Source organism: Microcoleus sp. D3_18a_C4, from assembly GCF_036702415.1.
Taxonomy (GTDB): domain Bacteria; phylum Cyanobacteriota; class Cyanobacteriia; order Cyanobacteriales; family Microcoleaceae; genus Microcoleus.
In genome coordinates, this window is sequence record NZ_JAUBTI010000024.1 from 1 (window position 1) to 54,491 (window position 54,491).

35 protein-coding genes and 1 CRISPR repeat array are annotated in these 54,491 nt (G+C 45.5%); of the genes, 11 read left to right on the forward strand and 24 right to left on the reverse strand.

What is annotated here, in order from left to right:
* Positions 1-420 precede the first annotated feature (420 nt).
* A complete protein-coding gene (locus QUB16_RS13505) occupies positions 421-2,604 on the reverse strand; it encodes a ShlB/FhaC/HecB family hemolysin secretion/activation protein (protein ID WP_333316710.1) in 2,184 nt (727 codons plus the stop codon).
* Positions 2,605-2,630: 26 nt separating this feature from the next.
* Between QUB16_RS13505 and QUB16_RS13510 the strand changes: the two genes are divergently transcribed.
* Positions 2,631-2,825 carry a hypothetical protein gene (locus QUB16_RS13510; RefSeq protein ID WP_333316712.1) on the forward strand — a complete coding sequence of 65 codons (195 nt, stop codon included), beginning with the start codon at positions 2,631-2,633 and terminating at the stop codon, positions 2,823-2,825.
* Between the two features lie 153 nt (positions 2,826-2,978).
* A complete protein-coding gene (locus QUB16_RS13515; RefSeq protein WP_333316714.1) occupies positions 2,979-3,158 on the forward strand; it encodes a hypothetical protein in 180 nt (59 codons plus the stop codon).
* 221 nt (positions 3,159-3,379) lie between these two features.
* Here QUB16_RS13515 and QUB16_RS13520 read toward each other — a convergent pair whose 3' ends face one another.
* The 13 genes from QUB16_RS13520 to mntA all read right to left on the reverse strand — a co-directional run bounded on the left by QUB16_RS13520 (position 3,380) and on the right by mntA (position 32,047).
* Positions 3,380-4,387 (reverse strand): protochlorophyllide reductase, encoded by a 1,008-nt coding sequence (locus QUB16_RS13520; RefSeq protein ID WP_333099251.1) that lies wholly within the window; start codon positions 4,385-4,387, stop codon positions 3,380-3,382.
* Positions 4,388-5,035: 648 nt separating this feature from the next.
* Complete coding sequence (locus tag QUB16_RS13525; RefSeq protein WP_333316716.1) at positions 5,036-6,154, reverse strand: alkene reductase; 1,119 nt, start codon at positions 6,152-6,154, stop codon at positions 5,036-5,038.
* A 124-nt stretch (positions 6,155-6,278) separates the two neighbouring features.
* Positions 6,279-6,434, reverse strand: coding sequence for a transposase (locus QUB16_RS33595; RefSeq protein ID WP_445251122.1), 156 nt, complete (start codon positions 6,432-6,434; stop codon positions 6,279-6,281).
* 118 nt (positions 6,435-6,552) lie between these two features.
* Positions 6,553-20,598: direct repeats of the CRISPR family, unit length 37 nt; unit sequence GTTTCAATCCCTGGTAGGGTTTTAGGTTGTTTTCGGC.
* Between the two features lie 254 nt (positions 20,599-20,852).
* Positions 20,853-21,125: a CRISPR-associated endonuclease Cas2 gene (gene cas2, locus QUB16_RS13530; RefSeq protein WP_333316718.1), complete on the reverse strand. Its 273-nt coding sequence runs from the start codon at positions 21,123-21,125 to the stop codon at positions 20,853-20,855.
* Positions 21,126-21,140: 15 nt separating this feature from the next.
* Complete coding sequence (gene cas1d, locus QUB16_RS13535) at positions 21,141-22,145, reverse strand: type I-D CRISPR-associated endonuclease Cas1d (protein ID WP_333316720.1); 1,005 nt, start codon at positions 22,143-22,145, stop codon at positions 21,141-21,143.
* A gap of 22 nt (positions 22,146-22,167) precedes the next feature.
* On the reverse strand, positions 22,168-22,761 hold the full coding sequence (gene cas4, locus QUB16_RS13540) for a CRISPR-associated protein Cas4 (protein WP_333316722.1): 594 nt from the start codon (positions 22,759-22,761) through the stop codon (positions 22,168-22,170).
* A gap of 568 nt (positions 22,762-23,329) precedes the next feature.
* Positions 23,330-24,166, reverse strand: coding sequence for a CRISPR-associated endoribonuclease Cas6 (gene cas6 / locus QUB16_RS13545; RefSeq protein ID WP_333316724.1), 837 nt, complete (start codon positions 24,164-24,166; stop codon positions 23,330-23,332).
* A gap of 3 nt (positions 24,167-24,169) precedes the next feature.
* A complete protein-coding gene (gene cas3 / locus QUB16_RS13550) occupies positions 24,170-26,446 on the reverse strand; it encodes a type I-D CRISPR-associated helicase Cas3' (protein WP_333316726.1) in 2,277 nt (758 codons plus the stop codon).
* Positions 26,439-27,230, reverse strand: a complete 792-nt coding sequence (gene cas5d / locus QUB16_RS13555; protein ID WP_333316728.1) for a type I-D CRISPR-associated protein Cas5/Csc1 — start codon at positions 27,228-27,230, stop codon at positions 26,439-26,441. The genes cas3 and cas5d overlap by 8 nt, the downstream gene beginning before the upstream one ends.
* Positions 27,231-27,341: 111 nt before the next feature.
* On the reverse strand, positions 27,342-28,358 hold the full coding sequence (cas7d, locus tag QUB16_RS13560) for a type I-D CRISPR-associated protein Cas7/Csc2 (protein ID WP_333316730.1): 1,017 nt from the start codon (positions 28,356-28,358) through the stop codon (positions 27,342-27,344).
* Between the two features lie 11 nt (positions 28,359-28,369).
* Positions 28,370-31,111, reverse strand: coding sequence for a CRISPR-associated protein Csc3 (locus tag QUB16_RS13565; RefSeq protein WP_333316732.1), 2,742 nt, complete (start codon positions 31,109-31,111; stop codon positions 28,370-28,372).
* Positions 31,112-31,154: 43 nt separating this feature from the next.
* Complete coding sequence (gene hepT, locus QUB16_RS13570) at positions 31,155-31,598, reverse strand: type VII toxin-antitoxin system HepT family RNase toxin (RefSeq protein WP_333316733.1); 444 nt, start codon at positions 31,596-31,598, stop codon at positions 31,155-31,157.
* Positions 31,595-32,047, reverse strand: a complete 453-nt coding sequence (gene mntA, locus QUB16_RS13575; protein ID WP_333316735.1) for a type VII toxin-antitoxin system MntA family adenylyltransferase antitoxin — start codon at positions 32,045-32,047, stop codon at positions 31,595-31,597. The genes hepT and mntA overlap by 4 nt, the downstream gene beginning before the upstream one ends.
* 423 nt (positions 32,048-32,470) lie before the next feature.
* Here mntA and QUB16_RS13580 point away from each other — a divergent pair, with 423 nt between their 5' ends.
* Positions 32,471-33,322 (forward strand): WYL domain-containing protein, encoded by an 852-nt coding sequence (locus tag QUB16_RS13580; RefSeq protein ID WP_333316737.1) that lies wholly within the window; start codon positions 32,471-32,473, stop codon positions 33,320-33,322.
* 173 nt (positions 33,323-33,495) lie between these two features.
* Here QUB16_RS13580 and QUB16_RS13585 read toward each other — a convergent pair whose 3' ends face one another.
* Positions 33,496-33,711 (reverse strand): hypothetical protein, encoded by a 216-nt coding sequence (locus QUB16_RS13585; protein WP_172188518.1) that lies wholly within the window; start codon positions 33,709-33,711, stop codon positions 33,496-33,498.
* Between the two features lie 251 nt (positions 33,712-33,962).
* Between QUB16_RS13585 and grxC the strand changes: the two genes are divergently transcribed.
* Positions 33,963-34,277 (forward strand): glutaredoxin 3, encoded by a 315-nt coding sequence (gene grxC, locus QUB16_RS13590; protein ID WP_333269824.1) that lies wholly within the window; start codon positions 33,963-33,965, stop codon positions 34,275-34,277.
* Between the two features lie 121 nt (positions 34,278-34,398).
* Here the strand turns inward: grxC and menD are convergent, their stop codons facing one another.
* Positions 34,399-36,702 (reverse strand): 2-succinyl-5-enolpyruvyl-6-hydroxy-3-cyclohexene-1-carboxylic-acid synthase, encoded by a 2,304-nt coding sequence (gene menD / locus QUB16_RS13595; RefSeq protein WP_333316739.1) that lies wholly within the window; start codon positions 36,700-36,702, stop codon positions 34,399-34,401.
* A 15-nt stretch (positions 36,703-36,717) separates the two neighbouring features.
* Positions 36,718-38,151, reverse strand: coding sequence for an isochorismate synthase (locus tag QUB16_RS13600; RefSeq protein WP_333316741.1), 1,434 nt, complete (start codon positions 38,149-38,151; stop codon positions 36,718-36,720).
* Between the two features lie 385 nt (positions 38,152-38,536).
* Here QUB16_RS13600 and menA point away from each other — a divergent pair, with 385 nt between their 5' ends.
* The 5 genes from menA (at position 38,537) to QUB16_RS13625 (ending at position 43,469) form a co-directional block, all read left to right on the forward strand.
* On the forward strand, positions 38,537-39,433 hold the full coding sequence (gene menA, locus QUB16_RS13605; protein WP_333316743.1) for a 2-carboxy-1,4-naphthoquinone phytyltransferase: 897 nt from the start codon (positions 38,537-38,539) through the stop codon (positions 39,431-39,433).
* A 151-nt stretch (positions 39,434-39,584) separates the two neighbouring features.
* A complete protein-coding gene (locus QUB16_RS13610; RefSeq protein WP_333316745.1) occupies positions 39,585-39,830 on the forward strand; it encodes a hypothetical protein in 246 nt (81 codons plus the stop codon).
* 4 nt (positions 39,831-39,834) lie between these two features.
* Positions 39,835-40,635, forward strand: coding sequence for a 2-succinyl-6-hydroxy-2,4-cyclohexadiene-1-carboxylate synthase (gene menH, locus QUB16_RS13615; RefSeq protein ID WP_333316746.1), 801 nt, complete (start codon positions 39,835-39,837; stop codon positions 40,633-40,635).
* An 11-nt stretch (positions 40,636-40,646) separates the two neighbouring features.
* Positions 40,647-41,900 carry an o-succinylbenzoate synthase gene (locus QUB16_RS13620; protein WP_333316748.1) on the forward strand — a complete coding sequence of 418 codons (1,254 nt, stop codon included), beginning with the start codon at positions 40,647-40,649 and terminating at the stop codon, positions 41,898-41,900.
* A 147-nt stretch (positions 41,901-42,047) separates the two neighbouring features.
* Entirely contained in the window at positions 42,048-43,469 is a 1,422-nt protein-coding gene (locus tag QUB16_RS13625; protein WP_333316750.1) for a 2-succinylbenzoate--CoA ligase, read from the forward strand.
* Between the two features lie 112 nt (positions 43,470-43,581).
* Here QUB16_RS13625 and QUB16_RS13630 read toward each other — a convergent pair whose 3' ends face one another.
* The 4 genes from QUB16_RS13630 to QUB16_RS13645 all read right to left on the reverse strand — a co-directional run bounded on the left by QUB16_RS13630 (position 43,582) and on the right by QUB16_RS13645 (position 47,328).
* Complete coding sequence (locus QUB16_RS13630; RefSeq protein ID WP_333316752.1) at positions 43,582-44,553, reverse strand: putative 2-dehydropantoate 2-reductase; 972 nt, start codon at positions 44,551-44,553, stop codon at positions 43,582-43,584.
* Between the two features lie 77 nt (positions 44,554-44,630).
* Positions 44,631-45,056: a thioesterase family protein gene (locus tag QUB16_RS13635; protein ID WP_333316754.1), complete on the reverse strand. Its 426-nt coding sequence runs from the start codon at positions 45,054-45,056 to the stop codon at positions 44,631-44,633.
* A 153-nt stretch (positions 45,057-45,209) separates the two neighbouring features.
* A complete protein-coding gene (locus tag QUB16_RS13640) occupies positions 45,210-45,656 on the reverse strand; it encodes a tellurite resistance TerB family protein (protein ID WP_333316756.1) in 447 nt (148 codons plus the stop codon).
* Between the two features lie 367 nt (positions 45,657-46,023).
* The gene (locus QUB16_RS13645; protein ID WP_333316758.1) at positions 46,024-47,328 is read right to left on the reverse strand and encodes an ATP-binding protein; all 1,305 of its coding nucleotides are present in this window, start codon (positions 47,326-47,328) and stop codon (positions 46,024-46,026) included.
* 126 nt (positions 47,329-47,454) lie between these two features.
* Between QUB16_RS13645 and QUB16_RS13650 the strand changes: the two genes are divergently transcribed.
* Positions 47,455-47,778 (forward strand): TMEM14 family protein, encoded by a 324-nt coding sequence (locus QUB16_RS13650; RefSeq protein WP_333103981.1) that lies wholly within the window; start codon positions 47,455-47,457, stop codon positions 47,776-47,778.
* A gap of 272 nt (positions 47,779-48,050) precedes the next feature.
* Here the strand turns inward: QUB16_RS13650 and QUB16_RS13655 are convergent, their stop codons facing one another.
* A complete protein-coding gene (locus QUB16_RS13655) occupies positions 48,051-49,076 on the reverse strand; it encodes a hypothetical protein (RefSeq protein WP_333316760.1) in 1,026 nt (341 codons plus the stop codon).
* Between the two features lie 121 nt (positions 49,077-49,197).
* Between QUB16_RS13655 and QUB16_RS13660 the strand changes: the two genes are divergently transcribed.
* The gene (locus tag QUB16_RS13660; RefSeq protein ID WP_333316762.1) at positions 49,198-50,670 is read left to right on the forward strand and encodes a hypothetical protein; all 1,473 of its coding nucleotides are present in this window, start codon (positions 49,198-49,200) and stop codon (positions 50,668-50,670) included.
* 375 nt (positions 50,671-51,045) lie between these two features.
* On the opposite strand, the gene QUB16_RS13665 is transcribed toward QUB16_RS13660, so the two are convergent.
* Both QUB16_RS13665 and QUB16_RS13670 read right to left on the reverse strand, forming a co-directional pair.
* Positions 51,046-53,547 carry a protein kinase domain-containing protein gene (locus QUB16_RS13665; RefSeq protein ID WP_333316764.1) on the reverse strand — a complete coding sequence of 834 codons (2,502 nt, stop codon included), beginning with the start codon at positions 53,545-53,547 and terminating at the stop codon, positions 51,046-51,048.
* Positions 53,541-54,077, reverse strand: coding sequence for a hypothetical protein (locus tag QUB16_RS13670; RefSeq protein WP_333316766.1), 537 nt, complete (start codon positions 54,075-54,077; stop codon positions 53,541-53,543). The genes QUB16_RS13665 and QUB16_RS13670 overlap by 7 nt, the downstream gene beginning before the upstream one ends.
* Positions 54,078-54,491 lie beyond the last annotated feature (414 nt).

Below are 54,491 nucleotides of genomic sequence, written 5' to 3' on the forward strand. Positions count from 1 at the left end.
GATTCAAGGCGACTGAAGTCGCAGCCGCTTTCCTCCCCATGTCTAAAGCCAGGGGCTTCTCGCTCGTTTTCCGGTGAACTGGAATTTACTATTCCCATGAAGTGCGGATTAGATATAATATCAAATCCGCACTTTATCGGAATTATTCATCTCTCTTCCCTTCCTCTGTATCCTCTGCGTTCTCTGCGGTTAAATCATTCCAAGCTAACCGGAATTAATATTTAGCAATCCTTGCAGGACTCGTAAACTTTTTACCCCACCCCAACCCTCCCCTTGGTAAGGGGAGGGAGTAAGAAATTCACAAATGATTTAGGATTGCTATAGATTGAAGTAGAGCATGGAATTAGCTGAACTATATTTAGTCGTCCTAGCGGTGGAATTCCCCTAGGATACAGGGGTTTCAACCCCAGCCAGAACTAGCTAGAAACCAAAGTAATTAATCCGAAAGTAGATGCCTTTTTCCTGCAAAGTTCGATCGCCCGATCGAGCATTTATCAAAGGAATACCGTAGTCGAGACGCACATTCAACCGATCGCCCATCTGCCAAATAAGCCCCAAACCTGCACCCAGCAGTTTATCCGAGTCAGGATTCGGCTTTTCTCCTGAATGGTTCCATCCTAACCCAAAATCGATAAACGGAGCCACTTGCAACAATCCTTCCACTTCCGGGACACGCCAAACCGGAATTCGCACTTCAGCAGAGGCGATCGCACCGCTATCAGTTAACAGCAAATCTTGGCGGTATCCGCGCACGCTTTGAACGCCACCGATCCCAATTTGTTCGAGGGAAAGCAGGGGGCGATCGGCTAATTGAATGTCAGAACGCACTATCAGCAAGGTTTCTGGGGCTAGCAGCCGCACATACTGGGCTTGGCCGCGCCACGCCAGAAAACTGCTGTCGGGCCCGCTATCGTTCGCAGTAGCGCCGAACAGATTAGTGCCGAGGGAGAATTGCGATCGCGCCGCGAACACTTGGTTGGAACTCCGCTGCACGTATTCTTGAAAAAAGCGCACCGCCGAAACCCGGGTTTCGCCGCGCTCATTTGCTCCCGCCGAAAGCGCAAATCGTTCCCCTGACAGGAATGTGTCGCTTTCTTGCCGCGAAAAACTCAGTCCCAAAGCCAAAGTGCGATCGGGCTTTTCGACAATCGGCTGGCGGTAAGTTAACTCGTAGGTGCGCGATTTCCCCTCAATTTCAGCAGCATCAAACGGTTCCTCGATGATATTGGTGCTAGCAGCACTCGCAGCGAATCCAATCGTGCCGTTGCGTGCGTTGACGGGGACTGTGTAGCTGCCGTTGAATTCGTTGCTGCCGTCGGTGTTAGCATAAGATACCTCTAATCCGTCGCCCAAACCGAGCAAATTTGCTTGATTGATGCGAACACCGCGCCGAAAACTGCCGACGCTGGGCGATCGGTTGTTGTCTGCAAACACTTCAGCGCTAAAGCTGTCTGCTTCTTTGACGCGCACTTCTAAGCGGCTGTTTTCCGGGCGGCTTCCGGCTTGCAATTCGGCGGAAATATTGCCAATTAAGGGGTCTAGTTGCAGCATTTGCAAGGCTTCCAGCAACCGATCGCGGTTGAGGGGCCGTCTGGTAGCGCGTTCTAGGCGCGATCGCACGTAATTTGAATTTAAGCGCCTGTTTCCACTAATCACAATTTCATCTAATCCGCCTTCTACAATCCGCATTTTCACCACACCTCCTTCTCTCGGAAAGGTTTGGTTGGCGATGATTACAGCGCCGGAGTTGATGTATCCTGCGGCTACATATTTTTGAGTGACGGCTGCTTCGGCTGCGATCAGTTCGGCAAAGGTGATTTCGCGGCCCGCAAACTGTTGCGTAACTTCTGCGAGTTCGCGATCGCTAAAGGCTGTGTTGCCCTCAAATTCAAAGCGATCGACCCTAATTGTACCTATAATCCCCGGTCTATCATCGCCGGGAACAGGTGTTAGGGGGGCTGGTGGGAGGGGAGACGGCGCAGGGGGTTGCGGCGGCTCAGGAGCTGGTAATTCGGGTTCTCGCGGCAGAATTGGGTTGGGCAGTTGACTGAGTTGCGAGGCTCGATCGATACCCAAATCAATTTTTTTTCGGTCAATACTTTCTTCTAGTTTTTGATCTGAGTTAAAAAGCTCGGTTTCTTGAGTTTTTGTGCTGAAAGTGCGATCCTCTCCGAGGGCTTCGCTAACGGTCTGAGATGTTGCACCCTTGTCAATAAGCCTGTTACCGGCGGGCTCTATGCCCACCCCACAATCAAACTCACTGGTTGTGGAACAGGCATCTTGCCTGTTCTTGAGAATGGTGTAAGATGTCACATCGACTGAATTTGCCGAGGAAGGCGGTAAGTCGGGAGTTTCCGCCGCCACCGAGTGTTCTGATTCAGCGGGTAACTGCGTTTCCTCGTCTTTTACGGGCAAGTCTTCGCGGTTGTCAAGATTAGTATCGGGAAGGAAAGCTCGATCGCCTCTGCTGCTAACTGCTGCCAAAGCCTCAACATTTGAGGTCAAAATTTCAACTGTGCTAGCGGATGTTTTCGCTGGTTTGGCCAACACAACTAACCCCAAAATACCAGCGAATAAAAATAGTTTTTGCGATCGACAAGCCATAGAATCTAATTATCTCGAATAATTGGGTGAAAATATTTTCCGCAATAGAGCACCTTCAAGTAAAAGTCAATCTTAACAGCAAAAAAAAGGAAACAGCCGTCCCAGCCAACAGTTTCGGCGACGGCTACAAACCAAAAGGTCGATCGACGGCTGTTCATTTCCCAACACTTACGCTTCAATCGGGTGATTATCCGAAAAAATATCGTGTAAGTCGATCGTAAACCGTAAAAAAAAACAAATTTTTTTTAGTTGCAAAACCTACGCTTTCATGCTATGGCAGCGACCCGAACAGTCCTAGACACCAGGGTAAACCAGAAACGCGCTACAACTGAGATATTGCACCATTCTCAATAATCTTTTTATGAACAGGCAAGATGCCTGTTCCACAAGAGATAAATTTTCTTGTGGAACAGGCATCTTGCCTGTTCTTGAGAATGGTGCAAGATGTGAGTTACGCCTGTTCCACAACAGATAAATTTTCTTGTGGAACAGGCATCTTGCCTGTTCTTGAGAATGGTGCAAGATGTGAGTTACGCCTGTTCCACAACAGATAAATTTTCTTGTGGAACAGGCATCTTGCCTGTTCGGAAGAATGGTGGAAGATGTGAGTTACAACGCGCATAGCCACTAAAAAAGCCGGTTTCTTTGATTGTGGTGCATCATCCCAAATCCGACTGTAATACCCCCTTTATTATTGAGTCAGCGTCTACCCACATCCTGTGCGTAGACGCCGTTTCAACCGCCAAGCCAGATAAAGGGGGTTTGTAACTTTGAATTATGCAGACCGGCCCGCACCAGCCGCAGCACCCATTTGAGCCCCGTCAGTCAATCCCACCAACTTAGCGCTCAACTCCCACATCCGCTCGCCTTTTTCATCATCGCGGGCCTGGGGAGAAACCTTCTGTACAAAAGACTTACCATCTTTTTTCTGGCGGTTCCCCCAACTCCAATAAGCCCCAGATTGCTTGTATTCTGGATCAGCAACCACCATCGCCAGCCTTTCGCCCGCCAACTCCTGCGACACGTAACCCCCGGTGATATTCTTCTGAAACAGCGGGAACAGCTTCTGAAATAGGGGATAGTGATTGCGGAAAAGCGGCGTATCCGCGACGCATCCCGGATACAGCGAAGTGAAAGTAATCCCCGTGGATTCGTGAAAGCGGCGGTGCAATTCCCGCATCGTCAGCACATTACAAACTTTGCTATCTTTGTAAGCCTTGACCGGTTCAAACTTCTTGCCATCAACCATCGAAATTGGGTCTTTGAAACCCGCTTCAAAACCCTCAAACTTGCCCAAATCCGGGCGCGGCGGAATCTTCCCGCCCAACTCGTCTGGATTGTGAGTCACAGTTCCCAAAATCACGATTCTCGCATCGGAATAATAGGAAGGCTTCATATTTTCCATCATCAGGTTGCACAGCAGGAAATGACCCAGGTGATTGGTAGTCATCGTCAACTCATAACCCTCCGGGCTCCGCAGCGGTTCCTTAATCAAAGGCATATAAATGGCCGCGTTGCACACCAAAGCGTCCAGAGGCCTGCCGCTGGCTTTAAATGCGCGAGCAAACCGGCGCACGCTCTCCAAATCGCCCAAGTCAATCTCCATGATGGAGAAACTGCCTTCAGGTATACCCAACTCTCGCGCGGCGTCTCCGGCTTTCCGCACGTCCCGACAGGCCATGACTACGTGCCATCCCTTGTCTGCAAGAGCTTTCGCGCCGTACAAACCGACGCCGGAGGAAGCGCCGGTAATGATAACCGTGGATTTGTGATTTTGTGCCATCTTGTTAAAAGCGCTTCCGCTATTGATTTTTTTCAGGCACTCAAACCCTGAGCTAGCAGCTTGGATGTTTTGAAGTACCCTATGGTTATTAGGATATGAGGAAACGTTCTCGATCTCAACCGGGAGCCTCTAACTTTTGCCGGCAAGCTAGAAATTGGAGGCAGGAGGCAGGGGGCAGGGGGCAGGAGGCGGGAGGAAGAAGGAAGGAGCCACAAGAAGTGTTTTTACAAATAGGAAATACTCGCTCTCAACGGGCGATTAAAATTAAATAGGCTTCCAACTCCCAGTCCTATTTTGAGAAATTAACCATACATCTTTTATATCATGTCCAATCGATTGACCGCGATTAAAGACCGGGGCGGGTTTACAGATTTTCCCGTTTCTATTCAATATCTTGGTGAGGGGATCCCCTACAGGAATCATGGTTAATTGACCGGACATGATATTAGGGGCGGGTTGACAATTATCTATGATGCACATACTCGGTATTTATTGATAAACCCGCCCCAATCAACTCAACTAAGGATCGCGAATTAAATAATTTACACTCTTGAAAGTGGGTTGGGCGTCCCGCCCGCCCTTTCTGGACGGGCGGGACGCCCATCCCACAAGAACCATCACGCATTCTAAGTTATTTAATTCTCATTCCTAAGAAATAGCTTGAGGTTCCTGATAGGTAGGGAAATCGATATAACCTTCAGGCCCAAAAGAATACCAGACGCCGACTTCAGCAGGCGGATTGAGCGGCCAACCATTAGTAAAACGCTCTACCAAATCGGGATTGCTGATAAAATCCCGACCAAAAGCTATTAAATCCGCAACTTTGCTGCTCAGGGCCGTTTCAGCCTGTTCTTGAGTATATCCGCAGTTCCCGACGAGCGGCCCTGCAAACACATCGCGAAACTCTCCTATCGTCATCGGCGTTCCCAATTCGTGAAAGCCAAATGCCAAACCGTCCACCAAGTGAAGGTAAGCTAAATCATAGGCATTTAACTGCCCTGCGATATACAGAAAATCTTCGCGGTAACTGGGAGAACCCATGTCATTGTAAACACCGTTGGGAGAAAGTCTAACTCCCACTCTGTTTGCCGGATATACTGTGATTATTGCCTCGACAATTTCCTTAAGAAAACGGTAGCGATTTTCAACTGAGCCGCCATAGGAATCAGTGCGGTGATTGGTTTTTGTTTGCAGGAATGTGTCAATGAGATAGCCGTTTGCCGCGTGAATTTCTACACCGTCAAAACCTGCCATTTTTGCCCGTTCCGCCGCCTTGCGATAATCTTCTACAACCAGGGAGATTTCATCGGTTTCTAGAGCGCGGGGAGTTTCGTAGGGTTGTTTGCCTAGAGGGGTATGAATGCCTTCTCCGTTTATTTTGATGGCAGAGGCTGCAACTGGCAATTGATTGTTTTGATGAAAACTGCTGTGGGAAGCTCGTCCGCAGTGCCAAAGCTGCATGAAAATGGGCGTTTCGTGGGCATGAACCGCAGTCACAATTTGTTTCCAAGCTTCGCCTTGCTCGTCTGAATAAATACCGGGCGTATTGAGCCAACCATTAGCTTGAGTAGAAACCACTGTGGCTTCTGTAATGATTAAACCAGCGGAGGCTCGCTGAGTGTAATACTCTGCCATCAAGGCGTTGGGCATCCGCGCTTCACCGGCTCTGGCTCTCGTCATGGGTGCCATGAGTACCCGGTTTTTTAAGGGTAAATCTCCGATTTTGAAGGGGCTTAGTAGGAGTGGAGAAGTTGTTTGGGTGGTCATAATTTTGAGGTTTTGTCAACTGAAGAATCTGGGAAATTACATTTAGCAACGGCCGGTGTTAGGACGCAAGGCGCAAGACATCCAAGGGTCGCCAAAATGTAAGCAATCAAACTCATCAAGCTGTTTACGATTTTGACTTTTTAGCCAAGACTCTTCTTTGTTCAATTTTGTTAAACTCTGGAGAGTATGGCGGTAAATATAATAGTCTACACCCGGCTGTTTGAATCAATTCCTGAATCGGAGCACTTTTATCAAATGTGAGATTATCGATGAGCACCACCTCTGCTGTGAGTGTTGGAAGGAAACTTGTTTCCGGCGAAGAAGGAGTCAGGAGTCAGGAGTCAGGAGAAGAATGCCCTCTTTCCTCCTGTCTCCTCCTCTGGTGAATACTTCCGAAGGTTTCAATCCCTGGTAGGGTTTTAGGTTGTTTTCGGCAAAAAGCGCTGTTAAGATCGGGCTTTATTGAGAATGAAGTTTCAATCCCTGGTAGGGTTTTAGGTTGTTTTCGGCTGATGGAATGTGGTTACGGTCGCAGGAATTATGGTTTCAATCCCTGGTAGGGTTTTAGGTTGTTTTCGGCGCTTGTAACGTTGATTCTATCGTTACTGTTATCAGTTTCAATCCCTGGTAGGGTTTTAGGTTGTTTTCGGCTTGCATCGGCATCACCAATCAAGGAGTTGCAGCCGGTTTCAATCCCTGGTAGGGTTTTAGGTTGTTTTCGGCACTTTCAGGAATTGGAATGATTCGATTTCTAGGATTGTTTCAATCCCTGGTAGGGTTTTAGGTTGTTTTCGGCAACTATCTAAAAGGGATGCGGCCGTAGATTTGTTTCAATCCCTGGTAGGGTTTTAGGTTGTTTTCGGCTTATATTTCTCTGCCCCCGCAGGAGTCCTCCCAGATGTTTCAATCCCTGGTAGGGTTTTAGGTTGTTTTCGGCTCATTCTGCCTAGCTGCAATGCCACCTGATTGCGTTTCAATCCCTGGTAGGGTTTTAGGTTGTTTTCGGCCAACGAAAAAACTGGATTCTTAAAGGCTGCGGTCGTGTTTCGTTTCAATCCCTGGTAGGGTTTTAGGTTGTTTTCGGCCTTTACTGCAAACCCCTGTGGATTAGTAATCGTACCGTTTCAATCCCTGGTAGGGTTTTAGGTTGTTTTCGGCTTAGCTTACGTCCCGCGAGGTACAAAGGTTCCGCTAGTTTCAATCCCTGGTAGGGTTTTAGGTTGTTTTCGGCATTACTGGCTGATCGATTGTGCGATCACAGTTTTTGTTTCAATCCCTGGTAGGGTTTTAGGTTGTTTTCGGCCTAAAATTTTGTAATCCTGCGAGTCTATGAAGAAAAGTTTCAATCCCTGGTAGGGTTTTAGGTTGTTTTCGGCTTAACAGGGAAGCCGGGACTATCTTGGCTATAGGCGTTTCAATCCCTGGTAGGGTTTTAGGTTGTTTTCGGCATTTTCGAGAGAAACAGTTTGATTTTGCATCAAGTTGTTTCAATCCCTGGTAGGGTTTTAGGTTGTTTTCGGCAATTTTCCTACAATCTGGTTTTCTGGAGAAATTGTTTCAATCCCTGGTAGGGTTTTAGGTTGTTTTCGGCGGATGATATAAGCCTGATGAAGGATAATAGCGCGTTTCAATCCCTGGTAGGGTTTTAGGTTGTTTTCGGCATTTTTCATCCAAAAATTGACGCGCTGAGGCGATTTGTTTCAATCCCTGGTAGGGTTTTAGGTTGTTTTCGGCATGGCAGCGGCTGCACAAATTCCGGTAGGCATGGCCGCGTTTCAATCCCTGGTAGGGTTTTAGGTTGTTTTCGGCTTGACCCGTATAAAAAAGCTCAATTCCACGCTTGCGTTTCAATCCCTGGTAGGGTTTTAGGTTGTTTTCGGCAGGATATAAAGATTTAAGGCGTAAGAATTATGAGTTTCAATCCCTGGTAGGGTTTTAGGTTGTTTTCGGCTTGATTTTGAGAAATGGTGGAAAGAATTTTCTAGTTTCAATCCCTGGTAGGGTTTTAGGTTGTTTTCGGCCTGGCGATGCCCCGGTAAACCTAACTACTCTGGCGTTTCAATCCCTGGTAGGGTTTTAGGTTGTTTTCGGCACCGCCCCTTGTGCTTTTGTTCAAAATGCTGAGGTTTCAATCCCTGGTAGGGTTTTAGGTTGTTTTCGGCAAACCAGCAAATCACCCAAAACAATGACATTTCAAGTTTCAATCCCTGGTAGGGTTTTAGGTTGTTTTCGGCTCAGGGTGGATCGTCTTTCTGTAATATGGCCTATGTTTCAATCCCTGGTAGGGTTTTAGGTTGTTTTCGGCTTGGTGGTTTTGTACCCAGCATCTGCCAGCACTGGTTTCAATCCCTGGTAGGGTTTTAGGTTGTTTTCGGCAAAAAACACGATCAGCCCACCCTTTAATATAGGGGTTTCAATCCCTGGTAGGGTTTTAGGTTGTTTTCGGCATGTTGTTGAAACTCCGACCACCAGTATTGGAAATTTGTTTCAATCCCTGGTAGGGTTTTAGGTTGTTTTCGGCGGTGCCAGTATTCAGAAGCAAGCATCCCTTAGTTGTTTCAATCCCTGGTAGGGTTTTAGGTTGTTTTCGGCGGTATCAAAAATCGGCTACGCCCTTCATAAAGGGGTTTCAATCCCTGGTAGGGTTTTAGGTTGTTTTCGGCTATCTACCTCTGTGATGTTGGGATAGAGGCCCGGGTTTCAATCCCTGGTAGGGTTTTAGGTTGTTTTCGGCGTCTATTGAGAAGCGTTTTGATTTTTTTGTTCCTGTTTCAATCCCTGGTAGGGTTTTAGGTTGTTTTCGGCTTTGGGGGCTGGTTTGCAAACTTAATCAACTTCGTTTCAATCCCTGGTAGGGTTTTAGGTTGTTTTCGGCGGTGATGAGTCTGACTGAGCGGCAGAAACAGCAAGTTTCAATCCCTGGTAGGGTTTTAGGTTGTTTTCGGCGAAACGCCCTTCGGGGCGTCTGCCGGGTGGTTGTGTTTCAATCCCTGGTAGGGTTTTAGGTTGTTTTCGGCGCTAGTTGCACTCAGGGGGCGTCGCAGGGAGTTAGTTTCAATCCCTGGTAGGGTTTTAGGTTGTTTTCGGCTATCAGTCACCGTCAATCAAGCGCAAGCGATTAAGTTTCAATCCCTGGTAGGGTTTTAGGTTGTTTTCGGCACCGCACCCACTACCGCACCCAAAAAATCTAAGTTTCAATCCCTGGTAGGGTTTTAGGTTGTTTTCGGCGAAAACCCCCTAGCACAATCTAGGGGGTAATAGCTGTTTCAATCCCTGGTAGGGTTTTAGGTTGTTTTCGGCTGATTGTAGATACCCTTGATGAGTTAGAAGCAAGTTTCAATCCCTGGTAGGGTTTTAGGTTGTTTTCGGCTTGCTTTGGCTTTTGTTATTTCTTTCTTTTGCGTGTTTCAATCCCTGGTAGGGTTTTAGGTTGTTTTCGGCTTTAAAGGAAATGGCAGCAAACAATGGTGGTTTGTTTGGTTTCAATCCCTGGTAGGGTTTTAGGTTGTTTTCGGCTCCTTCATTAGTCTGGAGTCCCGCATTCGTCAGGTTTCAATCCCTGGTAGGGTTTTAGGTTGTTTTCGGCTTTCAACGGGAAATTGACAACAAATTAGCTAAGGTTTCAATCCCTGGTAGGGTTTTAGGTTGTTTTCGGCTTCATCAGATAACATCATTGTTACTGGTACAGGTTTGTTTCAATCCCTGGTAGGGTTTTAGGTTGTTTTCGGCTTCAATAACTGCGAATTTTGGTTGCAGTTCTCGGAGTTTCAATCCCTGGTAGGGTTTTAGGTTGTTTTCGGCCTTGCTCTTTCTCCTCTGCGGTTTGTCCCTTGTGGGAAGTTTCAATCCCTGGTAGGGTTTTAGGTTGTTTTCGGCTTCCCGAAGTCCACCGTTTTGTCGTGGGATAAGAAAGTTTCAATCCCTGGTAGGGTTTTAGGTTGTTTTCGGCTTATGAGGTTCTGTTCAATGGAAGCATACTTTACTGTTTCAATCCCTGGTAGGGTTTTAGGTTGTTTTCGGCTTGCAGATTATTCCGACGTTGCACCGGAAGATTTAGCGTTTCAATCCCTGGTAGGGTTTTAGGTTGTTTTCGGCCTCACTTGAGAATTCAGTCAATTAAATTCAGTCAATTAGTTTCAATCCCTGGTAGGGTTTTAGGTTGTTTTCGGCACAGCACTCAACGGTTTGAGGTTGCTGCGATAATGCGTTTCAATCCCTGGTAGGGTTTTAGGTTGTTTTCGGCACTCCGTCCCCAACTCCTACACCAACCCCTTTTGTTTCAATCCCTGGTAGGGTTTTAGGTTGTTTTCGGCACCTGTCCCCTGGCGGGATGGTTTAATTGACTGAATTCTCAAGTGACTGGTAGGGTTTTAGGTTGTTTTCGGCACCTGTCCCTCAGAAAGCTCTGGGAATCAGTTTTTCTAAGTTTCAATCCCTGGTAGGGTTTTAGGTTGTTTTCGGCCTACTTGGATAATAAAAAGATACACTTATGTGCCCGGTTTCAATCCCTGGTAGGGTTTTAGGTTGTTTTCGGCAAGCATTTTCTTCAATGGGAAAAGGCGAATCACTCGTTTCAATCCCTGGTAGGGTTTTAGGTTGTTTTCGGCTTAATGGCATAGAGTCCGAAGTGCAGTTGCTAGACGTTTCAATCCCTGGTAGGGTTTTAGGTTGTTTTCGGCCTTTAGATGAGGCGAACCGTAGCTGTGCAGAGGGTTTCAATCCCTGGTAGGGTTTTAGGTTGTTTTCGGCACCAGCACAAAGAGCACTGGAGCAAAACCCTGGTAGTTTCAATCCCTGGTAGGGTTTTAGGTTGTTTTCGGCACAAGTACGACTTTCTCTGTTTAAACATTTACAGAGTTTCAATCCCTGGTAGGGTTTTAGGTTGTTTTCGGCAAACCATCTGAAGGGGGTAGTAATGCGGGTAGAAGTTTCAATCCCTGGTAGGGTTTTAGGTTGTTTTCGGCAAATCCAGCAGTGCGATTGGTAGCATCAAGTTCGTTTCAATCCCTGGTAGGGTTTTAGGTTGTTTTCGGCCGCAAAGCCGCCCGCAACCGAGGCCGAGGAAAAGTTTCAATCCCTGGTAGGGTTTTAGGTTGTTTTCGGCATTCTCTGTGACCGTGACGACTCCGACCAACTAGTTTCAATCCCTGGTAGGGTTTTAGGTTGTTTTCGGCTGCAACGTGCATCATTCTACCGACAAAGTAAAAGTGATGTTTCAATCCCTGGTAGGGTTTTAGGTTGTTTTCGGCCCTATCAATGGAAGACAGCCAAACTATGCAAGCTATTGGTTTCAATCCCTGGTAGGGTTTTAGGTTGTTTTCGGCTTTTTTTGGCGACGCAGTGACTCGTTCTCGCGTTTCAATCCCTGGTAGGGTTTTAGGTTGTTTTCGGCCTTGCCGGAATAAATCGAGCCGAGCCCCAAAATACACGGTTTCAATCCCTGGTAGGGTTTTAGGTTGTTTTCGGCTTGACCAAAATCCAAAATTTGCCTCGCCCACAACTTCGGTTTCAATCCCTGGTAGGGTTTTAGGTTGTTTTCGGCAATTGCGGCCCACCACAAACTGAAGATACACCCGATCGCGGTGTTTCAATCCCTGGTAGGGTTTTAGGTTGTTTTCGGCTAGTTATTACCTCTAATTCTTTCTGAGTGAGCCTGTTTCAATCCCTGGTAGGGTTTTAGGTTGTTTTCGGCGTGAGTGGCCGTCATGCCTTTGCCACCTCCCATGAATACAGCTTGTTTCAATCCCTGGTAGGGTTTTAGGTTGTTTTCGGCTTGATTCTACAATCACCCCTCAAGATTCTGATGTTTCAATCCCTGGTAGGGTTTTAGGTTGTTTTCGGCGACACGCTAGCCGAAATAGGTGCCGCCCTTGCCAACGTTTCAATCCCTGGTAGGGTTTTAGGTTGTTTTCGGCAGGACTAAACGCACTTTTCCGGCTTAGTTATACGTTTCAATCCCTGGTAGGGTTTTAGGTTGTTTTCGGCATCGTAATGCTATCCATAAAATACAAGAAAGACTAGTTTCAATCCCTGGTAGGGTTTTAGGTTGTTTTCGGCTCCCCACTGGGTGCTGGTGTGTCTACTCGAATTTTGTTTCAATCCCTGGTAGGGTTTTAGGTTGTTTTCGGCCTATCACGCGCTGTTCCTTGTCCGGTGTAAGCGTTAGCAGTTTCAATCCCTGGTAGGGTTTTAGGTTGTTTTCGGCACTAAATTTGCTGAAGCGTCAGACTTTCTAATCTGGTTTCAATCCCTGGTAGGGTTTTAGGTTGTTTTCGGCTTGAGGTACAGTATTCATAAGTCGCCTCTACTACAGGTTGTTTCAATCCCTGGTAGGGTTTTAGGTTGTTTTCGGCGGCTCGATCGACCACTGTGGACTAAACCTAACATTGTTTCAATCCCTGGTAGGGTTTTAGGTTGTTTTCGGCCTGTTGGTGCTGTCGGTTCCGGCTCGATCGATTCGTTTCAATCCCTGGTAGGGTTTTAGGTTGTTTTCGGCGCCGTGCCTTTATGTATTTGAGACATAAGCCCAGTTTCAATCCCTGGTAGGGTTTTAGGTTGTTTTCGGCAGGTGGCGACGTGATCAATCACAGCCAAGCCGGATGATTGTTTCAATCCCTGGTAGGGTTTTAGGTTGTTTTCGGCTTTCGATCGCAATTTCGGCAAGCGTGTCTGGTGGCAGGGGTTTCAATCCCTGGTAGGGTTTTAGGTTGTTTTCGGCTCTGCCCAATCAAACTTTCTGGCATCGCGCAAGTGTTTCAATCCCTGGTAGGGTTTTAGGTTGTTTTCGGCGGATTGAAACTTGGCAAGGGATTTCTGGCAATTGTTTCAATCCCTGGTAGGGTTTTAGGTTGTTTTCGGCTTTAGGTGCAGAGGACGGATTGCTATTCTTGCACAATGTTTCAATCCCTGGTAGGGTTTTAGGTTGTTTTCGGCTGAAATTTCGGGGGATAGGGCCAGCAAAAGCACGAGTTTCAATCCCTGGTAGGGTTTTAGGTTGTTTTCGGCTCAGCTTGCGGAAAGCGAAAGGTCAAGCCATCCGTTTCAATCCCTGGTAGGGTTTTAGGTTGTTTTCGGCTTTGATTTGCATTGTAATTAGCGGTTATATATTCTGTTTCAATCCCTGGTAGGGTTTTAGGTTGTTTTCGGCGTTCCTAATGAAAAGACCTTGGAGATAATTTGTAAGTTTCAATCCCTGGTAGGGTTTTAGGTTGTTTTCGGCAAAAAATCCCACTGATTAATGTGGGAATTCCAGGTTTCAATCCCTGGTAGGGTTTTAGGTTGTTTTCGGCTTTGGGTCTGACTCCCTACGCCTCGCTTTACGGCGTTTCAATCCCTGGTAGGGTTTTAGGTTGTTTTCGGCGATAACGATACCCGATATTTTGGATCAGGCTCAAGTTTCAATCCCTGGTAGGGTTTTAGGTTGTTTTCGGCAGTCCAAGCTTGCCCAAGCTGCATTGAGGCAGTCGCGTTTCAATCCCTGGTAGGGTTTTAGGTTGTTTTCGGCCTCGGCTTACTTATCACTTATATCACATCAATCAAGGAACGTTTCAATCCCTGGTAGGGTTTTAGGTTGTTTTCGGCGCAATCCGAAATCAATCGCTGACGGTGGCGCTTGTTTCAATCCCTGGTAGGGTTTTAGGTTGTTTTCGGCTTAAGAGTTTGAGGGATTGAAAAATGGATCGAGGTTTCAATCCCTGGTAGGGTTTTAGGTTGTTTTCGGCTTCTAGCCGATCAAATGGGGTTAGGCAAAACCTTGTTTCAATCCCTGGTAGGGTTTTAGGTTGTTTTCGGCTTTAAGCTTGTCCCAGTAATTTTTAGCTTGGCTAAGTTTCAATCCCTGGTAGGGTTTTAGGTTGTTTTCGGCTAAATTAATTTTAGCGGGGCGCGACTCCCGCTTGTTTCAATCCCTGGTAGGGTTTTAGGTTGTTTTCGGCGTAACCCTCTTACGATGTAGTTTTCTACACCTGTGTAGTTTCAATCCCTGGTAGGGTTTTAGGTTGTTTTCGGCTTAATTGCGGCAACTGCCGATGGATTGCCAGACAGCGCCAGCTCAAAGTTTCAATCCCTGGTAGGGTTTTAGGTTGTTTTCGGCTATTTCTGACCGCAGTAGTGCAGGCAGGCAAGGTTGTTTCAATCCCTGGTAGGGTTTTAGGTTGTTTTCGGCTCGGATTAAGTCGGACTAAGGAAGAGACAGACGAGTTTCAATCCCTGGTAGGGTTTTAGGTTGTTTTCGGCAGGCGTGTTAGGCGTACCGATCGCAGCCGTACCGTTTCAATCCCTGGTAGGGTTTTAGGTTGTTTTCGGCAATTCCGGCACTGCTAAACCACCGTAAACATCGGTAGGCTTGTTTCAATCCCTGGTAGGGTTTTAGGTTGTTTTCGGCTCGACCTCCCATAGGTGCATGGAAGTAAAATCGTCGTTTCAATCCCTGGTAGGGTTTTAGGTTGTTTTCGGCTTTGAGTAACTGCTCGCGAATTGAGTCGTCGGGGTCGTTGTTTCAATCCCTGGTAGGGTTTTAGGTTGTTTTCGGCTCCCGTGTGGGATTGCGCTATGCTTTTCGATGTTGGTGTTTCAATCCCTGGTAGGGTTTTAGGTTGTTTTCGGCTCAGGCACGGGCGGTATTTCTTCAACAGACTCGGTGTTTCAATCCCTGGTAGGGTTTTAGGTTGTTTTCGGCGCGGCAACTTAAGTCGGCGGCACCGCCGAAAGATCCCGTTTCAATCCCTGGTAGGGTTTTAGGTTGTTTTCGGCACTCTCTAGTTTTAGAAAACTTCTTAATTTATTCGTTTCAATCCCTGGTAGGGTTTTAGGTTGTTTTCGGCACATTCCTTGTGCTGTTCGCTATTTCAAAGATGAAGTTTCAATCCCTGGTAGGGTTTTAGGTTGTTTTCGGCCTTACCTTTCGCTGTGCGAGCTACCATTCCAGTTTCAATCCCTGGTAGGGTTTTAGGTTGTTTTCGGCATATTGGCGGGGTTTTCATGGGTTTTATCGAGTACACTAGTTTCAATCCCTGGTAGGGTTTTAGGTTGTTTTCGGCTAGCGTGATTTCTAAGGATATCTTTAGGCATATCAGGTTTCAATCCCTGGTAGGGTTTTAGGTTGTTTTCGGCCCAAAATAACCAGCTACTGAGCGATCGCCCGTGCGGTTTCAATCCCTGGTAGGGTTTTAGGTTGTTTTCGGCTGCTCGAATTTGGCTACCCAATCGGCGATCGTCTCTGTTTCAATCCCTGGTAGGGTTTTAGGTTGTTTTCGGCAAATTCTGTATCGGGTGCGGGTGTTGTGTCCATGTTTCAATCCCTGGTAGGGTTTTAGGTTGTTTTCGGCAGTGATTTCCTGAAATCTTCGCAGCTCGGAGGTGTTTCAATCCCTGGTAGGGTTTTAGGTTGTTTTCGGCAAAACTTTATAATCCCTACGCCTTAAATCTTGATGTTTCAATCCCTGGTAGGGTTTTAGGTTGTTTTCGGCTTACCAGTATCGGGATGCAAACTCGGAGGCAAGTTTCAATCCCTGGTAGGGTTTTAGGTTGTTTTCGGCTTTCAACCACTAATTTTGCAGTTGAAAGAAAGCACTGTTTCAATCCCTGGTAGGGTTTTAGGTTGTTTTCGGCGCTATCAAGTTCAGAAGTAGAGCAACTTATCAAGTTTCAATCCCTGGTAGGGTTTTAGGTTGTTTTCGGCTGACGCTTCAGAATTGGACTACTTAGGTGCTAGCGTTTCAATCCCTGGTAGGGTTTTAGGTTGTTTTCGGCTTAAAGTGCAAGCGTTAACAGTTGATCGCTACGGTTTCAATCCCTGGTAGGGTTTTAGGTTGTTTTCGGCCCCACTATAAATGTGTTAATAACTATTATAAAAGTTTCAATCCCTGGTAGGGTTTTAGGTTGTTTTCGGCGCAAAATGCCAACGTGAGAAACCTAAAGGGAGGTTTTGTTTCAATCCCTGGTAGGGTTTTAGGTTGTTTTCGGCCGTATCCAACTATTTCAGGATAAGGCTTAATCTGCAGTTTCAATCCCTGGTAGGGTTTTAGGTTGTTTTCGGCTCTTTTGCGCTTACAGTGTCGCCATTTTTGAAAGGTTTCAATCCCTGGTAGGGTTTTAGGTTGTTTTCGGCGGGGCATTTTAACCCAGTCAACGAGCTTGAACACGTTTCAATCCCTGGTAGGGTTTTAGGTTGTTTTCGGCACCGATCCGGGGGCGGAAATAGGGCGAAAAATCCGTTTCAATCCCTGGTAGGGTTTTAGGTTGTTTTCGGCTGCTATAATGCCCGCGCTTTTGCTTGCAGTTAGTGCGTTTCAATCCCTGGTAGGGTTTTAGGTTGTTTTCGGCGTTGCTAGATCCCAATTATCGGGTTGCATTCTGTGACGGTTTCAATCCCTGGTAGGGTTTTAGGTTGTTTTCGGCTGTCGAGCGGTTGCCGGATTCACTCAAAGAGAAGCCGCTAGTTTCAATCCCTGGTAGGGTTTTAGGTTGTTTTCGGCGTTAATCACTCTTATAATATAAGACCAATATAAACGTTTCAATCCCTGGTAGGGTTTTAGGTTGTTTTCGGCCGTAAAGAATGGAATTGGTTGTTAGAAAATGCGTTTCAATCCCTGGTAGGGTTTTAGGTTGTTTTCGGCTAAGAATTGGAGACGGGTGAGAATCACAGGAGGTTTCAATCCCTGGTAGGGTTTTAGGTTGTTTTCGGCTCGCAGCGAACAATGGGCGATATTCTAGGCATGTTTCAATCCCTGGTAGGGTTTTAGGTTGTTTTCGGCCCGAGGTTACTGTTAGTAAATTCCCTGATAATAGGTCTGTTTCAATCCCTGGTAGGGTTTTAGGTTGTTTTCGGCGCGGCTGAACCTTTATTTACTAACTTTTTTGGAGTTGGCGCGTTTCAATCCCTGGTAGGGTTTTAGGTTGTTTTCGGCGTCTATTTTATCTATTTGGTTGCCTATTATCTTGTTTCAATCCCTGGTAGGGTTTTAGGTTGTTTTCGGCGCTACCAGTTCAGAAAGCACGGGGGAGGCGGCTAGGTTTCAATCCCTGGTAGGGTTTTAGGTTGTTTTCGGCCCATCGGTCGGAGCGGTTGCCTCGGTCGGTTGCCAGTTTCAATCCCTGGTAGGGTTTTAGGTTGTTTTCGGCGCGGTCGGTTGGAGTCCTGCGGGTATGGTGCGGTCGGGTTTCAATCCCTGGTAGGGTTTTAGGTTGTTTTCGGCATTGTCTGAAACCCTCATTCTCTCGTTACCCCAAGTTTCAATCCCTGGTAGGGTTTTAGGTTGTTTTCGGCCCCGGAGTGCAGCCGATCGCCCTTGGGGAAGTTTCTGTTTCAATCCCTGGTAGGGTTTTAGGTTGTTTTCGGCTAGCTAAAGCTGTAGGTCATAAGCTGCTATTTAAAGATGTTTCAATCCCTGGTAGGGTTTTAGGTTGTTTTCGGCTCTGCAATCTCACCCCAGCCCCAGTCAGGATGTCGGTTTCAATCCCTGGTAGGGTTTTAGGTTGTTTTCGGCGGATTTGCGATCGTACTTCGGCTATGAATGACAAGTTTCAATCCCTGGTAGGGTTTTAGGTTGTTTTCGGCTCTATTTTTCGTGGTCGTGTTAGGTATTCTGATAGTTTCAATCCCTGGTAGGGTTTTAGGTTGTTTTCGGCTCTTTTTCGAGATAGTATTTAGTTTTGCTGCTACCGGTTTCAATCCCTGGTAGGGTTTTAGGTTGTTTTCGGCACGATATCCAACCAACAAATTATCACTTAAAAAGTTTCAATCCCTGGTAGGGTTTTAGGTTGTTTTCGGCGTTCTTTTGGGGGCAGTACAGATACAAGTATTTGCGTTTCAATCCCTGGTAGGGTTTTAGGTTGTTTTCGGCGCCGAGGCATATTTATTAATGAGCTCCCCGGTTCCGTTTCAATCCCTGGTAGGGTTTTAGGTTGTTTTCGGCCTGTCTTCGTAGCCTTTTTCCCACCACCAATCGGTTTCAATCCCTGGTAGGGTTTTAGGTTGTTTTCGGCTCAACCTACCACCTCGAAAGAGGTGAGATTATAAGTTTCAATCCCTGGTAGGGTTTTAGGTTGTTTTCGGCCAAAGTTGACGAGTACGGCGATTCACAACTTCAAGTTTCAATCCCTGGTAGGGTTTTAGGTTGTTTTCGGCCGGGAAAACGCAGACATTCGAGACTTGCTAATACGTTTCAATCCCTGGTAGGGTTTTAGGTTGTTTTCGGCACGACACGAAATTAAGCTTAAATTCACTGAAACCGAAGTTTCAATCCCTGGTAGGGTTTTAGGTTGTTTTCGGCGAAAACTAGAAGTAGTAAGTCTATTCCATTTCATGTTTCAATCCCTGGTAGGGTTTTAGGTTGTTTTCGGCTTGGGTGCGGGTTAGTGTTTACTAATTACTTAGTTTCAATCCCTGGTAGGGTTTTAGGTTGTTTTCGGCCATTCCGTAATTACTCATGGCTTTTAAGATGTACGTTTCAATCCCTGGTAGGGTTTTAGGTTGTTTTCGGCAAATTGGCTCACAAGGTGATGCCGCTCGCTGGCGAGTTTCAATCCCTGGTAGGGTTTTAGGTTGTTTTCGGCCCTTGGAGTTGATTTCTAGTTCTGGTCAAACTTTGTTTCAATCCCTGGTAGGGTTTTAGGTTGTTTTCGGCTTCCTAGAACTTGGGTACAGCCTCCCAGTGGGGGTTTCAATCCCTGGTAGGGTTTTAGGTTGTTTTCGGCTGTGATGAATATTCAATCAATTTTAAAGGCAGTACCGTTTCAATCCCTGGTAGGGTTTTAGGTTGTTTTCGGCCGATTCTCCTGTGGATTCGTGTACCCCACTGGGAGGCTGTGTTTCAATCCCTGGTAGGGTTTTAGGTTGTTTTCGGCTTGTGTAAAGCTGAAGTTCCTGTCGTCTCCGGCGCGTTTCAATCCCTGGTAGGGTTTTAGGTTGTTTTCGGCATCCCGGTATTATCAAATGCAGTTGCACAAAATACGTTTCAATCCCTGGTAGGGTTTTAGGTTGTTTTCGGCTCCACTCAAGCCGCCGGGCGATCGCAATAATAAGGTTTCAATCCCTGGTAGGGTTTTAGGTTGTTTTCGGCTCAGTTGATTTACTGGATAAATCGTCTTCTTGCTGATTGTTTCAATCCCTGGTAGGGTTTTAGGTTGTTTTCGGCTGTAAATTCATTAGGAAATGTAGAAGAAACTAAGTTTCAATCCCTGGTAGGGTTTTAGGTTGTTTTCGGCAACAGAATTTTGAGTTGAGGAATGGTGAAATCGTGTTTCAATCCCTGGTAGGGTTTTAGGTTGTTTTCGGCTTTATCTCTGAAACGGCTAGAGAATCAGATTATCACTAGTTTCAATCCCTGGTAGGGTTTTAGGTTGTTTTCGGCCCTCTATCCCCTATTAGTTGTGTCTGGCTATGGAAGTTGTTTCAATCCCTGGTAGGGTTTTAGGTTGTTTTCGGCTATTTCACTACTAAAGATTTTATCTTTCCAAATGTTTCAATCCCTGGTAGGGTTTTAGGTTGTTTTCGGCGTGGAGGTGCGGGAGGGGGATCTGGCCTTTCGGAATAGTTTCAATCCCTGGTAGGGTTTTAGGTTGTTTTCGGCATTGATGAATTGGTGTCATTGTCAGCAGTTAGAGTTTCAATCCCTGGTAGGGTTTTAGGTTGTTTTCGGCGCGCGATCGCACAAGTAGCAACCCGAGACTCCGCAGTTTCAATCCCTGGTAGGGTTTTAGGTTGTTTTCGGCCAATTACTCGATCCAATTCTTCCACGCCAATAAAGTTGTTTCAATCCCTGGTAGGGTTTTAGGTTGTTTTCGGCAATCGATCGCCCGCTGGCTTAGTTCCAATGAGCGATCGGTTTCAATCCCTGGTAGGGTTTTAGGTTGTTTTCGGCAATGGAAAAGCACCAGCAACTCGCCGTAAATCTGGTTTCAATCCCTGGTAGGGTTTTAGGTTGTTTTCGGCAATTTAAGTGCTGCTGAGTGGAGGTTTTGGGCTTACCTGTTTCAATCCCTGGTAGGGTTTTAGGTTGTTTTCGGCTTTAAGGTTGCCATTGGTTTTAAAATTCCCGGTGAAAGTTTCAATCCCTGGTAGGGTTTTAGGTTGTTTTCGGCCTGCTACCGCAATTATTAATCAAGAATATGGAGGCGTTTCAATCCCTGGTAGGGTTTTAGGTTGTTTTCGGCGTGGTGATGGTGACTTATATCAAGACTCAATCCCTTGTTTCAATCCCTGGTAGGGTTTTAGGTTGTTTTCGGCCAGATTGAAAAAGCAAAGTTAAAACTGCAACAGATTGTTTCAATCCCTGGTAGGGTTTTAGGTTGTTTTCGGCACTAGAAGCAGAAGCCCAAGCAACTGGTGTGATGGATGTTTCAATCCCTGGTAGGGTTTTAGGTTGTTTTCGGCGAAGCTAGCAAGGGTGATACAGGGGGAAATATTGTTTCAATCCCTGGTAGGGTTTTAGGTTGTTTTCGGCCGCCGGGGTCTGGGAGGCTTGAAATATAAGGTTTTCAAGGTTCAGTTGCGTCTGACTGCAATCAATATACCGTTTCAGCGATCGCCCTGTCAAGGGGGCAAAATTAAAATAGACCTCAAACTCTCTCCCAGTAAAGCTTACAGCATTTGCGTCTGACCCGCATGAGGTACAAACCACTGCAAACCCAGTCCTAGTAAAGCTCTCAGCCATTAAAATTCACCCCCTCAGTTTAACACCTACAGCCAGACGCAAAATCAAACCATAAAGATCGTAGTATCCAGCGGTGCCCGGCCGCCAATCCGCTCGATCTTGCCCTGACAGCAAGCGCACAAATAGTGAAACATGATGCTGTCTTCTTCCGACTTAATCACCTTACTCAGACGTTGGCGCATCCGGGCATACTGAGTATCCGTCACCTCGCAATGAAACACCGAATACTGCTTCCATTCCCCATAAGACTTGAGGATGTTGTGAATCTTAGTGCGGCGCTTGTCCTCAGATATATCGTAGCAAACCAAAACAAACATAACTTAATTGCCTCCCTATCTCAAAATCAGAGGTGGATACTTATCAACTTCACCCATCAAATACTTAGCCATCAACCGCCCTTGAATTTCAAAAGCTTCTTGATAAGTACACAACTTTCCCATCACAGGATGCTTAAACGTTGACTGCTTCTTTTCTTCGTAAAGTCGCAAAAAAATGTGCAGCGCTTCTTTTGTCAAAGAAACCGCCCCGCTCAACGGTTCTGCGGTAAAATCATTAGGCGAAACTTTCTGCAAATTAATCGCCTTCAACACTACAGCATCAACTACCAAAGGTCGAAATTCTTCCATCAAATCCAGCGCTAACGAAGGACGGCCATAGCGCTCAAAATGCAAATATCCCAAATACGGATCGAACCCCACAATATTCACCGCACTTTGAACATCGTGCCGCAGCAGAGAATATCCCAAACTTAACAGAGAATTTACCGGGTCAGTAGGCGGACGGCGGCGGCGAACTTCAAAGCTAAATTCCGGCACGCGAATCAGTTGATTGAAGCAGCCAAAATAAGTCGCACTACCCGCCCCCTCCAATCCTCGCAGAGAATTAATATTGGAAGTTTTGTCAATAGACGCGATGACTTGTTTCAATTGGGCGATGGGTTTTTCAAAATCCTGGGGAGAATATTTGCGCTGACATTCTAACAAAGTATTGCGGTAATTCTTGAGTTTTCCCCGTACAAATCCCCTAACTAAATGCACGGCTTGTTCCGATTCTCCAGCCGCTTGCCACTGAGCTTTTCGCACAAAAATATTTTTCGTCATCTCCGGTTCTAACCTCCCCAAATAACGTCCGTTTACTGTCAAAAAACTCAAAGGAATGTGACGTTCCAAAAGTTCCACAACGACAGCCGGCGAAACTGTAGCGCGTCCCAAAGCAACAACACCATCAATCTTAATTAATGGCACGTCCAACAGATTTTTTTTGTCAGCTTTAACCGTCAGACGTTCATCGACTTTGCCAATAAAAGCATCTTCTTGAGTAATGTAAACTGTTCCCATTGTGAATTCTCCTATTTGCAGGTTAACTTGCTTCTTGATAGCGGTTGACTTTGGCGGCAGCTTGGGGCAGACAGTGGGTAAAAAGACTGCATCCGGTACACCGAGCGGTGTAAACTGGTAAAGGGATATTTCCCGATCGCCAAAGAGCACCGACTTTTTCAATAGTGGCGATCGCATCCTGTCTCAATTGCTCAGAAATCTCGACTAATTGCCGCTGATGCGACTGCGCGTAATACACATATCCAGTCGCAATAGTTTTCCCCGTCATCTCCTCCAAACAAAGCGCTTGAGCGCAAACTTGCAACTCGTCGTTATCCCATTCCCCCTTCCGTCCCCGCTTGTATTCCACGGGATAAATCTCACCCTCAGCCGACTCAATCAAATCCGATTTACCAATCAGTTTGTAGCGCTCGGATTTCAGCCAAATCGCCCGCACCTGCCAAGTTTCATTGCGGTTAATTTCACCCATCGTGTGAACGCGATCGTGCAAACTTGTCCCTTCAATGGTATACTGATTATCCGTGAATTCTCCTGCACAAGACATTCGCCAGCAGCGGTGAGCGCAATAGGAGTATTGGTTGAGAGTTGCGATCGAAATGTAATCAGAGTCGTTCATTTTTTTGATGGTTTGTAAGAGATTGGTAATTGGAATTAATTAGTGATGCCCCAGTCCGCCAGGGGTTGAAACCCCTGTCTCATAGCTAAAGTCGGTTGAAACCGACTGAATATTCAATCGTTGACAGCAGATTTCATGAGTCCATAAATAATAGTTTGGTGCAGTCCTCTTCAGAGGACTTTCGCTAGGAGACGGGGGTTTAAACCCCCGGCGGACTTAACGACTTAACGACAAATACCAAGCTAAATTCGGTTAAAACTGAGATTTGGCAGCATTCTCAATAGAGGGGTATTTGGGGGTTATTTGTGGGGTTGGGCGGGTTTATTTAACCTATCTGCAAACTTCAAAGACTTTGGCGAACCCGCCCCTACAGCTTTTTGAGAAGGGTGCAAAATTGAGCGGTAAAATCGACTGAAGATTCAATTATTTACAGCAGATTTAATGATCTCCATAAAAAAGAGTTGGGTGCAGTCCTCTTCAGAGGACTTTCGCTATGAGACGGGGGTTTAAACCCCCGGCGGACTTTGCTCTCTAGACAGGGATTTAAACCCACATCGGACGTAACAACTTAAAAACTCTTATTAACAACTATTCGCCTAGTCATTCCCATCCCCATCGGAGTTTTCCTCCCCACCCCGCAGTAAACAGCAAAATCAGCCAAAGCATTAATTTGCTTAATCGCTAAAGGCTCCACATCTCCCAAAATCCGATAACTAACCTCCCCAACCATGCCAACAAAATCGCTTTGATAGTTAGTCAATTTTTCACTTCGGATATTGACAAATGTCGAAAAAAGTGCATCGAAGGAAAGATCGGGAATGGCGATCGGGCTGTACTTATTCCAGCGACTGAGGAGACTATTAAAAACGCAATCTCTAGTAGGAATTACTGAATCAAATTTGCCCTGTCGAAAGGTAGTAGGAGTCGCAAAACTGAAGGCAATTAAACGATTAGTTTCGGAAGCTTGTTCGTACAGTTGAGAGTAAGTACAAGCATTAGCCCAAGGCTGATCTATTTGGGGCGTTCCGAGAATCTTAGTAATCATCAAATCGGCGGGGCCGAGATGCCACGGCTTCGAGGGATTGAGGTTCAGCCAAAGCTGAGTTAACTTGCCGAATAAAGTGTCATCAAGGAGAGTAATTCGCCACCAACAGAGGGTGTGTTCTGGAATCGGTTCTGTGTGTTCCCATTGCAGGAAATGGTGTTTTTTGAAAGGGCATTTTTTAGTTTGCAAAGGGCTGAGGGTGAAGGATTTTTGGGCGGCGGCATCGTGGAGGCGATCGCCGAGTTTTTTGTCAACCGAACTCACGAGGGTGAGGAAGAGGGCGTGCAGGTGTCTGCCGGTGAGGTATCCGGGGGGAATTGGGGCCAGGGGAAGGATGTTGAGGACTAGGCTGTGCGGCATAATTTAGATTACCCAGAATTCTTGATTGTCAGGACATTTTAAGGTAATGCCAGCGGAGGCGATCGCCAAAATTCCCGATAAACTCGGAAAGAATGTATATTCTTGTTCGTTAGCAAAGCTATCTTTGACCGTAATCGGATAGCATTCGATTCCTTGTTTTCTGAGTTTGAGAATTGCCCAGCGATTTTTGCGATGTTCTCGGACAATCACACCGGGCATTAAGGGCGGTGTAAGCTGGGAAATTAACGCTGTGGGACGGACGTTATCGCCGATCGTCCGTTCGATCGTACAATTTTTAAAAGCATAAAGTTTGCAAAGATAGTTGTTTGCAAAATCTTCTAAATCTGCAACTTGCAAGGCAAATTTTAGTCCGTAAGTTTCGGTGGCGCGATGGGTAAGCACAATCCCATTTTCATCGGACGCAAATTCAAAAAATCTCAGCAGGTGAATGGGATCGAGATTGGTTTCGCCGACTTCATCGAGTAAAAAGTTTTTGGGGTCATAAATCTTGACATTTTCAAACAAACTTTCTCGAAACTTGAAAATTGGCGCATAACTGGCTTTGAGAATTGTCGCGTATTCTTTCAACTCTTCGGCAACTTTTTGGTTTTTGCGGATTTTTTCCTCAACTAATTCGATTGACTTTCTCCCAGAATCAATTTCTTCCCAATCTTCGGGATAGTTTGCTTGCATAAAACTGATGACGCAGTTTTGACCACCTTTAATGTACTGCCACTCTTTTTGAATTTGTTTGATAGTAGATTTAGCCACATTTTCTGCACCTTGCAATACCTTCATCCGCCGCCGATAAGAATTCCAGTCTCGCTTGCCTCCCAAGACTATTTGCATGGTTTGATAAAGCTGCATAACTAAACTTGCTTCGGGCAATTTTTCCAGCAATGTTTCTAGTTCTAGTAAGGGTTTGGCAATTTCTAGAAAGGCTTCGGAACGCCAGTAAATGTCGAGAAAGGGACGCTTCATGCAGTCTAGACTTTCTAACATTTCCGTCAGGGTTTTGCGTCCACCGGAACAGTCAAGTTGTTCGATGCCTTGTTCCCACGCGCGATCGGGTAAATAGGCGATCGCCTCTGAAGGAATTTCGGTTTGCGTTTTCCCTAACACCCTTCCGACACGCCCGATGCGCTGCCAAAATGAAAAGCGATCGCGCGTGGAAAAAATCAACCAATCGAGATTTTGCCGGGGTGTTTCTTTCTCCCGATCGAAGTTGAAGCCCACATCGACGGTACTGGTAGCTAGAATCACTTGTTTTTGGGCGGCCAGCGGGCGTTCTTCCTTGGGTGTATCCCCCGTAATCCGCCCGCAGAAATCGGCAAATCCGCGATCGCGCAATCGATCCGAAATGCGGCCTAGGGTATCTTTGGCATCAAGAATTACTGCCCCATTTTGGTCAGGATTTTCTCTGAGTCGCCGCAGAACTTCTTGGACAATTTCTGCGATCGTAGTTTCTTTATCAACCTGCTTACGGATTTCTAGATTGACTTCAGTTTGAGAAGGACGTAGATAACTAATTTGACTTTTTCCATCGATTCGAGCAATTTTTACCCCATTTTTTCCTAAGACATTTAAGGCTTCTTCGCAAGCAGGTTCTGGCGTTGCCGTCAACAGAACAATTTTTCGATTGTACTGAAAGTAGCCAAACTCTTTAGATAAAGCGAGATAGAAAAACAAGCTAACTAATTGTTTGGCATCATATAGGTGAAATTCATCGAAAATTACAGTCGAGAAACTGCTGTAAAATTCACTGGCAATATTTCCGCGATCGAGATTATTGTAAGCAAAAAACGTCGCGTAGTAGAAAATATCCGGGTTTGTCACCAGCAAAATTGGTCTACCGCCACCGCATTCGGGAAAAATAGTTGCAGGTTCGCGCAAAACATTATAGATTTTCTCGCCAGAACGTTTCCCAACGCGATCGTCGGGCCAGGAATTGACTTGTCTAGCAGAAGCAGCTTTTACGATATGAGGTAAACTCGCATCCCGAACAAATTTTTCGGCGGCTTCAGTTTGCTGGTCAATTAAGGCATTTGTCGGTGCGATATAGATAGCATTGCGCTGAGAGTTGTGCAGCAAAACACTCAATCCGGCTTTGGTTTTTCCGGTTCCAGTCGGTGCGAGGTCGAGAATGATATCATTATTTTCGGACGCTTCATAAACATCGACTTGATGCTGCAAGGCTTGTCCCATAAATTCCAATTGTTTAGGCAATTGGGGACAGGCAGAAATGCTGGCTGGTTCGAGTTTAATTTTCAGATTATCCATTGTTATTTCCACCACAGAATTCAAGGTTAGCTGGGAGAATGAAATCACCGACTTGCAGCGCTTCACCGTGAAAAGAAAGATTTTTCAATAACGATGCGGGCGGTATCGAAATTAAGTCGAAAGCAAGGAGTTCGATATTTGCAGGTAAGTCGGCGGCGCTGAGATAGGTATTGCAGCGATAATCGCCCCTCGGAAGTTGCACAACATCGAGTTTTTTCACTATTTCAACGCGGACTTTGCTGGTAAATTTGCCGACGCGAATGTATTCGGGCAATTCGCGATCGCCAAATACTAATGTCTGAAACCGATTTCCCCGTTCAATTACTCGCAGTCGCCCGGTTTGGGGGAAGTTGCTAGGGCGATAGGTACTGGGTTTTTTCCCCGTTCTACTGAGGGGTAAATCTTCGCGCGCCGTTGCTACTCGGTTGTTGGTCATGGCATACCAATAGGAGTCAGAAAGGGCGTTAAACCGCTCAAATCGGAAGGATAAAGTGCCGTCAGCCGGCCATGCGGGGAGGATGTAGCTATTACCGGAAAGGGGCGTTAAATCTTCTATATACCGAGGTCTGCTCGTATCTTGTCCGGTGAGGCGATAGGGCGATCGCGCCCAGCCTAAAGCATAGGCTAGTGCATAATTGCCGATCGCCCCTTCGGTATAATAAGTATCAGACAATTCCCGCGAGGCAAAAAACACGGGCTCGGCGCACCAAAGTTCGACTAAGTGTGCGGTTTTATAGGCAATTATCGAAGCGGAAGAAGTTCGGGAAAGTTCTAATTGCGGCATGGTAGAGATTAATTCAAACGATTAAATAAACGCAAATCCTGTACGGGCAAGTTCACCCCTATCCTTTAAATTGAGGATATTTGTAAACCCGCCCCGACACAGGGACAAGATTTATGATTCCTCCGATTTTTTACCTCGCCCTTTAGTCTTGTTTTCAGTTTTCACTTTGCGCCAAGGTGCGTAGGATTCATCCAAGCGTTTGAGGAATGTTTCTTGTTCCGGTAGCGACCAATGGCGATCGACATCGGCAATCAGCGCGTCACATTCGGCTGGGGAAAGCTGCATCGAAATACCTCGTTTATTTCTCCAACTGCCGATTATTTCCTGAGTTGCATCTACTAAAGATGCGGTTTTTAAAGGATGTTCGATGGCGGTATTTTGGGCTTTCAGCTTGTCATAAACCCCTTGTACTAATTCCAGAGAACTCGGCAGTTCAGCAATACCACCAAATACACCGAGAATTTGATTGTCCATGCGCCCGACGCGGCTGGAAACTGCACCGTAACGAGTGGTTAATAAAATGTTGCCGAGAGTGTAGCGCAGTTCGTCAGCGGTGACATCTTTGAGGGTGACAATATCGAGGAAGTGAACCCCAGGTTTGATGTATTCGCTGGTGTTGAGGGCAGTCGAAGCGTTACCCTTTTCATCGCGCATAGTTCCGGTTTCAAAGATAGCATTGATGGTGCGATCGGCAATTAGTTCTGTCGAATGCAACACGCTAAACGCATCCTCTGTCCACACCCGGCTTTTTTGCGCCCCTTCTCCCCCCGCTGCGAAGCCGTAGAGGAAGCAATCAACGCACATTTCACAAGGCGCATTGGTATTGAGAGCACAAATTGCATCAGTTTTTGGTGCCGTGTAGAGAAGATTTTGCGATCGCAAAAACTCTCGTCCTTTCCGCCTTTCCGGGGCAACTTGTTTGCGTTTTGTCATCACCAACCGAGGAATTGATTCGGTATCTTTAATGCCAGCTTGCACGTATTCACTACACATCGGTTCGCCCGTTCCCTCTGTCCGAAAAATGGTTTCCGATTGCGTGGTACGAAGGACAACAATCCCAATGGTGCGGCCTTTGGGGAAGTTTTCGTAGCTGGGTGCGAGGAAGGGTTGCAATTTTGCGATCGACATTTTGTATTCTCCTAGTTGTTTGCAGATGTGGTTGCAGATTCGGTTTTAGATGTAGATTCAGATTCGCTTTTAGACTTAAGTTCTTGACGCGCTTCTTGTAAAAAGAACAAGTAGGCAGCTTCGAGGGTCTTGCTATCAGTTAGCAGTCGTTCGGGACGCGAGTGATAAACCTCCTCAAATAGTTGTTTCAAAACTTGATAAAACTGCTTGACTTGTTCGTATTTTGTTGCACCCACGCCGTGTTCTCGAATGCGATCGAGACGGTTGTGATATTGCTGCACTAGGGCGGCAAATACCGTGTCCCAATCCATATGAGATTTGCGCGATCGCACAGCTTTGATAAATTCCGAAAACGGCTCTGTTTGGGCAGTGCGGCGGAAGGAACTGCCCCGCAACTTGGCAGATTCGGCAATGTGTGCGACTTGCTTGAGATAGCTAGAAACGCGATCGTGTTCTTCTGACATGAGACTCCTGAGTAAAGTATTCAAAGGTTCTTTTATCCGAGACCAAATTGCCTCCAAATTGGGGTCATCTTGTTCCCGCAGCAGCCAGCGCAGCAGGACGTAATAGAAACTTAACGGACGAGTTGCTGCCCGCGCCAAGTCATACAAACAGTCATCTTTTTTCTGAATACTTGCCACCGAAATAGCTAGCTTTCCGATACAGCGCAGCCGTTCTAAAACTTGCTCGGCCGTGACTGCAGTGCGCCTTTCTTCCTTGGATAAATGACCGTTTCGCCGATACTGGCCGCTGCCTAATAGTGGCTGCAAAGATGACGGAATTCCCTCAACTTTTCCGAAGAAATCCCAAGTTGGTTCGACTTCCAGATTGGCATCCAAAACAAAGGGAAAACCCAACTCAAATTCCAAACTCATTTGCAACGCCAATCTGAGCGATTTTAGCAACGCCACCGAGTTATTAACTTCTCCCCACAGCACGGGAATTGTCACCGTTGAGTTGACAAAATCAGGACGTTTTGGCAGTGCCAACCCAACCATTTTGTTGGATTGAAAAACCATCTCGTTTTCGCGGTAAAGTTTAATTTCGTCAACTGTTACTGTCCCATCTTCATTCTTGGCTGCGGTATTTCTCAGAAAATTTTGCCAAATTGTTCTGAGCTCAACACTCGATCCTTTTGGCAGGGCAAAGTGAAGATATAGCGGGTCTTGTTTGACAGAGTTCGGGAAATTTGCACCAACTGCCATCAACTGATAACCTAATGCCGATAAGTTATCGGCCCGCCGTTTGGGTTCAGCAATCATGCCGCCGGGAAGACGATTGGAAAAAGCTTGGACTTTGGTTCCCGGTGGCATTTTTGGGGAACTCAATTCGCCGATTTGTAGCGATGTCGTCCCCAAGGAACAGCGCTGGCGCGGGTTAGCTTCAATGTAGGCTGTGAGTTCATTAAAGCCTTGCCAATTGGCTGGTGTGGAAAAGTTGAGCAGTTGCCGAACGGCATTTACCAATTCTTCAGATACGTCTATCTCTTCGGCTTTGCCGCGCAGTTGAAATGAGTCTTCTAAGGCGGCAAATACCTTTTCTAACATCTGTTCGCGATCGCCCTCAATGGATTTGGCCGCAAACAAACAGCGTCCGTACTGCGCGTTGAACGGTTCCAATGCTGCCCGCTGTTCTGGGGATAATCCGACTTGCGTTGCAATTCGATCCCAAACCTCCTTGGGGCTGAGTTCGGCGGCCCGATAGCTGAGGTAAGCGGTTTTTAGTCCTTCAGAAATGGCAAATTCATCGGCATTGGAAACTGGATGCAAGCCGACAGCAGCGGCAGCGGTAACGGCATTTTCTCCAGCATCTCCGCCATATTTTTCAATATCCTTGGCGACTTTTTCGACTTTGTAACCGCTGGCTTTTTTTAGCAGTAACTTATCTACTTCGTCTAAAGTTGCTTCGGGATTTTGTTGGATGGCTTGCGGGTCGATTTTGATGCCGTCTTTGGTGGCGTTGACGAGTTGTTCGACGTTGCTGCTAAAGACGCGATCGATCTTTTTTTGCCATTGTCGAGCAATAATTGGGCTTAAATCGCCGTCGGGAAAGGCTTCTCCGACAAAAATTTGACCGTTGGGATCGATCGCGAGAGTATGCAAATTGCGATCGTGCAAAACCTCTTCACAAGCTGACAGCAACAGCGAAGTTAAATAACCTCGGTCTTCGGAAAGAGTGACATGAAACAACTTACTGTCACGCTGCAATGCAACGGTTAACTCGGTTTCAACTTTGCGAATGCGCTTATTTTCCTCAATTCCTAAGTCAAATAAGTCGCCCCCAATCAACATCGCAGCCCAACGTTTGATGTTGGGGTCTTCGGGCAAAAAGCGTGTTCCATCGCTGGCGCTGTGGCCGGAATGGCGTTCTATCAGGCGGCGGACGAGTTCGAGTTCGGACTCGGTTTGGGCGAATTGGGCAACGCAGGCGCGATCGAGTTGTTGTAGCAAAAAAGGGCGATCGCGTGCCAAGGTCTTAACATTGCGTCCGTCGTCTGCCAGCTTATTCAAATCGTGAACGGCAGTCGCGGCCAGAATACAAGCGCGTTTGTCATCGGGAACTCCGGCAATTTTGCTAACCGTTAAAACGAACTGACAAGCCGAATCGAGGTGTTCGGCAAGGGTGCGTCCTTGGCGAGTGCCGTACTGTCCGTGATTGGTATGCAGTTGGTAAAGTTTGGGACGAACTTCCCTAAAGTAGCGGTGGTCTAAAGTTTGAGGTTCTTCGTCAAAAAGCAGACTTTTTAGTGACATAATTCGCCCTCATAAGTTCATCATTTTTTAGATTAATTACTATTTAGCTATTATTCTCTCTAAGAGAATCTAGATAATTAGTGACTTGCCGTTGATAAATCGGGTATTTATGCAATACAATATCGATCGCTTGATGCACTTTGACAGGATCGATTTCGTCATACAGATGTACCAGACGGTTACGCAAAACACCTGATTGAGATAAGATGCTAGCTAACTCCGCTGTTATGATGCCACAGTTGCTAACTTCTATAAAAACATCAAAGTTGCTATTCGGTTGCTGGACTTCTAATCGCTTGAGCAAATATCGATTGACATCAATTGCAACTTGAATAATCAGTTGCAACAATCGTTCTATAATTAACTGCTTTCCCCGATCGCTAAGATATTCTTCTAAAGAAATTGACTCAAAAGAACTTAAACTCTCTAGATAGTCTGTCATAAAATCCAGCTTAGCTAAGACGATCGCAGGCTCAATCTCCTTCATACTCCCCTCCTTTGCAACGAAACCTCGATTTTTTGTCGCAGATTCTGACGCAGCACTTCTAATTCTGCATCAGTCATCAAACATTGTTGTTTAAAAGCTTCAAATTGACCTAATTCTGTTTCGTACAGTAAAATTCCATCTCGCGCCACAAAATGAGCAATTAGCGACGAACAGCGATGTAATTCCACAACATCAATTTCATCACTATTGATTCCAAAAACTTGACCCAAAATTCCTGGAACTTCAAACCAAGAAAATCCCCGGTCTTGGCAATATTCTTGTCTAAAATTTTCATCGTAAAGTGCGGCAAAATCCCAATCACTTTTTGGGTGAGTATCGCATCTGGCACGAGAACCAAACAGAATTAGCATTTTGAGGTAAGGAATTTGTTCGGGAAGTTGTGAAGCAATTTCCTGAAGTTCTGTCAGCGTTGGGGAAATTTGGAGCATGGTTAACTTGTGTAGGGTAAACAAATTCGAGGACTAGGACAGATAAATTTTTATAGTCATAATAAATTGTCTCTAGCACTCTATCTTTACAGGGGTAGAAGGAGAAAAATTCCCTCCAATCCCCTGACAAAATAGCATTACATCCTATTATTGACGTTCAGCAACAATCGGTTGCGTGCTACTGCCGACTCAGGCGACGTTTCTCAAATTCAGTCCTGAACGCATAAAACCAAAGAAACCGGGTTTTTTACTCGAACTGTCGGCTAGAACAAAGGATTTTCGTAAAAAAACCCGGTTTCTGACTACCATGCGTCCAGGACTGAAATTTATAGCCTTCGTTATCTCTGGGATGTTTGTACTTGCACTAAAATTATATTTACATTGAAAACCCAATCTGTCAAGTGTGCAAGTACAATTTATTTAATGCCCCGCAAAAAAGAGACAATTACACTTTCAATTCCGGCCGGAACCAAGGAACAGCTAGAGGCGATCGCCCTTCGCCTCGGTATCTTATGGGGAAAAAGTCCCAGTGTGTCTGGGTTACTGGTCGCGATCGCCCAACAAAAAATCGAAGTGGGCGAACCCTTTACCCTCAATTCAGTGCAGGTACAATCCTTGAACAAAGCCGTCAAATTCCTCAACGACTCTGGCGAAGTCGAAGCCGCCCAGATCGTCATGGCATTACTTTTGGACAAAGCCAATCTGGAAACCCCTTTCCGGCAAAAGTTGCTCGAACAAGTCAACCAAACTGCCGAAGCGTGGCGGATTCGACTCAATCAACTGATTGACGATCACCAACCGTTCAGGCTGTTTTACCAGTCAGGCAAAGACAAATTGAGCGAATTTACTGCCCGCAGTGCCAAAATTCGCCTCTACGACAAGCGCCTGTACCTAGAAATCTGGTGCGACGATGCCGATCCCAGAGAAATCCCGGAATTAGCTCACAATCGGTGTTTGCGTTTGGACAAGATTGTTAACTTGCTACCTGCCAGTGAAAATTGGCGCGAAACCATAGACTATTTGGAAGTACACTTACACTTTTCAAGGGGATTGGCTGGGAACTATGAATCCAAACCGGATGAAGATGTGGAAAATGAAATGGTGGGAGACGTGCGCCATGTAGTGAAGCGGGTATCCAGCCGATTCTGGCTGTTCCGAGATGTGCTGCGGTACGGCAAAGACTGCGTGATTGTCTCGCCCCAGAATGTGCGCGATCGCTTCCAACAAGAACTGATCGCCCTCTGCCGCCAGTACAACCTGGAAATCCGCGATTAGATCAAAAAAAAGCAGCCTGTAAAGGCTGCTTTGACAAATAAACCGTTGTTGAGTTAGAGGAGAAAACTTTAAATCGAATTCAAATTACTGCTGTTTCAACTCCTGCCTGAGTTTCCACTATTTTTATCTACCGCTGACTCACCTTGCCTTCAGAACAAAACTTCAAATCCCGATTAGAATGCTGCTGAAAGTTCGTTGACTACTTGGACTCGGCCTCTGAGCACCGCCCGCAACAAGCGGTTGACACAGCCTCTGTCTTCATCATTCAGAGAGTCGTCGAAGGTGGCGGCCATCAAACCGTAGCGATCCGCCAGAGTCAAAACGCCTGTATCGGTTACAGAAGCGAGGATTTCAGAGATAGCGCCGGGGAGGAGTTGTACGGGGTGCATGGCAGTGCGGTTGAATTCGATATATTTATCATCTTCTGGTTTCCTCAAAAGCTCAGTGATATTAATGAGGCCGCGAAGGTGATTGTCAGGGGTGAAAGCAAGTGATCCGAGTAGAGTCAAGTTGTGACTTGGGTCACAGGGCGATCGCCCGACAGCTTAAAACCCACCTCTGGCAGATGCGCCCATACCAGCGGAATTTATACATTGGGTATGATTTCTAAATGAGTTCCACCCTTACCCCCGTACTGAAAATGCTTGATTTTCTCAATCCCATCTTGGGCCGCAAGCCCGATCGCATCAAAGCCAATGTGGAAATATATACTTGGCAAACCTGTCCCTACTGCATCCGCGCCAAAACTTTGCTGTGGTGGAAAGGCGTAAATTTCACGGAATACAAAATTGATGGCGACGAAGCGGCTAGAAAAGCAATGGCCGATCGCGCTAACGGACGGCGCAGCGTACCCCAAATTTTCATTAATAAGCAACACGTAGGCGGCTGTGATGATATTCACAAACTTGATGCAGAAGGAGAGTTAGATTCGCTGCTAGCTCAACCAGCAGTTTAAACTGAGATATTGCAGCATTTCCCGGAACAGGCAAGATGCCTGTTCCACAAAGTGTGAATTTTCTGCTTGTGGGGCGGGATCTTCGGCCCGCCCGCGAAAGGCTTATTGACAAAAGTCCTTACTAGGAACCTTGAGCAAATTTACCTAAATTATCTTGCCGCCATTTAGCATCGGCGCGCCTGTCTGTTTGCACTTCTAAGACGCGAATCCCGCTATTTGGCAAAAAACTTAATTTTTGTTTGAACTGTTCCCAATCCTCAATTACCTCGTGTTCCCCGCCGTAAGTTGCACACAACTGAGCAAAATTGATATCCTGCGGCGTGGCAAAAAACTCTTCAAAGGGCGGGTCAAATTTGGCAACTGGCAACATTTCAAAAATTCCGCCACCGTTGTTATTAATTAATATGATTGTCAAATGACCGACAAATTTATTTTTAATTAAAAAACCGTTTGTATCATGCAAAAGTGTTAAATCGCCTGTTAGCATGATGCTGCTTTGATTGCGGTGAGAAACTCCCAAAGCTGTTGATAATGTGCCGTCTATACCGTTAGCGCCGCGATTGAAAAACGGTTTTATTTCTAAGTTGTTTGGCTTCCAGAAAAACTCGACATCTCGGACGGGCATACTGTTGGCAATAAATATCGGTGTTCCAGGTGGCAAAATTTGGGAAAGCAGCCAGGAAACTTTGGGCTCGATTATGTGGTTAATTGCTGATATTTTTTGGTCTATTGTTTGTCTGACTTGGATTTCGGTGTTGCGCCAAAGTTGGAGGTATTCGTTTGAGGGAGAGGTTTGAACCCCCCCTAACCCCCCCTTGTTAAGGGGGGGGACAAGAGTTGACTCGCCCTTGTTTAGGGGGGGGATTTGAGTTGATTCCCCCTTGTTTAGGGGGGGGATTTGAGTTGATTCCCCCTTGTTTAGGGGGGGGATTTGAGGGGGGATATTAGTGGTAGCAGGGGCTCGCTCCCCCCCTAACCCCAGGGCTGTTTCATTCTCTGTAGGGGCCGTGCCCCCGTGCCGGCCCTCTTGGTCTGATCTGCCGATCGAATCCTCTAGATCGGGGGTAGGCACGGGGGCACTACCCCTACAAAATTCATGTTTTTCGGGAGAATGAAACAGCCCGGCCCCTAACCCCCCCTTGTTTAGGGGGGGGATTTGAGGGGAGATATTAGTGGTAGCAGGGGCTCGATCCCCCCCTAACCCCCCCTTAATAAGGGGGGGGACAAGAGTTGACTCGCCTTTGTTCAGGGGGGGGACTTGAGTTAATATAGTTGCGAGATTAGTTGCGAGGTTTTCTACGGAGGTTCGCAGGTGAATTGTTTGGCCGTGTAGGGGATCGAAGTTGTGGTGGCTGGGGTCGATTATGTAGCGTTTTGGTTGGGTTTTGTTTAGCCAGTTTCGCAGTTCTTTGCTTGTGGGTAAGTCTCCGATTTGAATGGCGATTTCTGGGGTTAATTTATCTGCTAGTTCGCGGTTTCGCAGGGTTAAATCGTAGGTGGAAATTAGATGGGGGTTTAGTTGGGCGTAGTTTCTGACTGGGGATAGTCCTTCTGCTAAAACGGGCCAGTTTAAGGATTTGGAAATTTGGCCGATCGCACTACAGTATTTTTCGGGAAATTGAGGCTGTGCAACGCCTGCAATAATTATCCCTTTGCTGCACTTTTGCCATTTTTGAATTAGGGAGTCAATAACTTGTATTGTGGTACGGGCATCTTGCCCGTCTCTTGTTGTGGTACGGGCATCTTGCCCGTCTCCTGAAATTGGCAGGCAAGATGCCTGCCCCACAATAGAGCTTTCTCCGGCAAAAATTGGTTCTAATCCTGCAAAGAAATCTTCGGGATTAAATTGTGTTTCTAAAGCTTCTACAGCTATGTCTGGAACGGGTACAAGCGGGTCGCGGAAGGGGATGTTGAGGTGGACGGGGCCGGGTGTTGGAAATTGCGATCGCTCCCAAGCATACACGATCGTCTGCCGCAGATAGTCTAGCATTCCTCTGGACGCAGAAGGTATCGCTAATTCGGCTTGCCAGTTGGGATAATTGCCGTATATTTTCACTTGGTCGATCGCTTGTCCGGCGTGACAGTCCCGCAGTTCCGGAGGTCGATCGGCTGTGAATATTAGCAGCGGAATTCGACTTTCTCTCGCTTCTATTATCGCAGGATAAAAGTTGGCGGCAGCGGTTCCTGATGTACAAATTAGTGCTGTTGGTAAACGGGATTTTTTGGCAATTCCTAATGCAAAAAAGCTGGCTGAACGTTCGTCAAGTATGGGAATAGTTTCTATTTTGTTGTTCAGGGCAAAAGCTATTGTTAGCGGTGCCGATCGCGAACCGGGACAAATCACGGCGGTAGTTAATCCCAACCGATGCAAAGTTTCTGCTAATATTGAACACCAGAGAGTGTTTGTGTTGCGAAAATCAATCATTTTTCTAATATATTGCTAAACTAAAGCATTTAAAAGTGCCTGCAATTTGAGCTGAATTTCTGCTAGTTCTTTTTCGGGTTCGGAACCCGCCACAATACCAGCACCAGCATAAAGTATAGCCCGATCGCCATCGATTAAAGCCGATCGAATGCCGACGGCAAATTCGCCGTTGCCGGTGCGATCGATCCAGCCGAGGGGTGCTGCATACAAAGAGCGATCGCAGCTTTCGCAGGCGCGAATTTGCTGTAGGGCAATATCTCTCGGTACGCCCGCCACCGCTGGCGTTGGATGCAGTTGAGCTAAAATCTTTAATAAATGAATATCACGGGGAATTCTAGCCCTTATGGGTGTCCACAAATGCTGAATGTTTGACAGTTGCAGCAGCCTGGGAACCGGGGAAAAGTCGGGATTGATACTGAGACTCGACAGGCGATCGACTATAAAATCAATTACAACTCGATGTTCTCGAATATCCTTTTCGCTGTTGAGTAAACCTTTGCCTAAATTCGCATCTTCCGCTTCATTTTTCCCCCTCGGTGCCGAACCAGCTAAGGCATCTGTTACTAACTCATTTTTGTGAATGCTGATTAAGCGTTCTGGACTGGCACCGATAAAATTTTGACCTTGGCCGTTACTGGTGGAAAATACGTAGCAACCGGGATAAGTAAGGCGCAAGTTATTTAAGGAATCTATTAAACTAAAAGGGGTTTTGGAAATGACATTTATTGCTTGGGACAAAACAATCTTACTGAAATATTGAGACTCAATCAATTTTAAAGCAGATTTGACTGATGTTTTAAAGTGAGTGGCATCGTTCACAGGGATTTGTTTTAAAAAGATCGAACTGTTTCTAAGAGAAGTTATTTTTTTGTAAGAACTCGACGCAATTTTATCAAAATCTTGCCAAATATTATCCGTAATAATCTTAATATTTAAATCTCGGTGAATGATGGCATTTGCCACCAGTGTGCAGCTATCTTTCAGGCGAGTAATCTGCCATTTTGGTAAAAATACGGTGCCAGGGGGAAAGTAAGAATTGGTGGCGACATTCTCATCGAAAAAAGCAAAGCTACAAAAAAAGTGCGGCCCCCTGAAGGGCAAGCGTTCTGTACCGATGGTAATTGTTCGGGCAAGACAAGATTGAATAAAATTTTGAGCGAGGGTAAATCGATCGCTTCCGGCTACTGTTAAATGGATAGCCGAATCTAGGGCGGCGATCGCAAAACTGTTGCCGGAAATCGGGTCTCTTTTTTCAAAGTAAAAGTGCCGCTGGCCAGGTTCGGAAATCTCTTGAAGTACAACTAGCGGATCGACGGGGGCAATCTCCTGAGAAATACTAACTATCTTTGTTTGATCTTTTTCGGTTAAAGACTGCTGGCAATCTAACAGAAACTGATGCAGTTGATTGCGGTCTTGTAAAAGATTAGCGCGGTGCGGTATTACTGTCATGAAAGCGAGAATAGCAGATTTGTCAGAAAGAGTGCGGTTTTGTCCCGCTAGAACCCCTATTTCGATCTAAGCACGGGAGGGCGATCGCAAAACATGACCTTTCGAGTTTCCCGGAAAGTTTGGGCTCAGCGGCGGGGCGAAAACAGACTATCGCGCGATCGATCGAAACATTTAGACATAAAACTTTAAGATTGAGCGACTAAATCTCGACTCTCATGCGATCGCCCCCGCAGAGGTTTGCAGACGGGCATTACCGGGCGCGCGATCGCCCGCAAAGCCTCTCAAGGGATGCCCCCCGCGCACTCAACCCGATACAGAGTAGAGTTTCTTCACCAATAAAATTGTAAAATTACTACGCTGCTATCAATTGCATCAAGTTTGTGTAATGACAACAAAGTTAATTGAACGTTCAAATAGTAAATTGTGGCTGGCGGCAATCAAGCCGCCCATGTACAGCGTTGCGGTGATTCCTATTTCCGTAGGAACAGCAGTTGCTTTTGCCGAAACTCAAACGATTAATTCGTCAATTTTTTCGACTTTTTTAATGTCAGCCATTTTGATTATAGCATGGCTGAATCTCAGCAATGATGTATTTGACTCGGAAACAGGCATCGATAAAAACAAAGCGCATTCCCTAGTTAACTTAACCGGAAATAAAGCTTTAATTTTCGGGCTGGCCAATCTGTTTTTAGCAGTCGGAGTGTCTGGAATCTGCGCCCTAAGCTGGTGGCAAAAAGACCCAACAGTAATTTTGCTAGTAGTTTTGTGCTGTGCTCTGGGCTACACTTATCAAGGGCCTCCGTTTCGTCTTGGCTATCAAGGTTTGGGGGAAATAATCTGCTTTTTCACCTTTGGGCCGCTAGCCTTCGCCGCTGCTTATTACAGTCAGACTCAAACTTGGTCTGCCACTAATTTGGCGGCTTCGGTTATCGTGGGAATTACTACGAGTATCATCTTATTTTGTTCCCACTTTCATCAAATTGCGGATGATTTGGCGGCGGGTAAAAAATCGCCAATTGTGCGACTCGGTACAAAGAAAGGTGCCCAGTTGTTGCAGTGGTTGTGCGGCAGTGTATATGCTTTGACTGTGCTATTTGTGGCTTTGGGAATGTTCCCAATTTGGACGCTGTTGATTTTTGGGAGTTTGCCATTTGCGATCGACCTTTGCCGCCATGTCACAGACTATCACGACCAACCTGCAAAGGTGAGCAACTCTAAGTTTATCGCAGTTACGCTGCATTTTTCGAGCGGATTGCTGCTGGCGTTGGGCTTTGGTTTGTAGATCGGGCGATCGAGAATTCCGGTAGACTGGAGGTATGGTTTGCTAAGTTGAGGGAGTTGGGGGAGTTGGCAGAGTTGGGCGACTTCTCACAATCTTCTTTAATTCAGCAATCCGTACCTCACATTGAATCGTAAGAAAGGAGAATCAAAGCATGAGTACGCAAACAGAAATCGGCAAAATTATGAGTTTAGAAGAAATTTTTAGCCTATATCCTGATGAGTGGGTACTCATCGTCAATCCTCAATTAGATGAAGAATTAAACGTGATTCGAGGTGAAGTTTTAGCCCATGCAACAGAACGCGATGAAATTTACAGTAAGCTTTCCTTAAGGAAGGGAAAATCTGTAGCCATAGAATATACTGGATCGATACCTGACAACATAGCAGTGATGTTGTGAGAAAATGACCAAATTTAATAATTATCACTTTCACTATTTTTTAAGTGGTCACAAGAATCAGCAGACAATTTTATTTTTGCATGGATTCACGGGCAACAGTCAAGATTTTAGCCGCGTCATTTCCTTACTATCTAAAAATTACTGCTGTCTAGCAGTTGACCTTCCGGGTCACGGAAAAACTAGAGTCAGCGGCGACGAAAGTTGCTACAATATATCAAATACAGCCCAAGCATTGATACACTTATTAGATGATTTACAAATAGACAAATGTTTGTTGTTGGGCTATTCAATGGGCGGGCGATTGGCACTTTACATGACATTACATTTTCCAGAAAGATTCGAGAAAGTAGTGTTAGAGTCAGCTTCTCCGGGATTGAAGACAGAAAAAGAGCGATCGCACCGCCTGCAAGCCGATTTACAGCTAGCACAAAAGCTGGAAAATAGCAACATTAAAGATTTTTTATTAAACTGGTACGAGATCCCTTTATTCAAATCTTTAAAAAATTCTCCCAACTTCGACCAACTCATAGAAACCCGCTTAGCAAACAATCCCTTAGAATTAGCCAAATCACTCCGCAATATGGGAATCGGCAACCAGCCCTCTCTCTGGGAAAAACTCGCACAAAATCCAATACCTCTCCTCTTGCTAGCGGGAGAATATGATGATAAATTTACAACCATAAATACCGAAATGGCCAGCTTGTGTCCGGCCGCTACTCTGGAAATTGTACCAAAAGCTGGCCACAATATCCATTTTGAAAATATTGATCAGTTTCTCGCTGTTGTGAGACAATTTTATGATTAACTAAAAAACCAATGCTTTATCAATTCGAGTTTCGCACTTATCAGCGAAAATTTAAGCGCCCCTTGCGAACAAGTCACGGCATCTGGGATATTCGCGAAGGAATTATCCTGCGAGTTGTGGATGAAAATAATCAAATTGGTTGGGGAGAAATTGCTCCTTTGAGTTGGTTTGGTTCGGAAAGTTTTGAGCAAGCTTTAGATTTTTGTCACCAGTTGCCAGGTAATATTTCATCAGAGATGATTTTTGCTATTTCGGCCCAATTGCCGGCTTGTCAATTTGGCTTTGAGTCAGCACTATCAAACTCTAGATCCCCCTTAACTAAGGGCGGGCACGGGGGCACCGCCCCTACTAAGGGGGGGACAAGAAATATTCTTAAAGTCCCCCTTATTAAGGGGGATTTAGGGGGATCTAGACTTCGCATAAAATCGACATTGATTGCGGGTTCAGTCTTAAGAAGTCACCAATCGAGAAAGGGAGGGAGAAATATTCTCAAAGTCCCCCTTATTAAGGGGGATTTAGGGGGATCTAGACTTCGCCTAAAATCGACATTGATTGCGGGTTCAGTCTTAAGAAGTCACCAATCGAAAGAGGTTGGGAATGAGGAAGAAAAAAATCGGTTCAGCGGTTTATTGCCAGCAGGTGAAACAGCTTTGCAGGCTTTGCAAGTGCTTTGGTTAGAGGGATATCGGACGTTTAAATGGAAAATTGGTGTTGCTGCAATTGAACAAGAATTAAAGATTTTTCAGCAGCTAATCCAAGCAATACACAATTTGTGCGATCGCGAAAAAGCATTTTTGCGGTTAGATGCCAACGGGGGACTCAGTTACTCCCAGGCTAAAACATGGCTGGAAGCTTGCGACAAGGTAAAAGCAACTCCCGACTTTTCCGCAGACATTGAATTTTTGGAACAGCCGCTGCCGGTAACACAGTTTCAGGAAATGGTAGAATTGAATGCTATTTATGCAACTGATCTCGCCCTTGATGAATCTGCTGCCAACCTCGATCGCATCCAAGAGTGCTACAGCCAAGGCTGGCGGGGCATTTTCGTCATTAAACCTGCGATATGCGGTTCCCCATCCCAACTGCGAAAATTTTGTAAAACTCACAATATAGACGCTGTTTTCTCATCAGTATTTGAAACCGAAATCGGCAGACAAGCAGCATTAAATTTAGCAACCGAATTGTCTTTAAATAATAGAGCACTCGGCTTCGGCACCGATTCCTGGTTCGATGACAATCATTCGATTTTAGATTTTAGATTTTAGATTTTAGATTACTCCTGGGGTTCAGAAACCGGGTTTTTTACGAAAAGACCCGTTGCAGCCGACAAATTCGGTAAAAAACCCGGTTTCTTTGTCGGAGTGCGTAACTCCTGTAATTGTTTTGAATCGAGAAACTTGGTGAAAGCATCTATGGCAACAAATCTAACAGTAAATATCCTGGATATCGCGGATCGCTTGCCCGATGATTGGCTGATCGGTTGTGACAGTCGCGAATTTGCCCGAATTGTCGATCGGCTATTTCAAGAAATAACCCAAAATCCCGCACAAAAAACACCCCCAAAAATTTGCATCGCAGAACCAGAACCAGTGCAATTTCTGGCAAGTTTCACCGCCGCCCGCGCCGCCAAATGCCCGATTTTTCTCTGCAATCCCAACTGGGTAAAACAAGAATGGCAACAAGTCTTTGATTTAGTCCAACCCGACTTAATTTTGGGACAATACCCGCTTCCCAACAATCCCCATATCCCAGTCCCCGAAGGCGAACTTCGTTTGTATAGCCGCGAATTCCATTCGCCGACTAAAAGCGGTTCTGATACGATTATGATTCCCACCGGCGGTTCTTCAGGAAAAATCCGTTTTGCCATCCACACTTGGGAAACACTAACCGCATCAGTACAAGGTTTTCAACAATATTTTCAAGTTGACAAAATCAACTCGTTCTGCGTTTTGCCATTATACCACGTCAGCGGTTTAATGCAATTCATGCGATCGTTTACTACCGGAGGAAAACTCGCTATTCAGCCATTTAAACAATTAGAAAATGGTAAAATATGCGACATCGAACCAGAAGAATTTTTCATTTCTTTAGTTCCAACTCAACTGCAACGGCTGTTGCGGAACCCAGATACAGCTAATTGGCTTGGACGCTTTCGTGCCGTACTTTTGGGTGGTGCTCCCGCTTGGCCGGAACTTTTAGAAACAGCTAGAAACTATCAAATTAAATTAGCGCCTAGTTACGGCATGACAGAAACCGCCTCGCAAATTGCTACACTAAAACCCCAAGATTTTCTCGCTGGCAATAACAGTTCCGGTCAAACTTTACCCCATGCTAAAATAACGATTCGCAGTGCAAAAGGTGATATTTTGTGTTATAATAAAATCGGCAATATTGCGGTAAATGCTAAATCTTTGGCGTTGGGTTATTATCCTGAACAATTTGGCGATCGCCAATACTTCCAATTAGATGATTTAGGATTTTTTGATAAAAATAACTACTTAAATATCGTCGGACGCAGCAGCGACAAAATTATCACGGGCGGAGAAAATGTATTTCCGGCGGAAGTTGAAGCCGTTGTGCGATCGACTAATTTAGTTGCGGATATTGCTGTAATTGGCTTGCCCGACAAAGATTGGGGTCAAGTCGTTACAGCTATCTACGTTCCCGCTAATTCCGAAGTTACTGTCAAAAATCTGCAAGCGGCAATAGAAGATAAGTTGAGCAAGTTTAAGCGACCGAAATATTGGGTGCTCGTGGAACAATTGCCGCGCAATTCTCAAGGCAAAGTCAATCGAAAACAATTGCAAGAAATTGCGATGTGTCATCGCCGGTGAATCGATAGAATTAACCGGATTTGACAGTAATTCCTGTAGGGCGGGTTCACCAATATCTACAACACCAGCGAGAAATCTCACAAACCCGCCCCGCCCAATTCCCAATTGCCAATTACGACAAACCTAATAGCCTTCTCGTCCTCTCCGCTTCTTGTCTTTGAAAATCTACAAACTTCAACATTCGGTAAAGTACCTCTATTTGGGGCAACTTAATACCTGCTTGCTGCGCCACCCGTATCGGATTACCAAAAATTGCCTCAACTTCCAGGGGCCGCGATTCATCATAATCGATTTTCATGCTCGTGCGGTAAGGCTTCATTTTCTGAGTGTAGTCGAGCATATGTGGGATAAAGTCATCGGGAATAATGCGATCGCAACTTTTGGCCCCTGCTACCACTTCCCCCATGATTTCCTCAACTAAAATCAGAGTATCGGGATTAGCCATCAGTTCGTCAGTTCTCGCATCCAACAATACAGACAGCCCGTTATAAGGAATATTCCAAACCAGCTTTTTCCACCTTGATAATAGCAAATCTTCGCTCATTTTAATAGGAATATGAGCACGTTTAAAATCCTTAGCAATTTGGTGCAATCTATCAGTAATACCGATTGCTTTGTAGTCTTGGGCATATTCTCCCAGGGTGATAGTGCCGTAATCTAGGTGGCAGATGTGACCGGGCCCAACTTTATAAGAACACAAAAAACACAGCCCGCCAACCACTCGTTCTGCACCAACAATTTTAGCTACTTCCGGTTCGACATTCAATCCGTTTTGCAATACTAAAACCGCGCCGTTATCCTTTAATAAAGGAGGCAAAATTTTGGGCAACAAGTGATTTTGAGTTGTTTTCAGCGCTACAATTACTACGTCGCACTGAGGCATTTTGTGCGCGTCGTGGTAGGCGCGGACGTGGGGGAGGGTGAAGTCGCCTTCGGGAGACTCGACAATCAAACCCTGTTTTTTGACACGATCGTAATCGCTGCGTAGCAAAAAATTGACTTCTAAACCTGCTTGTTGCAGTCTAGCACCGTAGAATCCGCCTAAAGCTCCCGTGCCCACAATGGCATAATTGCGATTTGACATAATATCAAAAAGTCAGAAATAATTATCAACAAAACAGAAATTTTACACTCATTCCCTGTTATTATTTAAAGATAAAACTAATCTGAAATCTCAATCTCAATTTTCCTCATCCACTGCATCAAGTCTTCAGATAGCTGTTTTCTAGTTCGGCCCACTGCATCGATGCAGACGTGCTTAGTCAGAGCTTTAGCAGCGCTTCTTCCTGCAACTTCCTCAGAAAATACTTGATAGGCAATTTCAAATTCATCGCCAGTAACTTGTTTGGGCGTCAATTGAATTATCAGGCGATCGCCCGCAAACATTGGGCGATAAAAATCTACACTAGCATGAATTATGGGAAAAGCAACCTTGGGATTGCTGAAAAATGCTTTAAGATTGATTCCCGATGCTGCTAGAGATGCCTCGTAAGCTTCGTGGCACATCGCCAAAACGTTAGCAAAGTAAACGACTCCAGCAGCATCGGTATCTTGAAAGCGAACAGTACGGGTGTAAGTGAAAGGCATTTGAGGTAGTAGCTGGCGATCGCAAATTGAATCGCAATTTTACCAACCATCATATCCGTAAACCCGCACTTTTGGAGAAGTTATTAGCTAAGTAAGTAGGCGGTAATTTTTTATATTGTAAAACTCGCCCTCCTCACTCCTTCCCCTGATTTCTTAACCTTTGTTCTTAATCAACATCACGTCTATAATCTTGAGGGCAATATCTTCGGAAAGCCCCAAGGCACTGTAAAGATCGTTCAAAAGTTGTTCTTCTTCTTCTGAAACCTCGCCATCTGCTAAAGCGATATCAGTTGTCACAGCAAAAACTGTTTCTTTAAGTTCGTCGGGAAGGGTTGCCAAAGCCGCATTAAACAGTACCTCAACTCCTTGCCGTTGCAGAATCATCAGCAGGCGATCGAGCATTTTTCTCATCACGTCATCGGGATAACTGCGGAACAGTTGCATCCGAGATAGCGTCATGCTAATCGCTTTACTTTCGCTGTCATTGATGTAACCGTCGGCTGCTACGGCAATTAGGGCGATCGCCGCAAATGATTCGGCAGGCCCTAACGTTACGTCCGTTTCTTGGCGAGTCTGCGATACTTTATCAAATAAACCCATGATATTTTCCTCTTTATTTAGTGGTGGATTTAGGGAGTCAGGATGGGTTCTGGCTCTGGAGGTTTCTTTGGAGATTTTGATAATTATATCAAATTTTGTTAGTTATTTATTATCAATAAAATTATGAAAAAATTAAGAATTTTTATTTCGCCCTTCGGCGCTGCAATGGCGGGTTTATTCAGATCCTGAATTGCCTTCCCATATTTCAGGTAAAACTGACATCTTGCACCATTCTCAAGAACAGGCAAGATGCCTGTTCCACAAAGAGTAAATTTTATTGTGGAACAGGCATCTTGCCTGTTCATAAAAAACTTATTGAGAATGGTGTAACATCTCGGCTAAAACCCGCCCTCCCAGCGCAGACAATCTACTTGTCAAAAAGGGCTAAATCGGCTTTCAGGAAATCAACAAACTGCCGCGCAGTCCTGCCCGATCGCCCGTTGCGACGAGTTGCCCATTCTTTAGCGCGGTGTTCCAAATCATCGGGAGCGAGTTTTATTCCAGCGAGTTCTGCCAGATGTCGGACAATTGTTAAATAAGTGTTTTGATCGGCCGGTTCAAAAGTTAAAGTCAAGCCAAACCGATCGCTAAATGAAAGTTTTTCCTGCACAGTATCCCAAGCGTGAACTTCATCTCCGTCGCGGGGGCGAGGCCTGTCGTCAAAAAACTCTCGAATTAAATGCCGCCTGTTAGATGTGGCGTAAACTACCACATTTTGAGAGCGAGCAGTGACATTCCCCTCCAAAACAACTTTCAGAGCTTTAAAAGCATCGTCATCTTCCTCAAAGGAAAGGTCATCCACAAAAATAATAAACTTTTGAGGAACTCCCCGCAACTGCTCGACAATTAGCGGCAAATCTTGCAAGTCGGATTTAGATACTTCAATCAAGCGCAGATTGCGAGAGCCAAATTCATTTAACAGCGACTTCACCAAAGAAGACTTGCCCGAACCGCGGCTTCCGTACAGCAAAACGTGCAAAGCGGGATAACCAGCAAGCAAAAACTCCGTATTTTTCACCAGAGCATCCCGCTGCCAGTCGCAGCAAACCAACTCTTTTAAAGTTATGCGATCGGGATGCGAAATAGTCGCCAACTGCCCTCCCCGCCACGCAAAAGCGCGATAGTCGGCAAACAAACCCGTGCCAAACTGTCGGTAATAAGCTGCCAAAGATTCCGTAGCGCTCGACCATTTTTCTAGTTTCCCGTGCAGCGGCAAATCTCCCTGTTCTGCTCGAGTTTCTGAATGCCAAATCGGAGGCACTGCGTCAAGTTGACCCGCTACCCGCACCCACTTGCTCAACTGTTCGCTGCTGCATTCGTAAATATTTTGCAGCACTTCTAAATCATGTCGGGCGGCCTCCACCAAAGCGGGGGGCAAACTTGCAAAATCTGTTTGCTGTGCTCGGCGTGAAAAGGGGTTTTCGTCTTTGAGAATTTCCCAAATCAGAGAATCTTTCCAGCTTGAATTTTTAGCAGCCTGAAGTTTGAACCAGTTCCCGTAAGCTATCTGACATTCCAAACCGCTGACTTCGCTGTGGTGGAGGGCTTGCAGCAAATCGAGAAAGGCTTGACCGACAGGGCTTTTGAAAACCGATTGATACAGCAGCAGGGATGCTGCTTGGCGCTGGAGGTAACGGATTTGGGCGATCGCACCAGAAGTTAGGGCTGACATAATGGCAATTGTATAACAGTTAGATATCCTGACTGGCTTTAATAAATTTTCTAACAATTCGTGACACTAATTGCAGGCCGCGCTGTATAAATTTAGATGCAAACAGTGAAATCGGGAGGATTAAAAATGAATTTAGGTACAGCAGCGGCGATCGGCTACGGCATTTTAACACTGGTTGGCGGCATCATGGGTTATATCAAGGCCAAAAGCCAAGCCTCGCTAATTTCTGGCCTGATTAGCGGTTCGCTGCTAATTTTTGCGGGCACCGCACAGCTTATGGGACAAAGTTGGGGTTTAACATTAGCAGCAGCCATCTCGGCTGTTTTAGTAATAGTCTTTATTGTGCGCCTTGTTAAAACTAAAAAATTCATGCCAGCCGGAATGCTAATTTTAGCTAGCTTAGCGTCTTTGGGCGCGATCGTTTACGAAATCAGCGGTCAATATCAATAATCTGTTGACTGTTGACTGTTGACTGTTGACTGTTGACTGTTGACTGTTGACTGTTTTTAGTGGTCAGTGGTTATTTGTTAATTGTTAGTTGTACGTTCTAATAACCACTAACCAATAACTACTAACCAATAACCAATAACCAGTGACCAATAACTAATGACTAATGACTAATGACTAATGACTAATGACTAATGACTAATGACCAATGACTAATGACTAATGACTAATGACTAATGACTAATGACTAATGACTAATGACTAATGACCAATGACTAATGACTAATGACTGCATCAATATACTGCTGAACTTCCCTGAGTTGCTGCCGCTGGTATTCGATCCAATCTTTTTCCGCCGCTCGCTGTTGGGGCGTCTCTTGCTGATACCGCGCCTGCTTCTCTAAAAAATTATTGTAGAACTTTATCGCTTTTTCAACTGTGTGAGTTGCCAGTTTCATGCGCTCCTCAAAAATTGCTAAAATCAAACTATCCATGATTGACCCAATCACTTTACAGGAATCTTCAAAATCGACCAAACTGATTCCCATCTTGCTTTTATGAACCAGAGCTTCTACAGGTTGTTTCAGCGTTTCTTTAAAAGTCTTCACAGAAGATCCAGGCAAATATTTCAGAGGTTCCGTAAACTTCGACACAATCTCGCCGCCTATTGATTGCAGTCGCTCTCTAAATCTCGATTGACTGTTGAGATCGAAGCATTCAATATAAAATTCAATTTTTTCTATATCAATAGATTGTAATTCTTTAAAAATCAAATGGAGTTCATTCTCCATAATTAAAATCACTCGCTCTGCCTGGTAATCAACTTCATTCCGTAACTCTTTGTGCAAATTATCTTTTTCAAAAAAACCAATACTATCTCTTTGAAAGATTTGATGGTTTTTATCCCACAAAAACCACTGATTTTTTAACTTTGTAGCCTTGTCGCTCCACGATTTGCGAACTTTAAAAACAGCATCATATTTGCCCTGTTTTCCTAAACTGCGAATTCTCACATCGCATCCGCTTAGTTCGCCAATTTGCTCCCAGACATCAACAGGAGATGCTCCAGCAATTCTCGGCTTGCTATTCCAGACATCCTCAGCATGAGATACATCTTTGAAACATACCTGAAGTAACCCCTTGAGTCTGAGGGCTGATTGCTTGATTTCCTGAATACAAGGTTCCACATCTAAGCTGAGTTGGGTAGCTGACTGTTTGATCTCTAGGGATTGATGTTCGTCGGCCAGCAATCGATCGCTAAACTGGGTAAGAGCCTGGAATACCTTGAGATACTCATTCATTTCCTTTGATGCCTCGTTTCCCTAAATAGCATACAATACAGAACATCTGCCTTTTTGAATACGAGCTAAGTCATACCATTTTAGATTTTAGATTAAAGAATTGAAGAATTGGGAATGACTGGTGACTATCGTGGTTTGGAGCTTGCCTACAGTTGCATTTTTTTTAAACTGGTGTCACAACATGGATTATATATTCACCCCTGCAACTCAGGCTCTACTCAATACTGGCAAACTGGTACAGCCTACTACCAAAACAGGAAAATTGCTCCCCGCAGCTAGAGATCCGGTGACAGGGGAGTTTGTGGAGCTTGCAAAAATCTTTTATCAATCAACAACTGGAACTACATACTCGCGCGGAGTTCTAGGATTGCTCGCACAGTTAGCCGGAGGTGGCCCCATACAGCCCCTGGTAGCTCCCGTGTACGTGACAGTGGCGCCGTTGCAGGTTGCTCAAACTCATCAGGGGTTTCAAAAAATATACAGAATGCTTAACTGTCTGAAAATTAATTTGGCAGTGATGCAAGCCACTGCTGCTGTCATTGGTATTGGCGCTGTATCGAGCACAGTTTTGTCAGCAGTAAACCTCAACCAAGTATTAAAAATCCGAGAAGAGGCCAAGCACCAGAAGCTAAAAATTAAAGACGGATTTATCGATCTCAGACACATCCTCAAAGATAGGGGAGTAGAGGTGATCCAGCAGATTTTTAAGGTGGCTCATGACTCTAGTTTTGAAATGCACCGCCAGAAATTGGTTAACGGTTACGATATTTTTTCTAAGGCTGTCAAACGCTGTCAGTCAGCCCTAACAGTGCCCGATATTAAACTACGGAATTCCGAAATTAATGGCGGGCGGGATATGCTGTTTGAGGCTTTAAAAATTTATGACAATCCCAGTTTGTTGGAGGGGCTGTGTTCTGCCGGAAAGCTCAGGCAAATGGAATGTGTTTGGGCGATCGAGCAGGCGATCGGGGTCACGTTTCACTTGCAGCGGGCCTACGATATGGTGAGCGATCGCCTGCAGGAACTCCAATCAAAAATTTGTCAAGATATTCTAACTGTTGTTAAAGGATGTGAATCCGAACCCGAACTAGATTTTTTATTTCCCGAAGTTACTAGGATTCTCGGTCATGATTTAAGTGTAATAGAATTTTGGCAAAATGAGGTTGATTGGATGCAAACTTTGTCTCCAAAAGAGCAGCACCAGTTAGCTAGTTTAGATAAACTCACCGGCGATAGTTTAAAAAGCAGCGTGTACACTACATTCGCGGTATTAGCTGCGGAACCTTCACTTTATGAAAGTTTAAAGCAAAAGTCTCACTTTCTCTCCTTGCGCGACCAGCTAACCTTCGCTGTGTCGCCGGAAATCCGCCGGAGATACGAAGTTTATGTCAGCCAGCAGGCGATCGCTACTGGCTATCAAGGTTTAGCTGCCTCGAATTGGCAAGAAATATCCGATTTAACTGTCGCCAACCTCTACCACTTTTTTCAAATCCGAGAGGACTCAACTGACAATTATCCAACTGAGGAGGAATTAGAAACGCCTTTTTGGCACTTTCCCAAAACCTTACAAAGCGAGCTGAATTACAGCAATTAAATGACCAATGACTAATTATATCATTTACGATCGAGCGATTAAAAGGGCGGGTTTTTGAGATTGTCAATTATTGGCAGATATTTTTCGTGAACCCGCCCCTACTGTATTATATCATGTCCGGTCAATTAACCATGATTCCTGTAGGGGCGGGTTCACCAAGATATTGAATAGAAACGGGAAAATCTGTAAACCCGCCCCGGCCTTTAATCGCGGTCAATCGATCGGACATGATATTAGGGGTAATCGACCGGAATTGATATTACACCAGTTCCTCAAAAGGATGCAACTGTAGGGAAATTCCCAACCATTATGCAGTAAGTCATTCCCATCTAAAATCTAAAATCTAAAATCTAAAATCTAAAATCTAAAATAATATTACCTCAACCACAACTTAATAGTATTGTCTTTAGAACCGCTAGCAATAGTTTTGCCATCGGGACTAAAAGTCACCACATAAACCTCATCGGAATGTCCCGTCAAAGTATTCAGCAATTCTCCCGTAGCAAAATCCCAAATTTTAATAGTTTTATCCTTGCTCCCGCTGGCAATAAACTTCCCGTCCGGGCTGATAGCAACCGAGACAATATCGTCAGAATGTCCCTTAATCGAGCGAATTAAATCTCCTGTTTCGAGATTCCAGATTTTAATACTTTCATCGTAGGAACCGCTAACAATTGTCTGGCCGTCCGGGCTAACCGCCACCGACCTCACCGCGTCGCCGTGTCCCTCAAGAGTTTTGAGCAACCTCCCCGTTGCTACATCAACAACTGTAATTTTGTTATCCTTAGAAGCGCTAATCAAACTTTTTCCATCTGGAGTGAAAGCAACAGAATAAACAAAATCTGTATGGTCGGGCAAATTGTAAATCAAACGGCCAGTTGTTGCATCCGAAATCTTCGTGGTTTTGTCTCCGCTGGCACTAGCCACAAGCTGTCCGTCGGGACTGAGGGCGACAGACCAAACAGAAGCAGTGTGGTCGAGACTACGAATCACTTGCCCTGTTTTCAAATCCCACAGCATGACTCGCCAAAAACCGGTTCCAGTCGCCAGTCTTGTACCGTTTGAGTCAAAAGCAACCGACCAAACGGTGGATGAATCTCCTGGAAAAGTGCGGATCGACTTGCCTGTAGCTAAATCCCAAATTTGGATGGTTTTGTCTTTAGAACCGCTGGCTAACATTAAGCCGTCTGGACTGAAAGCAACAGACCCAACTGCATCTGAATGCTGAGCGAAATTTTTGACTTTGGCGTTCTTCCACAGCAGACCTGCTTGGCACTGTTCTTGTAACTCCTGAGCGGACGAATAGCTGCTGGAAGTGTCGGCAATTGTTGGTATTTGACTGATGCAGCCTTCATAATTGCTGGCTGTATAAAGAGCTTCAATTTGAGTGATCTGTTGGGATTCTTTCTGGACTCGCTGCTGCCATTCTTGCCACTTGAGATATCCGTAAACTCCGCCGATCGCAGCTAAGATAGCCGCAATTGTTGCCCCGGCAAGATAAGGATTGAATTTGCGAGTTTCTTTGGGGACAATCGCTGCTGGGCTGGAACTCGATAAATCGGTTTTTCCGTTCAGATTTACCTGCGGGGATACCGCCGGACTTGCCTGCAATTCGAGGTGAGGGGCGCTACTCGGTGGTGGCCCATTGGGGTTGCGGTGTCCCTCCAAAACTGTGGTAATCGCCTTGTACAATTTAGCGAATAAAGATTTAGGAATGACTAATTCTTCGATTGTCGCGGCATCTTCGTCAGTAAGCCCTAAAACTTGCTGCAAGCGTTTTAACTCCTCGCGAGTTTCCAGAGAAAAAGGATATTCTTGCTGCATTGCTTCTTGCAGTGATTGTTCGTAGCGTTCGCCTTTTTCCCTGTATTTCCGGTAAGGGTTCAATACCTCATCTTCGATCGCCTCTGCTTCTTCTGGCAGCAATTCCAAACTGACGCGCAGTTCATCTAATATTCTCCGACCGACGACTGTAATATCACCCCGGCTGCTGCTGCGCCGATCGACTTCTTCGCGATATATTGTTAGCTTGGGAATCCGCGCCCGCGAGCGATCGCCAATTTTCCTCAAATCGGCTAAAGCTTCCGCCGCCGACTGGTACCTCTCCCGAAAATCGTAGCGCACCATATTATCCAAAACATCGGCCAGCGCTTGGGAACACGTGGCTAAATGTCGCCAAACAATTTCGCCTTTATTAGAATTTTTCAAATCCCGCAGTTTCGGCAAATCGTAAGCCGGCAAACCCGTCATTGCTTGGATGCCAATCATTCCCAAAGCGTAGATATCGCTGTTGAGTTGCGGGTTGTATTGAAATTGTTCGATCGGCATATATTCCAGAGTGCCAATCCGCACCGTTACCGGCGCTTGTCTTTGAGCGATGTGAATTTCTTTCACCGAGCCAAAGTCGATCAAAACTAACTTGTTGTCGGAATAGCGGCGGATTAAATTTGCTGGTTTAATATCTCGGTGAATTACTCCCTGTCCGTGTACAAACACTAAAATTTCTAACAGTTCCTTCAGCAAAGGAATCATTTTTTCTTCAGTTAGAGGCTTTCCCGGTACAATCTCGGTTGATAGCGAGTGACCGGCAACAAAGGATTCAACTAAGAAAAATTCTTCATTTTCTTCAAAATAAGCGAATAGCTGAGGAATTTGGTCGTGTTGACCGAGCTTTTCTAGAACTTCTGCTTCTTTTTGAAAAAGACGGCGCGTAGTATTAATTAATTTCGGTTCGGTAGTACCGGGACGCAGGTGCTTGACAAAGCACTGCGGTTCTCCGGGACGGCGAATATCTTTGGCCAGATAGGTTTGTCCAAATTCTCCTGTTTCTATGACTTCAATGATTTGATAGCGTCCATCTAAAAGTTGGCTCACCATGATAATAACGCAGCCTTTTTTTGGTTGATTTTCGCAAGAAACAGTTGCACTGTTGAGTCAGTTGTATAGCCTTTTTCAGGTAAATTAGGTGTTCCTGGGCATTGGGCAAACAGGGCATTGGGCATGGGCAAAACTGGGCATTGGGTATTCGGAATAGTTGTTTCTTTCCTTCTTCTTTCTTTCCTTCTTCCGACTTCCATCGGACTTCTTCCCTCTGACTTCTTTCCTTCAGACCTCTTTCCTTCTGACTTCTGACTTCTGACTTTTGACTGAGATATTGCACCATTCTCAATTACTTGTTTAGGAACAGGCAAGATGCCTGTTCCACAAGAAAACTCACTCTTTGTGGAACGGGCATCTTGCCCGTTCTTGACAATGGTGCAACATCTCAGTTCTAACTGAGATATTGCACCATTCTCAATTACTTGTTTAGGAACAGGCAAGATGCCTGTTCCACAAGAAAAATCATTCTTTGTGGAACGGGCATCTTGCCCGTTCTTGACAATGGTGTAACATCTCAGTTCGGACATACTTTATTTTTTCAACATCTGCAAAGCTTGATATCCCAAAAAGAAAAAACCCAAAGCGCCGAGTACCGCTATCGTGTTCGCAAACACATCGACTGTAAAAAATTCGCCCATTGCAATATCCTCTGAAAACTGATATCTATCCTCGGCTTTTCGGTCGCTGTCTGGGTGAGGGGTCTTGCCCCTCGGTGCGGGCGAGCCGAAAGATGCTCACAAATTATAGCAAAAGAGGTGGTCAATCGATTTGAGATTTTAGATTTTAGATTTTAGATTGAAGCATTGACTTGCGCGAGATGAATCACGTGGCGGGTATCCTGGATGCTTTCGGTCAATCGATTTTAGATTTTAGATTTTAGATTTTAGATTGAAGCATTGACTTGCGCGAGATGAATCACGTGGCGGGTATCCTGGATGCTT

Bases quoted from the DNA above. Each gene is read 5' to 3' on its own strand.
- QUB16_RS13505 (WP_333316710.1), bottom strand. From the start codon at position 2,604: ATGGCTTGTCGATCGCAAAAACTATTTTTATTCGCTGGTATTTTGGGG.
- QUB16_RS13515 (WP_333316714.1), top strand. From the start codon at position 2,979: ATGCCTGTTCCACAAGAGATAAATTTTCTTGTGGAACAGGCATCTTGC.
- QUB16_RS13520 (WP_333099251.1), bottom strand. From the start codon at position 4,387: ATGGCACAAAATCACAAATCCACGGTTATCATTACCGGCGCTTCCTCC.
- QUB16_RS13525 (WP_333316716.1), bottom strand. From the start codon at position 6,154: ATGACCACCCAAACAACTTCTCCACTCCTACTAAGCCCCTTCAAAATC.
- cas2 (WP_333316718.1), bottom strand. From the start codon at position 21,125: ATGTTTGTTTTGGTTTGCTACGATATATCTGAGGACAAGCGCCGCACT.
- cas1d (WP_333316720.1), bottom strand. From the start codon at position 22,145: ATGGGAACAGTTTACATTACTCAAGAAGATGCTTTTATTGGCAAAGTC.
- cas4 (WP_333316722.1), bottom strand. From the start codon at position 22,761: ATGAACGACTCTGATTACATTTCGATCGCAACTCTCAACCAATACTCC.
- cas6 (WP_333316724.1), bottom strand. From the start codon at position 24,166: ATGCCGCACAGCCTAGTCCTCAACATCCTTCCCCTGGCCCCAATTCCC.
- cas3 (WP_333316726.1), bottom strand. From the start codon at position 26,446: ATGGATAATCTGAAAATTAAACTCGAACCAGCCAGCATTTCTGCCTGT.
- cas5d (WP_333316728.1), bottom strand. From the start codon at position 27,230: ATGCCGCAATTAGAACTTTCCCGAACTTCTTCCGCTTCGATAATTGCC.
- cas7d (WP_333316730.1), bottom strand. From the start codon at position 28,358: ATGTCGATCGCAAAATTGCAACCCTTCCTCGCACCCAGCTACGAAAAC.
- QUB16_RS13565 (WP_333316732.1), bottom strand. From the start codon at position 31,111: ATGTCACTAAAAAGTCTGCTTTTTGACGAAGAACCTCAAACTTTAGAC.
- hepT (WP_333316733.1), bottom strand. From the start codon at position 31,598: ATGAAGGAGATTGAGCCTGCGATCGTCTTAGCTAAGCTGGATTTTATG.
- mntA (WP_333316735.1), bottom strand. From the start codon at position 32,047: ATGCTCCAAATTTCCCCAACGCTGACAGAACTTCAGGAAATTGCTTCA.
- QUB16_RS13580 (WP_333316737.1), top strand. From the start codon at position 32,471: ATGCCCCGCAAAAAAGAGACAATTACACTTTCAATTCCGGCCGGAACC.
- QUB16_RS13585 (WP_172188518.1), bottom strand. From the start codon at position 33,711: ATGCACCCCGTACAACTCCTCCCCGGCGCTATCTCTGAAATCCTCGCT.
- grxC (WP_333269824.1), top strand. From the start codon at position 33,963: ATGCTTGATTTTCTCAATCCCATCTTGGGCCGCAAGCCCGATCGCATC.
- menD (WP_333316739.1), bottom strand. From the start codon at position 36,702: ATGATTGATTTTCGCAACACAAACACTCTCTGGTGTTCAATATTAGCA.
- QUB16_RS13600 (WP_333316741.1), bottom strand. From the start codon at position 38,151: ATGACAGTAATACCGCACCGCGCTAATCTTTTACAAGACCGCAATCAA.
- menA (WP_333316743.1), top strand. From the start codon at position 38,537: ATGACAACAAAGTTAATTGAACGTTCAAATAGTAAATTGTGGCTGGCG.
- QUB16_RS13610 (WP_333316745.1), top strand. From the start codon at position 39,585: ATGAGTACGCAAACAGAAATCGGCAAAATTATGAGTTTAGAAGAAATT.
- menH (WP_333316746.1), top strand. From the start codon at position 39,835: ATGACCAAATTTAATAATTATCACTTTCACTATTTTTTAAGTGGTCAC.
- QUB16_RS13620 (WP_333316748.1), top strand. From the start codon at position 40,647: ATGCTTTATCAATTCGAGTTTCGCACTTATCAGCGAAAATTTAAGCGC.
- QUB16_RS13625 (WP_333316750.1), top strand. From the start codon at position 42,048: ATGGCAACAAATCTAACAGTAAATATCCTGGATATCGCGGATCGCTTG.
- QUB16_RS13630 (WP_333316752.1), bottom strand. From the start codon at position 44,553: ATGTCAAATCGCAATTATGCCATTGTGGGCACGGGAGCTTTAGGCGGA.
- QUB16_RS13635 (WP_333316754.1), bottom strand. From the start codon at position 45,056: ATGCCTTTCACTTACACCCGTACTGTTCGCTTTCAAGATACCGATGCT.
- QUB16_RS13640 (WP_333316756.1), bottom strand. From the start codon at position 45,656: ATGGGTTTATTTGATAAAGTATCGCAGACTCGCCAAGAAACGGACGTA.
- QUB16_RS13645 (WP_333316758.1), bottom strand. From the start codon at position 47,328: ATGTCAGCCCTAACTTCTGGTGCGATCGCCCAAATCCGTTACCTCCAG.
- QUB16_RS13650 (WP_333103981.1), top strand. From the start codon at position 47,455: ATGAATTTAGGTACAGCAGCGGCGATCGGCTACGGCATTTTAACACTG.
- QUB16_RS13655 (WP_333316760.1), bottom strand. From the start codon at position 49,076: ATGAATGAGTATCTCAAGGTATTCCAGGCTCTTACCCAGTTTAGCGAT.
- QUB16_RS13665 (WP_333316764.1), bottom strand. From the start codon at position 53,547: ATGGTGAGCCAACTTTTAGATGGACGCTATCAAATCATTGAAGTCATA.
- QUB16_RS13670 (WP_333316766.1), bottom strand. From the start codon at position 54,077: ATGTCCGAACTGAGATGTTACACCATTGTCAAGAACGGGCAAGATGCC.